Below are 53,520 nucleotides of genomic sequence, written 5' to 3'. Positions count from 1 at the left end.
TTCTGTTATCCTGTCCTCATGAAGCGTCTGTGGCCCGTGCCCGTGGCTGCCGTCCTGCTGGGCGCGTGCGGCACGCTGGGCACGCCCGAGCCGACCGCCGGGGACCTCCTCGCCGCGCCGACCACCTTGCAGGTCGGGGGCCGCAGCCTGCGCGCCGAGGCGATCCCGACCCTCTCGGAGGACACCTTCCGGGTGCGGGTGCGGGTCCAGACCAAACACGCCCCGATTCCCGACCTCCAGGTCACGGGCGTGTACGTGGTCACGGAGGACGGGGTGTGGAACGCGCCCGTCGCCGCCCGCGACCGCCGCCACTGCGGCGAGGACCGCTGCCTCCAGGGGACCGGGCGCGGCGCCGCCGAGGGCCTGCACTCCGGAGAGGGCGTGCAGGTCGTCGTCAGCCTCAAGGACCAGAAGGGCCGGGTCCTGTGGCTGCGCGACGCGCGGGCGAGCATCCAGTAGCCCCGCTGCGAGGGGAAGGCAGAAGGCTGAAGGTGTCCACCCCTGGCCTTTTGTACCGTTCGGCCCCCGTCGATCAATTTTGGGGCGTCACCACCCCGTCCCGCACCCCCAGCGTGTGGTCGGCCAGCGCCGCCACGTCCCGGTCGTGGGTGATCAGGATGACGGTGCGGCCCGCCCGCGCGGGGCCCAGGAGGAGGTCGAGCACCCGCTTTCCCGTGCGGGTATCGAGGTTCCCGGTGGGCTCGTCCGCGAGGATCACCCGGGGGTCGCGGGCCAGGGCGCGGGCGACCGCCACCCGCTGCGCCTCCCCACCCGAGAGCTGCGAGGGCAGGTGCCCGGCGCGCTCCCCGAGTCCCACCTCGCCCAGCAGCGCCCGCGCCCGCTCGCGCCGCTCCCGGGGTGGGACGCCCGCCAGCGCCAGGGGGAACTCCACGTTCTCCAGCGCGGTCAGGATGGTCACGAGGTTGTGACTCTGGAAGACGAAGCCGTAGTTCGCCAGCCGGAAGTCCGCCCGCGCGGCCTCGGAGAGCGCGTGCAGGTCGGTGCCGTCCACCGTCACCCGCCCCGTCGTGGGGGTATCGAAGCCCGCGAGCAGGCCCAGCAGGGTGCTCTTCCCGCTGCCGCTGGGCCCCACCACCGCCGTCAGTCCGGGCGGGAAGGCGTGGGTGAAGGGGGCGAGCGCCGTCACCGTGCCCTCGCCGCTGGGGTAGACGCGGGAGAGCTTCTCGACCGAGAGGACGGACCCGGCGGGGGGGGAGGGGGCCACCGTCGTCACACCCGCCCCAGCGCCTCGGTGATGCTCAGACGGCTCGCGCTGCGGGCGGGGAGGAGGCCGGAGACGAGGCCGAGGAGCAGGCTGATGCCCAGGGCGAGCAGGGCCAGCCGGGGCGTGAGGGCCGCCGCGTCGATCCCGGCGAGGTTCTGGGTGTAGAGGTTGACCACCCAGATGCCGCCCAGGCCGAGCAGCAGCCCGCCCACCCCGCCCGCGAGCGCGAGGAGCAGCGACTCGGTGAGGACGAGTGTGCGCACGAAGCCGGGCCGCGCCCCGATGGCGCGCAGGGTGCCGAACTCGCGGGTGCGCTCGAAGACGCCCATCATGACCGTGTTCGCCACCGCCAGCCCGCCCACGATCAGGGCGATGAGGGAGATGCCGAAGCGCACCGCGTCGCTGATCCGCAGCGCCCGGTCCACGAAGGAGAGGAAGTCCGATTGGGTCTGCGCCTCGACGTTCAGCCGCCCCGCCAGCGTGTCGGCGACCCGGCGGGCGTCGCGCGGGTTCGCCAGCCCCAGCGCCACGAGGGACACCCGGCCCTGCGCCCCCTCCACCCGTTGCAGGGTGGAGAGCGGCAGGAAGATGAAGTTGTCGACCAGCCCCGACTCGGGCGCGAGGACGCCCACGACCTGCGCCCGGTTGCGGCGGTTGAGGTTGAGCACCGAGCCCGGCCCCAGGCGGAGGTTTTGCGCCGCCTTCGCCCCGACGACCGCCACCCCCCGCCCCTCGTCCGCCGGGGTGAGCGCCCGCCCCTGCGCCGGGGTCACCCTGGGGAAGACCGCCCCCACCCCCTGCGCCGCCGGGAGGCCGTAGAGCACCACGCTCTGCGTCACGTCGAGGCTGCCCCGCACCGTCATCACGACGGGGGTGACGGTGGTGATGCCCAGTTCCCCCGCGAGGTTCCGGATGTCTCCCACGACCGACTGCGGGAGGTTGGGCTGCGGCGCGAAGCCCTGCGAGAAGCCGCTGAGGCTGACCTGCACGTCGGGGCCGATGCCGCCGAGTTCCGCCGTGAAGACCTTGCGGATGCCCTCGCCGAGGGACAAGAAGACCACCATGCTCGCCACCGCCACGGTGATGCCGAGCGCGGTGAGGAGCGTGCGCACCGGGCGGCGCGATAAGCCCCGCCACGCGAGCGCCCAGAGATCGGAGCGTTTCACGTGCCCAAGCTACGCCGTTCGTCCAGAGACGAGGGCGGGAAGGGTCGCGGTTGAGCTTGGACAGGCGGGCAGAGTCCATCCCGCCACCGCTAGACTGCCTGCCATGAGCGCTGCCCCCACAAGCGAAGGTGTGCCGGTCGCGCGGCCAGAGGCGCCGTCCACCCTGTGGTGGGTGATCCTGGGGGTGCCGCTGGTGGTGGCGGGGCTGGCGGCCCGGTCGTCCGGGGACGCCGTGTGGCCGCTCGGGGCGCTGGCCGCGCTCCTGGCCGCCGCCTTCTGGCTCGCGCCGCGCCGCCTGTCGTATTCCTTGGAAAAAGACGCCCTGGTGGTCACCCGCCTGACGGGCCGCACCGCCCTGCCCTACGCCGAGATCACCGCGCGCAGGTCGGCGGGGCGGCTCGGGGTCCGCCTCTTCGGGACCGGCATGCCCGGTTACCTCACGGGTCTTTTCTCCTTCGGGCCGGACGCCGTATCCCGGGTGCAGGCGGCGGCGAGCCGGACCCGGGGCGGCGTGATCGTGGAGCGCGGGGGCACGGCTTTCTTTCTGACGCCCGCCGACCCGGACGCCTTCCTGCGGGCGCTCGCGGCGCGGGGCGTGCGGGTGGGCGCATGACGGGCGGGGGGCCGCCCCTCACCCTGTTCCCCGACCTGGGTGACCTCCTGCGGCTGCACCCCGCCTTCAACGCGGGCACGGTCGCCGAGGTCCTGCGCTTTCTCGGTGTCTCCGAGGTGGGCTGGGCGAGCGGCGCCGACCCCGACCACCCCCTGCGGGACGCCCTGCCCGCCGCGCGCTTCCGCCTCCGGGAGCTGGGGGGGGACGACGGGGCCGCGCAGGCGGAGGCCGACCATGAGCAGTTCGTCTCCTTCCTGAGCCAGTATCCCCAGGGCCGCGAGCGATTGCGGGCGGCGTCAAAGGCGGAGCGCGAGTTCGCGGCGGTGGTGACGGCCCCCCTCACCCCCCAGCGGGCCCTGGGTGCCGAGGTGCTGGACGCCGCCCGCGCCTACCACGCCGCCGTCCGAGCCGCCCTCGACGAGGGGCCGGGCACGCGCTGGCGGGAGCGGCGGTTGACGGCGCTCGCCACCGCCCTGGAAGGGGAGCGGGGTGCGGTCCTCGTCCCCCTCGACGACCTGCCGGAACTGCTGGGCCGCCTGCCCGCCGCCCAGCCGCCCGACCTGACGGCCTTTGTCCCCGGCGAGACGAGCCGCCTGCGCGCCCTAGCCGACCGCGCGTGGCAACTGCGGGAGGACGACGACCTCGGGGCGCTGCTGGACGCGTTGGGCCGCGAGACGGGCGACGCCGTGACGCCGAAGCCCGAGCTCGACGCCGCCGCCGCGGGCATCCACCTCGCCGTGGGGGACCTGCCCGCCGCCCGCGCCCTGCTCGAACGCGCCGCCCACGCCCTCACGGACGACGTGCCGCGCAGCCTGCCGGGCCTCGTCCTCGCGCGGCTGGGGCAGGTGCGCGACGCGCAGGGGGACCGGGAGCTGGCCGTGCGGACCTACCGGGCGGTGCTGGCCCTCTCGTACGTGCCCACCGTCGCGCGGGAAACGGCCCAGGCGGGATTGCAGGAGGCGTTCCGGCTGGAGGGGGTCGAATAGACGGGCCTCAGCGCACCCGCTCCAGCGGCCACGCCCGCACCTCCAGATGTTCGGCGTGCAGGAGGTGCGGCTCGCCCCCCAGGGTCACCCCCAGCCCGTCCGCGAGGGTGTTCTCGGTGACCACGGCCTCGGCGCGGCGCAGCGGCCACGCGACGTGATCGACCCGGCCCCGGTAGAGGCGGCCCCGCCTATCCAAGCTGTAGAGCAGGAGGCGGTCGGTGAGCCAGGCGTCGAGGCTCTCCGGTGCCGGGTCCAGGGCCGGGCCCACCGGGCGGTACGCGGCGGCGAAGCGGGCCGGGGGCGCGCCCCGGTGGGTCCGCAGGCTGGCATAGCGCGTGACCCCCTCCCGCGTGTCCGCCCACATCCGCGCGTCGAAGTAGGGCAGGTGGAAGAGGCCCCGGGCGAGGCGCACGGCGAGCGGCTGGGCGGCGTCGAGGCTGTAAAACCACACGCCGGGCACCCCGTCCACGCGGACGTAGGTCCGCAGGTTGAGTTCGGGAAAGGCGCTCACCCCAGTCACGTTGGGCAGGAGGCGGGGGGCCACCCCCGTCATGCGGAAGGGCACGGCGCCGAGCCACGCCCGGCCCCCATGCGTGTCCCCCTCGGCCCCGGCGGGCAGCGTGCGGGCGACGAGGCCGGGGTCCACCGGCCAGTGCAGGAAGCACAGGTCCCGCCACGTCATCCGCAGGACCCAGGGACCGCGCGGCGGGGGGAGGGCGGGTCGCATGGGCAAGAGCATACGGCCCGGACGCCCTCAGGGGGCGCCCCGGCAGCGGAGGACCGGGGCGCGTCGGAGGTCGGGCTGGGAGGTCAGCGCTTGCGGCGGCGCAGGCGGTCCATCGCGGCTTCCAGGCTCAGGCGCATGCGCTCCAGGGCCTGCGAGAGGTCGCCGATCTCGTCGTTGCGCCCCGCCTGCACCGGGCGGGTGAGGTCGCCCATGCTGATCGCGTCGGCGACCTTCACGAGGCGCTCGATAGGCTGGACGACCCGGCGGGCGCTGCGCACGGCGAAGGAGGCGGCCAGCCCCAGGGCGAGCAGCGACACGGCGAGCACGAGCAGCAGCGTGTTGCGCAGGTTGGCGGCGGCCTGCGTGTTGCTCACGCCCACGGCGATGCGGTAGAGCAGCGTGGGCGAGTTTTCCGTGCCGGAGATGGTCGTGCGCTCCCCGTCTTTGGTCTCCATCACGCCGATGCGGCTGACCACGTAGCTCGTCCGTGACGCCTGCTGGTTTTCCTTCGCGTCGGCGAGGCGGCGCAGCCGCTGGGCCTGGGCGGAGTTGCCCGCGCCGACCTCGGTGAGCTGGGCGAGCTGTTCGCGGTAGGCGCCGGCGGGGCTGCCGCTCGCCACGAAGGTGCCCGTCTCGGGGTTTTCTCCCAGGAAGCGGGCGACCCGGCCCTGGAGCACGCCGTCGAGTTCGGGGGTCGCGCTGCGGAAGTAGGTTGCGCCGTCGGGGAGTTCCACCCGCACGAACCCCACGTCCGAGCGGCGCAGCAGGGTGTCGAGCTGGGCGTTCACCGTCTCCTGGTCGCGCGTGTCGAGGCTGGTGCCCACCGCCACCGCCACCGATTGCGCGTTTTGCTCGACAAGCTGGCGTTGCAGCCCCGGCAGGATCGTGGTGAGCAGCCCCAGCGTGACCGCCGTGGAGAGCACCAGCGGCGCGAGCGCCCCGAAGGTGAGTTGCCGCGCGAGGCTGCGCCGCGGCCCCAGGTTCTGGCGCGGCTCGTCCGACACCGCCGTCAGGTACGTCTCCGCCGCCGCGCCGGAGGCCGCCGGGGACGGGGACGCGGATTCGGTCACCGTCAGGGCGCCCGTGAAGTCCGACCAGATGTCCTGGCTCGCCGGGGGCGCGCTCGCCTGCACCTCCCCGGCGGGCGCGCTCACCGGCACCGGGGCGACGATCTCGGGCCCGCCGAGGCGGGGCGCCGGCGCGAACGGGTCGGGGGCGAAGGGGCCGGAAGCAAAAGGGTCAGGGGCGAAGGGGTCCGCCGCCACCCGGGGGGGAGCCGCGAGGTCCGCCCACGCCTCCTCGGCGGGGGGGGCGAGCACCCCCAGGGCGGCGGGCTCCGGCGCGAGGGCCACGCCACCCTCGGGGTCGGTATCGGAGCGCCGGGGGGCGGCGGGGGTGCTGGGGACCCCCTGGAAGGGGCCCGAGAGCACCGCCGTCTCCTCGCGGACCTCCTCCAGGGTGGCGGGAACGCCCGCCTCCTGGAAGACGCGCAGCAGCAGCTCGGCGCGGGCGCGCCCGGTGGGCTTCATCAGGCGGCCCGCGCGGCGGGAGGCGAGCCGCGCGGCCTGCTCGGGCGAGAGCCCGAAGCGCGTCACGAGCTGCTCTTCGAGCCCGGCCCGCACCTCCTCGGGAACGGGTTGACGGATCACGACCGTGTACTTCATGGGTTGCCTTTCCTGCCCGGTTCGCCGGGCGCAGGCTGCCGGGGCCGCCCGCAGGGGAGGGTGAGTGGCCGCCGGGGGCCGGTGGAGACGGGCCGGGTCACGCGACCCCCCGTTCGCGCAGGCCACGCACGAAGGCCTGCACCTGAGCCTCGCCAAGCTGCGCGGCGACCGCCGAGAGCAGGGCCCCCAGCGTCGCCCCGCTCCCCAGGTCGTCGAGGGCGTCTTCCACGAGGAAGGCCCCCATCGGCCCGAGCACCGCCGTGACACACGCGGTGACCACCCGCGCGGAGGCCTCGGTGACGGGCTGCCCCCGCTGCGACGCCCGCCCCGCCCAGCGCGCGGCCTGGTCGAGCGCCTCCGCGGCCTCGGGGGGCGTGACCCGCGCGAGGCGGGCGACCTCCGCCAGCGGTCGCTGCGCGTCCACGTGATGTAGCACCCGCCACACCGCGAAGGGCAGCGGCGTGTCGTCGCGCAGGCCCGGCGGCCAGGCGGGCACCCCGGACCCGGGCGGCAGCGTCACGGGGCCTCCAGTCCGGCGGCGCTCCAGGCGGCCTGGCCCCGCAGCTCCGCGAGCGGCAGGTCGGCCAGCCTCACGCCCAGCCGCGCGAGGGTGCCCCGAAAGGCGGCGAGCAGCGCCGGGCGCCACTCCTCGGCGGGAAGGTCCGGCTCGAGGCGCAGCCGCCCGCCCTGCACGGTGACCTCCCGCGCGAAGGGGTCGAGGCAGGGATGTTCGGCGGAAAGCCGCACGCACACGGCCCGCCACGCCTCGTCGAGGGGCGCGCTGCGGTGGGTGAGGGCGAGGAGCTCCGCCCAGAAGGCCGCGAGGCTCGCCGCGTCCGCGCCCGGTGGAGTCAGGGTGTGGCACGGCGCTCCCTCGGGGGGCAGGGGGCCGCCCACGGGCCGCCCCGCCTCCCAGAGGCTGGACGCGGCGCCGCCGAGCAGCACGCCCGAGAAACCCGAGCGTTCGAGCGCGCCCCGCACGCCCGGCCACGTGCCCTGGAGCGCTTCGGGGGTCTCCCCCCGGCAGGTCCAGACGAGTTCGGCGGCGGTGGGGCCGAGTTCGGTCAGCGTCACCTCCGCGCGTGGGAGGGCCGCCGTCATGGCCGTCCAGGCCGTGTCGCCCGCCGCCGTGAAGCCGCCGCGCAGATGGCCCGCCACCCACACGAAACGGGCCCACTCCGGCCCCTGCCGCGCCTCGAACACGCCGCTGAGGCCCCCGGCCTGACGGACGGCGAGGTCCACGGTCACCTCGGTCCAGGGATAGTGGTCGGTATGGAGCCGGGTGTACACGGCGCGGTCGGGCGGCAGGGTGGGCGGGGTAGAGGGTGGGTGCATGGTCGGGTCCGTGGGAAGAGCGGGGCGGGAGGGGAGGCGGTGGTCCGTTACCGGACGTTCACGCCCCGGGGGAACTGGCCCCCCTATGACACCGCGCCCCCTCTTACCGCCCGCTTACAGACATGAAAAACCCGCCGTGGCGCGTGGCCGGGCGGGCGGGGAGGGTGACTTGGGAACTCAGCCGAGTTCGGCCAGCAGGTCCTGAACGCGGGCGCGCAGGTCGCCGCGCGCCTGGGGGGCGCCGAGCTGGTGCAGCCCGCCGTGGTACGCGTCGGGGTCGCCGAACAGGCGCGAGAGGGCTTCGAACTCGCGCTGGCTGCGCAGGCTGGCGTCGTCGCGAAAGAGCGTTACGTACTGGTCCTGGAAGGCCCACTCGCTGAGCCCTCCGTCGAGGAAGGCCCGCATCAGGCGGCGGTAGGGCTCCACGTTGTCGTCGGTCGCCACCGCGCCCTCGCCCTGGCGCCGCGGCACCTGCGCCTCGAAGACGGGCGTGAGGGTCTGGGGGGTGATCTCCCAGTTGTTGACCTCGAACTGCGGCTCGCCCTCCCGGAAGAGGATGAACTGCGGGCTGTGGTGCACAATTCCGGTGCGCTCGGCCACATGGTTGCTCGCCGGGCGCCAGTCCACCACCCGGATGAAGCCCACGGGCAGGTCATGTTTCTTCAAGAAGGTCTCGACCACCCCGAAGCCCTGCATCGTCTTGTGGCAGGTCCCCGCCTTGAAGACCGCCGCCAACGGGTATTCCCGCAGGAAGGTGTCGACCTCCTCGGGCGTCGTCAGGGGCACGAGCACCTGCTTCTGGTCGGGTTGCGTCGTGGTTTGCGTCATGCCCCCAGCATACCCTCCGCTTTGAAAAACGAAGTGAGGCGGGCCACACGGGGGGTAAGGAGGGGTCCAGGGTGGGTGGACGGCGGCTCAGTCCAGCGTCCACACCTCTGCCTTGAGGTGGGTGGCGCCGGGGTAGTCCTCGCCGGGGTGGAGGCGGGCCTCCGGTCGAGCAGGCCGCCCCGCCTTCGTCAGCCCCGACGCGACGAGGTGCCCGAAGGCGGCTTCTGACAGTCCCGCGTGATTCGTCATGGCGAGCAGACGACCGCCGGGGGCCATCACGTCAACGGCGAGGGCGGCGAGGGCCGGGTAATCGCGCTCGGCCCGCCACACGCCGCCCCGGCCCCGCGCGAAGCTGGGTGGGTCGAGAATCACGAGGTCGAAGGTGTCCCCGCGCCGCTTCAACCTGCCCAGCCACGCGAACACGTCCCCGTAGAGAAAGTCGGTGCCCTGGGCCGCGAGGCCGCTCAGCGCGTAGTTCTCCTGCCCCCAGGCGAGCACCTTGCGCGAGAGGTCCACGTTCTTGACAACCTCGGCCCCGCCCAGCGCGGCGTTCAGGCCAAACCCGCAGGTGTAGGCGAAGGTGTTGAGCACCCGGCCCCCCGGCGGCGCGTGTTCCCGCACCCAGGCGCGCATGGGCCGGGCGTCGGTGAAGAGGCCGATGCTGAGGTCGCCTCCGGGCCGGATCAGGAAGGGCACGCCGCCCTCCAGTCCCACCACCTCGGCCCGTTCCTCTCCCCAGACGGGCTTGGGCGGGGAGAGCCAATCGCGCGCCACGTTCGCCGCGTGCCGGGCCTCCACCGGGCGCCGCTTGAGGGACACGCCCGCCAGACCAGCCGCCTCACCGCACGCCGCCGCCAGCCGCGTTTCCTCCTCGGGGGAGAGTTCGGCGTAGAGACTCAGCACGCCCGCGTCCCCCGCCACGTCGAGCGCGAAGAGCCCGTCCGTCTCGGTGGTGTGCGCCGCCCGGTAGACGGTCGTCCCCTCGCCGGGCAGATGGGCGCGGCGGGCGAGGAGGGTGGGGAGGTGGGGGAGGGCGGGGGGCACGGGGGGAGTGTAGAGGGTGGATGCACAAGAGCGGGAGCAAGGGCTGTCGCCCCGCTCCCCCTCACCACGACCTCCTGACCACTGACCCCTACGGCCTCCCTCCCAGCACCCACCACACCGCCGCCGTCGCCACCGCCGTGATCACCCAGAATCTCAGGGTGACGTGCGTCTCGGGCCAGCCGCTCAGCTCGAAGTGGTGCTGGATGGGGCTCATCCTGAAGATGCGCTTGCCGCGCAGCCGGAAGGACACGACCTGCAAGACGACGCTCAGGACGGCGACCACCGGGATGACCGCCGCCAGGGGCAAGAGCCACACGTCCGCGTACAGGACGTAGGCGCCCGCCGCGACGGCCCCGATGGCGTGGCTCCCCATGTCCCCCATGAAGACCCGCGCCGGGTGGGCGTTGAACCACAGGAAACCCAGCAACGCGGCGACGAGCAACGCACTCACCGGGGAAAGGGCGAGCAGGGGCAGCAGCACGATCACGGCGACGCCCGCGAGCAGCCCGTCGAGCCCGTCGGTGAAGTTGAAGGCGTTGACCGACCCCACCATCACCAGCGTCAGCAGGATGATGTCGGGCACCCGCCCGAGGGAGGGCAGCACCTCGTGGCTGGCGAGCGGCGCGGCGAAGAAGGCGAAGGCGAGTGCGACGAGGATTTGCAGCGGAAACTTCTCGCGGGCGAGCAGCTCCTTTTTGCCTCTGCCCTGCATCCGCGAGCGAATCTTGAGCAGGTCGTCGATCCCGCCGATCACCCCCATCGCCAGCGCGGTGAGCATTAGCAGGAGTTCGCGCGGGTCGCCCCCCCGGCCCGTGAGGAAGAGGGGAAAGAAGACGAGCGCGAGCGCCAGCACGAAGGCCACGCCGCCCGCCGTGGGCGTGCCCTCCTTGGCGAGGTGGGTCTGCGGGCCGTCGCGCCGGACGGGCTGCCCCCACCCGCGCGCCCGGCTCAGCCGGATGAAGAGCCCCACCAGGAACCACGAGAGCAGGGCGCAGGCGACCATCACGCGGGGCCCCCGAAGACGTTCAAAACTGTGAAAAAGGCCAGCATCTCAAACGGGGAGCGTAGCACGCCTCTCCGGGACGGGCGGGGTCAGGCAGGCGGCCCGCGCCCGGTCGGCGAGCACGCCGAACGCCTCGCGCAGCTCGGGCGGCCCGTGGACGACCACTCCGCACCCCAGCCGCAGCAGCATCGTGGCGAAGGACTCCAGGTGCTCGCGCGTGCAGCGCAGCCGGGTGCCCCCACACACCGGGTCGGGGTCGAGCGCCACCCGCCCCGGCGCGAAGTGGAGGGCCGCCTCCTCGCACGGCAGGTCCAGCCACACCTCGATCTCGAAGGGGGCGTGGGCGAAGGGCAGGGTGGAGCGGAGGTAGGCCCGCGCGTCGAAGTCGGGCGGGCGGGTAAAGGTCCCCTCCCCCCCCGCGGGCTCCGAGATGCGGTCGAGCCGGAAGCAGCGCAGGGCCCCCCGCAACAGGCAGCGCCCCACCGCGTACCAGCGCCCGCCCTGGTGCACGACCCCGTAGACCTCCACCTCCCGCCGGGTCCGCACCCCCTCGTGCGAGCGGTAGGCGAAGGTCACCGCCCGCTGCGCCTGAACGCCGCCGAGCAGGCACGACAGCACGGCGGCGTCGGTGGGCACCGTCCAGGGGAAGGCGTCGAGCTGCACCGCGTCCTCCAGCGCCCCCACCCGTTCCCGCAGCGGGCGGGGCAGCGTCCGGCTGAGCTTCGCGCTCGCGCCCGCCACCGCCGGGGCCAGCGCCGTCAGCCCGAGGTGGTGCAGGGCGTGCAGGCCGAGCGCCAGGGCCAGCGCCTCCTCCCCGCTGAACATCAGGGGCGGCAGGCGGAAGCCGGGCTTGAGGCGGTACGCCCCGCCCACCCCCCGGGTGGACTCCACCGGAATGCCCAGGTCCTGCAAGCGCGCGACGTACCGCTGCACCGTCCGCGGGCTGACCTCCAGCCGCCGGGCCAGCTCCGCCCCCGTCACCCGCTCGTGCGCCTGGAGGAGTTCGAGCACGGTGAGCACCCGCATCGAGGGGTCGTACATACCCTCAGCTTGACACGGAAAGACGACGGGTCCTGACGGGAATCGGCGTTACGCTGAGGGCAGAAAGCAGCCTGTCCGGTTGGCTTTCGATGGAGGAGCTATGACGCAGATCGGCGCCACACTGACCCCCTCGCTGATGACGCCCGAGTATCTGCTGGCCCACTGGCAGGGCCACCGCCGCCTGACCCGCCGGATCATCGAGGCGTTCCCCGAAGACCAGCTTTTCTCCTTCACGGCGGCCCCGCCCATGCGGAGTTTCGGGGAACTGGCGTGGGAGATGCACGGGGTGGCGGCCTACACCCTGGGCGGCCTCGTCACCGACGACTGGCACGAGCCCGACTGGTCGGCCAGGCCCCCGCAGGAGAAGGCGGCCCTGCTCGGGGCGTGGGACGAGCTGACGGCGAGGATGGACGCGGAACTCCCGGCGGTTCCGCCCGCCCGCTACGGCGAGGACAAGGCCCTCTTCTGGGGCACCATGTCCGCCCTCGACACGGCGCTGTACGCCGTCGACAACGAGATTCACCACCGCGGGCAGGGGTACGTGTACCTGCGCGCCCTCGGCATCGAGCCGCCACCCTTCTACGAACGCTGAGAGATGAGAGGGCCAGGGCATTCGGGGACAGCGGAGGACAGTCGGCGGACCTGGGCAGCCCACTCACCCCGCGCTCCCCCGGCATGGAAGCGAAGATCAATGGGAGGCCGCCGGACGGGGGAAGGGAGACCGGGAAGGCAAAAGGCGAAAGGCCGGGGCGTGACTTCCCCCGGCCTCCGCATTCCGCGGTTGGGGCTCAGCTCAATCGCGCGATCACCGCGTCAGTGAATTCCTGCGTGCCCGCCGTGCCGCCGAGGTCGCGGGTGCGCGGGCCCTCGGTGAGGACGGTGTTCACGGCGTGGTCAATCCGCTGCGCCACGTCGTGCGCGCCGAGGTGGTCGAGCATCAAGACGGCGGCGAGGATGGTCGCGGTGGGATTGCTGACGCCCTGCCCGGCGATGTCGGGGGCGCTGCCGTGGACGCTCTCGAAGATGCCGAACTCGTCGCCGATGTTGCCGCTCGCCGCAATTCCCAGGCCGCCCACCAGCCCGGCGGCGAGGTCGGAGAGGATGTCGCCGAACATGTTCGTCATGACCATCACGTCGAACTGGGTGGGGTTGCGCACGAGCTGCATCGCCGCGTTGTCGACGATCATCGTGCCCGTGTTCAGCCCCTCCACGGTCTTCGTGTGGTCGAGGATCGTGTTCAGGAAGAGCCCCTGCGTCACGGGCAGCACGTTGGCCTTGTGGACGACCGTCAGCCGCTGGCGCCGCCGCATGGCGAGGTCGGCGGCAAAGCGCCCGATGCGCTCGCTGGCGTCTTTGGTGATCACCGTGTCGGCGATGGCGGTGTCGCCGTAGCGGCGCTCCTGCTCGACGTACAGGCCCTGGGTGTTCTCGCGGACGATCACGAGGTCCACGTTCTCGTAGGCGCCGGGCACCGGGCGGGTCTTGGTGGGGCGCACGTTGGCGTAGAGGCTGTACTTCTGGCGGAGGTGGCGGATCGCGCCGGAAAAGCCCTTGGGTTTCTCGCCGCTGGGGCTTGTCGCCGCCCCGAAGAGGGTCGCGTGGGTGTTCTCGACGGCGTGGTAGGTGACGTCGGGCACGCTGGTGCCGTGGTCGAGGAAGTATTCGTACCCGGCCTCGGCGGTCACGTACTCGGCGTCGAGGCCCGCGGCTTCCAGCACGCGCCGGGCGGCGGGGATGACCTCGTGGCCGATGCCGTCGCCCTCGATGAGACAGATGCGGTAAGTCGCCATAGGGAGCAGTCTAGTCGAGCTTTCCCTCACCCATCACCCAGGGGCGGCCCGCACCACGTCACCTGCCACGTGACGCGCGAGGAGGGGACCGAGCAGAAAGCCCTTGCTCCCCAGCCCGCAGAGCCGCCACACCCCGTCCGGTGTCCGCCCGGTCACGAGCCCGGAGAGCCGGGTGCCGCCCCACCGCCCCACCACCCGCGCGCCGCCCAGGTCCGTCAGCGCCTCCGCCCTGCCGAGCAGCCAGCCCAGCGAGCGCAGGGGGAGGGTGGGTTCCCGCCAGGACGCGGCGGGCGCCTCGAAGGTCGCGCCGAGCACGCCGCCCACCGCCGCCGGAGCGAGGTACGCCCCGAAGCTCACGGGCACGTCCGTCACGGCCCGGTCGAGGGTGAGGAGCGTCCCGGCGCGGTGGGTCGCCGCCTCGCTCGCCCAGCTCGCCCCGACGCTGCCGCCGCACCGGACGACGGCAGCGCCACAGACCACTTGCCCGTCTTCCAGCGTGACGGAGCGCGCGTCCCACCCCACCGCCCGCCCGAGCACGACCTCCGCCCCAGACGCGGCGAGGAGCCCCGCCGTGAAGGCCGCCCCGTCGAGCCAGCCGCCCTCCGGCAGCCACAGGGCGTGCTCCCACCCCGGGGCGAGGGGAACAGGCACCTCCTCCGGGGCGAGCCAGGCATGAGGCAGCTCCGGGGGAAGGTGACGCTCAAACTTCTGCCGCGCCCGCCCGTCCGGCACGGGCCGCAGCACGCCCACCCGCCCGTGGGGAACAGGGCACCCGGCCTCCGCCAACCCGTCCACGAGCGCCCACGTCAGGCGCAGTCCCTCCACCGCGCGTTCGTCCACGGCCCCCGACTGGCCGCGCACCGGGTTGACGAGAGCCGAGGGCACCGTGCTCGCCGCGTGCCGCCCCGCGTCCACGACGGTGACCCGGGCGCCGAGCCGGGACGCGAAATACGCGACAGACGCGCCCGCCACGCCCGCGCCGATCACGAGAACGTGGGGGGCGTTCACGGGCAGACCCTCCGGACGGCCCGCACGCACTCGCGCTTGCCGGGAGGGCCGGGCCGCTTCTCGACGCTCAGCCCCGCCGCCGCCAGCGCCCGGCGCACGTGTCCGGCGGCGCTGTAGGTGGCAAGCACCCCGCCGGGCGCGAGGGACCGGGCCAGCCGTGTCAGAAAGACCGGAGTCCACACCTCCGGATTGCGGGCGGGGGAGAAGCCGTCGAGACAGAGGGCGGTCGCCCAGTTCTCCGGGAGAGGCGCGGTCCGTACGTCCGCAAAGGACACGGTGAGGGTGACGGCCTCCGTCTGCACGCTGAGCGGTGACCCCTGCCCCCAGCGGTCGAGGAGGGCGAGCCACGCGGGGTGCCTGCTCCCCTCACCCCCCGCCGCCACCTCGCGCAGCACGCCTGCGGGAACGGGATCGAACTCGAAGGCGAGGTAGTCGAGGGGCACGCCGCGCCGCGCAACTTCCGCCAGGGTCGCGCGGAAATTCGCCCCCAACCCGAAGCCGACCTCCAGCACGCGGGGGGCCGGGTGCTCATGCGTGCCCGTCCCCTCGACGAAGACGTGCCGGGCGTGCGCCGCCGCCCCGTGCCGCGAGCCATACGCCTCCCCGAAGCGCAGGCTCAGCGCCGTGCGCGAGCCGTCGGGGGTCAAGATGATCTCGCCTGTGGGGCCTTTCATTGCCGAAGGCAGGATACGGGCCGCGCCCCCGCATATTCGGAGAGCACCCACAGAAGGGGGACCGGAGGGACACCCCCTCCGGTCCCCCTTCTGTGCTGGGTTAAGGCTGTGGATCGAGGCTGTCGGGCATCAGGCGGTCGCGGACCAGGCCCTGCGGGTCCTCGACCTCCAGCTCCTCGCGGCGCAGGGTGAGGCGCTCGACCTGCTCGTAGGTCTCGCGCTGCTTGGCGATCACCACGTCGCTGTAGGGGTACGCCTGCCTCTCGATGACGGCGCGTTCCTCGTAGAGCGGCACCTCGTAGGTGCGGCCCACCTCCAGCACCTCGCCGTTCATCGTGACGCGCCCGCCCTTGCCCTCGGTCACCGTGATCTCCAGGTGTTCGCGCCCCAGGGTGATGGGCACGACCTCCTCACGCTGGGTCAGGACCCGCCGAACGGTGATGGCGCCCAGCGACTCGGGCACCACCTCGACGAGCGCGCGTTCCTCGTGCAGCCGCAGCGTGTCCACCACCCGGCGCAGATCGCGCACCTGCTCGGTCGTGACCGTGCGCTCGGCGGCCTGCGCGGCTTGCGAGGTACTCGAGGTCTGGGTCTCCCCGCTCACCAACCGCCCCTCCCGGTTCTGATCGTCCATACTCGTTTCCCTTCCTCCCGTTTCCCCGGTCAATGGGCGCCCGGAGCGAAAAAAGGCGGGGTCGCCCCCGCCCGCGCCTGCGGCGCCCTCAGCTCCTGCGGTTGTTGCGGTCGGTCTCGGTGGTGGTCGTGGTCGTCGTCGTGGAGGTGCCGCTGTTCAGGTCCACGTCGCCCGTCTTGTTGACCTCCAGCACCTCGCGGCCCACCGTCTCGGTGACCTGCTGGGTCTCGGTGACCGTGCGCTTGCCGATCTCGACTTCCTCGACCACGTAGGCCTGCTTGGCGACCTGGGCGCGCTCGGCCTCCAGATCCACCCGCATCGTCTCGGTCGACGCACCCAGCACCGCGCCCTCGACCGGGCGGGCGTCGCTGACGGCGCGACGCTCGATCACGACCTCCTCGCGCTGGAGCCCGACGTTGACGGTCTCCTGGTGGGTCTCGACGCGCTTGCCGATCTCGACGCTGCCCGCCTGGAAGCGCTCCTTGTTCACCATCAGGCGCTCTTCGAGGAGCTGGAGGCGGTCCGGCGTGCGGAAGGCCTGCTCACGGTAGGCGGTCTGGTCCATCCCGGTCGTCTGGGTGGTCGTGGTCGTGGTGCCCACGCCGCGCAGCACACGCTCGTCACTCTCGAACGACTGGTCGGTGTAGGTCTCGCCGTAGCGGTACTCACCCATGTCGCGAACCTGATCTTTGGTCAGGTTGTCGAAGTACACGCCGTCGTCGGCGAAGCGGGCGTGGCCCACGGGCACGAGGACTTCCTTCGAGGAGAACCAGCCGCCCACATCCACGATCAGGTAACGGATGCGGCCCGTCGAGGGGTCCACCATCGCGTCGCGCACGGTGCCGATCTTGTCGCCACCCGTGCCGTACGCGGTGTTGCCGGTGGGGTTATACACGCCCTCGCCGGAAAGGCCGTAGCTCTGGTCCTGGGACAGGTCGGACAGACGAATCAGGTTGCCTTGCGTCATGTTGAAGCCTCCACGGGGTGGGGTAGGTACGAAGTCCGGAGATTCCGGGACCAATGCAGTCTGAGGTTCACTTTCCCCCTCTTGCTGAGTTCGGGCCCAACCCATTCCTGACCGCTGTTTAGGAGGAACTTCACTCGGTAGGTCCGGTTACAAAGCGCCCTTGGCCGGCGTCTTAGCGGTCGCGCTCCGACTCCGGGGGGTGGAGGCCGGGCGGCGGGTGTATGCTCGCCTCACCTCAACCCGTGACCCCGCCCCGGTGGCCGTTCGTCCGTCTTTTTTCCTCTGAAGAAAGGGTTCGGTGGTGGCTGTGCCTGTTCGGATCGTGAGTCTTGCCGCGCACAGCGGCGCGGGAAAAACGACCCTTTGTGAGGCCCTGCTGGTGAGGAGCGGGGCCTTGGCGCGTATGGGCCGGGTCGAGGACGGCACCACCCAGAGTGACCACACCGAGGCCGAGCGGGCGCACGGGTTTTCCATCACGACGGGGGTGCTGCGCCTGACGCACCGGGGCACCGACCTCACCCTGCTCGACACCCCCGGCTACGCCGACTTCGTGCGCGAGATTCGCGGCGGCATCCGCGCGGCGGACTCGGCCCTGATCCTGGTGAGCGCGGTGAGTGGCGTGGAGGTCGGCACCGAGCGCGTGTGGGCCACCGCCGACCGCTTCGCCATGCCCAGAGTCGTCGTGATCTCGCAGATGGACCGCGAGCGGGCGAACTTCCACGCGGTCCTCGCCGACCTCCGCGCGAGTTTGAAGGGCCCGGTCGCGGCGGCGTGGCTCCCGTTGGGCGAGGGACCACATTTCCGGGGCGTGGTGGACGTGTTGACGGCGACCGAGGACGACCTCCCCGGCGAGATGCGGTCGGCCCTGCGTGAGGCGCGCGAGGCGCTCGTGGACGCCATCGTGGAGACCGACGACGACCTGATGAACCGCTACCTGGAGGGTGAGGAACTCGGCGCGCAGGAGCTGCGCGGGGCCTACCTGCGGGCGGTCCACGCGGGCACCCTCTACCCGGTCGTTCCGGTGAGCGCGACCACGGGCGTGGGCGTGCCCGAACTCCTCGACCTGATGGTGGACGGGCTGCGCAGCGCCTCCGGGCGAGGTCCCCTGACGGGCGTGGACGGGCAGACGCGCGAGCCGACCCCGGACGCCCCGGCGAGCGCGCGCGTGTGGCGGGTCAGCGTGGACCCCTTCGTGGGCAAGCTCGCGTACATCCGCGTCTGGAGCGGCACCATCCGCCCCGGAGAGACGCTGCGCAACACCACGCGCGGGGTGGACGTCAAACCCGCCCACCTCTACGTCGTAAGCGGCAAGGACCTCACCGAGGTGCCCGAACTCTCGGCGGGCATGATCGGCGTGCTGACCAAATTGCCCGAGCTGCACACCGGAGACACGCTCGCCGATCCCGCGAGTCCCATCGAGTACGACCCCCTGCTCCTCCCCGACCCGGCGCACACGGTCGCCCTCTTCCCGCGCACGCGCCAGGACGAGGACCGCCTGAGCACCGCCGTCGCCCGGCTGCTCGACGAGGACCCGACGCTCAGCTTCACCCGCGAGGGGCAGACGGGCGAACTCCTGCTCTCCGGCATGGGGGACATGCACACGACCATCGCGGTGGAGAAGCTGACCACCCTCGGCGTGAACGTGGACACGCGGGCGCCGCAGATTCCCTACCGCGAGACGATCCGCGCCGCCTCCCAGGCCCAGGGCAAGCACAAGAAGCAGTCGGGCGGGCACGGCCAGTACGGCGACTGCCACCTCCGGCTCGAACCCGGCGAGGGTGTGGCCTTTCGCAGCGCGGTGGTGGGGGGCGCGATTCCCGGCAAGTACCTCCCCAGCATCGAGAAGGGCGTTGGCGACGCGATGCTCAGGGGGCCGCTGGCGGGCTATCCCATGCAGGACGTGCACGTCACCGTCACCCACGGCAGCTACCACGACGTGGATTCCAGCGACCTCGCCTTCCGCACCGCCGGGTCGCTCGCCTTCCGCAACGCGGTGGAGGGAGCGCGGCCCACCCTCCTCGAACCCGTCATGCTGCTGCGGGTCCGCGCGCCCGCAGGGTTCACGGGCGACCTGATCGGCGACCTCCAGACCCGCCGCGCCCGGGTGCAGGGCATGGAGCCTGAGGGCACCGTCATCACCGTGACGGCGGTGGTGCCGCAGTCGGAGTTGCAGACGTACAGCGCCGACCTGCGCTCGCTGACCGGGGACCGGGGGGCCTTCAGCGTCAAGTTCCACGGCTACCAGGACCTTCCCGAGCATCTGGCGAAGAAGGTGATCGAGGCGCGCAAGGCGGCGGCGGGGTAGGGGTAGGGGAGAGGGAATGGGATGCTGTGACAGCGGCTCCGTATGCTCGACCCTATGGCCTCGTCATTTTTAGAGCTGAGCTGGTCGGCGGTGTCCGCTGGATGGCCCGACGAGTTTCTTACGGTGGCCGATGTTCGGGAGTTGGCAGCAGCACGCATCCTGGCGGCGGAGGGGGAGGCGTTGATTCCGCTGTCGGAGTTGGTTGGTCTCCGGGACGACGAGGACCACCGCGACGTTCAAGATGTTCTGACCCGGCTGGCTAAGTTGGAAGAACGCCCCTCATGGTTTGCCCGCCGAGAGTGGCAGGTGTTCCGGCTGGAGTGGCAGTTGGACCATCTGCACGACGGACTTGACCCAGAGGAACCTGAGCTGGATACCTCCCGCCAAGTGCTGGGCCTTGAATGGGCATGGCGGGACATGGGCAGACCGCTGGACATGCCGCCGCTCAACCCGTTCATTCGGTCACACGTGCCTCTTGCCGACGAGACGGCTGGCCTGACCCTGACGGTGCAGGATATTCGGGTCTGGATCAGTAGGCAGCGAGAGATGCTGATGGTAGTTGCACGCCTGCTGGCAGAGAGGCGTGGGCAAGACGTGGCAGTCCTGGCCCTAGCGTTCGAGGCAGCCCAAACGAACGCGGAATCCCATCTGAATCTCGTCCGGCAGGAACTCAACCTCTACCAAAACCTGATGCCGCAGGCCCAGGACAAGGTGTTCTGGCAGAAGGTGGAGGCGTACAACTCTGCCGTGTTGGAAGAGCGCAGGCGGCGCAGCGGGAATAGCTCTCGGTAGGACCCGTTGTTCTGAAACCGACGCTCGCGGTGAAATGCGGCTCTCACTGCGCCCCACTGCTCGCGTACCACGTACCATTTCCCCCATGACCGCCACCCTGCCCCGAGTCCTGGCCGACCTGCGCTCCGACACCGTGACCACCCCCACTCCCGAGATGCGCGAGGCGATGGCGCAGGCTCCGGTCGGCGACGACGTGTACGGCGAGGACCCCACCGTCAACCAGCTTCAGGCCGAGGTCGCCCGCCTGACCGGCTTCGAGGCGGGCCTCTATATGCCCAGCGGCACGATGACAAACCAGGTCGCCATCGCCCTGCATACCCGACGTGGCGAGGAGGTCATCTGCGCGGAGGGCTCGCACATCTACGAGTGGGAACTCGGCATGATGGCGGCCTTCTCGGGCGTGGTGCCCCGCTTCGTGCCCGCGCCGCTGGGGGTGCCCGACCCGGAGGGCGTCCGGCTCGCCGTGCGGCATTCCATCCACCAGTCCCCGACCGGGTTGATCAGCCTGGAGAACACCCACAACAAGGCGGGCGGCACGGTGATTCCGCTCGACGTGCTCGCCGCCGTCCGCGCGGTCGCCGACGAGGAGGGCCTGCCCCTGCACCTCGACGGGGCGCGGGTCTTCAACGCCGCCGCCGCGCTCGGCGTGCCTGTCTCGGAGATCACCCGGCACTTTGGCACCGTGAGCGTGTGCCTCTCCAAGGGGCTGGGGGCGCCCGTGGGCAGCGTGCTTCTGGGAAGCGCCGCGCAGATGCGCCAGGCCCACCGCTACCGCAAGATGATGGGGGGCGGGATGCGGCAGGCCGGGGTGCTCGCCGCCGCCGCGCTGGTCGCCGTGCGGGACGGCCCGGCCCGGTTGCAGGAGGACCACCGCCGCACCCGGGTCCTCGCCGAGGCGCTGGTCAACGCGGGGTACAGCGTGAACCTCGCCGCCGTGCAGACGAACATCATCTACGTCCGGATACCGGATGCCGCCGCCCAGGCCGCGAAGTGGGCCGAGGCGGGGGTGCTGGCGAGCGCCCTCGGCCCCGACTCGGTGCGCTTCGTGCTGCACCATCAGGTCGGCGACGAGGCGCTGGAGGAGGCGATCCGGGTGCTGACGGCGTGAGGGTCCTCCTCCTTCCGAATGAGGTGCCTCCCCGCCGCCGCGCGCTAGGCTGACCCCCATGACGGCTCCGGACGCCCCCACCTTCCCCAGCCCCGACCCGGTTCCCGTCGCGCCCGTGCGGGGCGTGCGCGCGGTGGACGGCAACCGCGCGGCCCTGACGCTGCTGGTCACCCAGAATGTCGTTTCCGCGCTGCTCATCGCGGCCCGGCTGCCCCTGGGGACGGCGCTGCTGGGGGCCTTCGTCGGCACCGTGCTGGTGGGGCTGATCTTCTTTCGACCCGCGCTGGCGGTCCTGGTGCGCGATCCGCGCTGGCGCACGCCGCCCTCGTGGGGGCTGGCGGTGGGCGTCTTCGTGGTGGCGTTCCTGGCCTCGCGGGCCTTCGCGCTCGTGTTCGTGGCGCTGTGGCCGCAGGGGGCGGACGCCATCCCGCAGTTTCTGAGCCAGGGGGCCGACCTGTGGGCGCTGCTCCTTGCGGCGGGGTTGCTCGTGCCCTTTGCCGAGGAGGTCGCCTTCCGGGGCCTGATGATGCGCGGGCACGAGCGGGCGGCGGGCTTCACGGTGGCGGCCCTGACGAGTTCGTTCGCCTTCGCGGTGGCACACGGGGTCCCGGCGAGCGTGGCGGGGATCTTGCCCCTCGCGTACGCGCTCGCCCGCGTGACCCAGCACACGGGCAGCCTGTGGAACGCGGTGATCGTCCACGCGCTGAACAACACCCTGGCGGTGGCGGCGGGGGCGCTGCTCGCGGGCCGCGACCTGGGCGACACGGGCCGGGCGTCGGAGATGCTCCGCAACCCGGGGGTCGCCGTGCCCCTCGCCGTCGGGGCGGGGCTGTTCGGGACCGCCGTGCTCGTCGTGCTGCACCTGTGGCTCACGCCCAGACCCGACCCCCAGGAACGCTCGGCCCCCGGCCCCTGGCTCAGCGCCGCCTTCGTGGCCGTCGTGCTCTTCGGCGTGGTCGCGGCGTCGCTGACCCTGCCCGCCGTGCAGCAGGCGATCACCGACGTGCGCGGCGTGCTGCGGTAGCGCCTCCATGCTCGCCCGGTTGCGCGCGTTTGCCCGCCGCCTGGGGGCCGACCTCCTCGCCCTGAGCCTCGCCGCCCGCGACCCGCGCACCCCCTGGCCCGCCCGCGCGCTCGCCCTGCTCGTCCTCGCCTACGCCCTGAGCCCCATCGACCTGATCCCCGACCCCATCCCGGTGCTCGGGCAGCTTGACGACCTCCTCATCGTGCCCGCCGGGCTGTGGCTGGCCCTGCGGCTGATCCCGCCGGAGGTCCTCGCCGACGCGCGTATCCGGGCCGCCGCGCAGCCCGCCCGGCTGGCCCGCAGCGGGTGGGGCCTGTTCCTTATGCTCGCCCTCTACGCCCTCGCCGTGGGGCTGGTGTGGTGGTGGTGGGCCGGGCGCTGAGCTCGCGCGGCTACAGTAGGGCCTATGGCCCGCCGTGACCGTGCCCCCACCCCGCCCCCGCCGCCGGACGCGCCGCTTCCCGCCGAACTGCTGAGCGGGCCGGGGGCTTTCTTCCGGCGGCTGGGCGCGAGCGAGCCGAGGGCGTGGCGCTACCTCGCCCCGGTCTTTCTGGCCGCCCTGCTGTCCGGAGTGCTGTACGCGCTGCTCGTGCGGCCCACGGTGGGGCTGGGGGGAGGCGGGGGAGGCCCGCTCGTCCACGCCACGAACGCGTTCGGCACCCTTTTTCTGACCGTGTTCGGGTACGCCCTGATGGCGGGGCTGGGGTTTCTGGGCGCCGGGCGTGGGGGCCGCGCGGCGGAGGTGTACGGGGCGACCTTCGCCCTGCTGCCGCCGCTGCTCCTGCCGTTGATCGTCCTGTCGCTCGTGCTGCCGGGGCCAGCGTTGCCCGACCCTGCCCCCGGCACCGAAATCATCGACGTGCAGCGGGCGGCCCTGCGGGCGGTGGGCCAGTCCGGGCTCTCCCGGGTGTCCATCCTGCTCACCGTGCTCGCCACCCTGGCGCAGTTCGTCCTGGCCTACCGGGGCTTCCGCGAGCTGACGGGCAGCCGCCGCCGCGCGCTCCTGGGCACCCTGACGCCGCTCGTGCCCGCGCTGCTCCTGACGCTGGTGGGCTTCGGGCCCCTGCTGGCCGGAATCTTTTAGGGACCGGACTCCGCGCCCGGTCCCCTTTCCTCACCCGAAGATGCTCCGGCTCGGGTCCCACAGCCGCCACAGTTCGTACAGGCCGATCAACAGGTGCAGCACAAGCTTGGCGGCGAGCCCGGTCAGCAGGCCGATCAACGTGCCCCAGGCGGCGCGGGTCGCCTCCAGGACGGGTTTGCGGACCACGAACAGCTCCGCGACGAGCGCCCCCGCGAGCGGCCCGACGATCAGCCCGAAGGGCAGGAAGAGGCCCACCACCCCGCCGATCAGGGCTCCCCACCCCGCCTGCTTGCTGCCGCCGTAGCGCCGCGCCCCCCACGCCGAGGCCACGTTGTCCACCATGCTGATCAGGAAGGTGATGACCGCGAAGGTGAGCAAGAAGGGCAGGTCGGGCCAGACCTGAAACCCGTTGATCAGGGTCGCCGCGACCGTTCCGGCGAAGATGATGACCGTGGCGGGCACGGCGGGCACGAAGGTGCCGATCATGCCGACGATCCACGCGATCAGGAAGACGAGAAAGGCGAGACTCATACCGGCAAAGGGTACGGGGCCAGTGCCGCCGAAGTTCCAGGGCGGCGGCAAGTCAGCCCCGCCTCCTGCCGGCCTTCCAGGGAGGCCCACGGAAATGAGTAACAAGTGAGTCCAAGGCCAAGCTAAGATTAACGATGAGGTGCATATTTGCGCCCACCGCCTTTCGGGCATCGCGCAAAATGCCGACTATCTAACACCTGGGGAGGTGAAGAGTGAAGAAGTTCCTGTTTCTGCTCGTCGCGGTGATGGTATTGGGGAGCGCCTCGGCGAAGTCGGTAGACGGTTCCGTCAATCAGGGGGCCGGGACCAGTCAGGCCGACGGTTCCCGCAGCATGTGGGCTGGCTGAGCGCCGCCTGGGCCCGGAGACGGGCCGTTTGAATCTCTTCGTCCACCTTCGAGAAGGCAGGCGCCCGAGCGAGAGCCAGGGCGCCTGCCTTCCGTTTTCCGTCGCCAGGGCCCGCGGCACCTGGGGACCCCCGGCGCAGCGGCCCTCAATCACCCGAGACGCAGAGGTACAGATCCACCGAGGCGGGGATGAGGTGTGGGAGCAGCGTCCGCTGGCCGCGCTCGTCGGTGCCGTCGAGGCTGACCCGGCCCTGCCTCACGCTCAGCCCTCGCGGACCCTCCCTGCCGTGGGGCCCCGGCAGATATACGGTGCGGCCCTGGGCCGTGACCGCGTAGGCACCCAGGCGATCGAGCCCCACGCCCTGGGACAGGAGCAGATTCCAGGTGTAGACCACCACGTTGGGGGGCAGCGGTCCGACGAATCGGTCGGGACGGGGCGGCACCACCCCGTGCGGGGTCTCCAGGCTCCGGTCCTCTCGCGGGTCGTTCATGCCTCACCTTACCCGCCTGCCCGCCGCTCCGTGGGCGCATTTGCGCCGAACGGCTAAGCTGCCCCCATGACCCGGACGAACGACACCAAAGCGGCCCCACGTCTCTCCTTCCTGCCCGTGCCCGACGAGGCCCAGGTGCCCGAGGCCGTCCGCAAGCTGTGGACCAAGGCCGAGGCCAACATCGGCTTCGTCCCCAACGTCTTCCGGGCGCAGGCGGTGAACGGCGAGCAGTTCCTGGCATGGTGGAACTACTTCAACCTGCTGCTGAACAAGGAGGGCTTCCTGAGCAACGCCGAGCGCGAACTCGTGGCCGTGGTGGTCAGCGCCGCCAACCGCTGCGTGTACTGCGCCGTCTCTCACGGGGCGGCCCTGCGCGTCTACTCTGGCGATCCCCTGGGGGCCGACGCCGTGGCCGTCAACTGGCGCCAAGCGGACCTCACCGAGCGCGAGCGGACCCTGTGCGAGTACGCCGAAAAACTGACCCTGCGCCCCGCCGAGGTTACGGAGGCCGACCTGACGCCGTTGCGCGCCGCGGGCCTGGGCGACCACCAGATCATGGAACTCGTGCAGGTGATCGGCATGTTCAATCTGACGAACCGCGTGAGCAGTGCCCTCGGCTTCGTCCCGAACGCGGAGTATTACTCGCAAGGACGTTGAATGAGGACGAGGCGGGTGCTGCTCACGGCCCGCCTCGTTCTTTCAGAGAAGCGTCAATACGTGTAGAACCCGCGCCCGCTCTTGCGCCCCAGCAGCCCCGCCTGCACCATCTTCCTGAGCAGGGGAGAGGGGCGGTACTTGTCGTCCCCCAGCCCCTTGTGCAGCACCTCCATGATGCTGAGGCAGGTGTCGAGCCCGATGAAGTCCGCCAGCGTCAGCGGCCCCATCGGGTGATTCATGCCGAGTTTCATGATCTGGTCGATGGCTTCCGGCTCGGCCACGCCTTCCATCACGCACTGGATGGCCTCGTTCAGCATGGGCATCAGGATGCGGTTGGAGACGAAACCGGGGTAGTCGTTGCACTCGACGGGCGTCTTGCCCATTGCCCGCGCCGCCTCGGTCACCTTCTGCGCCGTCTCGTCCGACGTGCTGTACCCGCGAATGACCTCCACCAATTGCATGAGCGGCACCGGATTCATGAAGTGCATTCCGATGAACCGCTCGGGCCGCCCGCTCGCCGTGGCGAGGCTGGTGATGGGGATGGAGGACGTGTTGCTCGCCAGGATGCCCTCGGGTTTGACGATGCCGCCGAGTTGCCGGAAGAGGTCGGCCTTGACCGCCTCGTTCTCCACCACCGCTTCCACCAAGAGGTCACAGTCCGCGAAGTCCTGAAGATTGGTGGTGAAGGTGAGGCGGCCCAGCACCTCTTCCGGCGTGCCCGTCAGCCTGCCCTTCTCGTGCAGCTTGGCGAGGCTTTTTTCGATGGTCGTCTGCCCACGCGACAGGAACTCGTTCTTGATGTCCTGCACGGTGACGGTAAAGCCGCTCTGGGCGGCGACCTGGGCGATGCCCGCGCCCATTTGACCTGCTCCGATGACTCCGAATTTCATAGGTATTCCTTCCAACTGCTCAAGCGGTAGTAAACCAGTGAATTGCCAGCCAAGTTCCCTGACCCTCACCCACAAGCGTCACGTCATCCCAGTTATCGTTAAGCTGCCAACCTGTCTTAACCCACGTTAGGTCGATCATAGGAGGAGAGATGAGGCTTGACAGAAGACTCTCTGCCCGTTCTAGAAAGGCTTGGCGTGACATAGACTCCGCGTCAGTGAGTACTCCATCCCACCCCTCGGATTCCAGCCATGCTTGGAGGGCTTCAACCTCTTCGAATTGCCAAAGTTGAAGGTGTTGCTCGCTGGCTTCAGGTGAAAAGTCAGGTGGTGAGAAGGCGAGGTACATCCTTCCTCACTCCACCAGCGGCACGCCGTCCAGCGTCACCGCGCGGCCCCTTTTCACCGGCGTGAAGGCTGTGTACGTGTACTCCGAGCAGCCCTCCAGCACGAAGGGGTCGTCCTTGAAGACTTCCTCCAACTGCTCCTGGCTCTCCGCCTGGGCGAGCAGCACGCCGCCCGTGCCGTCCACCTTGCGGCCCGACACGAGGAAGAGGCCCGAGCGGTAATGCTGGTCGAGCCACGCGCGGTGCCGAGGCGTGACGGCGGCGAGGTCGTCCCCGCTCTTGAGGTAACGGCTCTGGATGACCCACAGGGTCGGGGTGCTGCCTTGCGTCATGGGGCTCAGCCTACTCCGCTTTAGCTCAGCCGCTTGACGCTGAGGGCCAGCCCGTTGCCCCCGCCCATGCACAGGGTCGCCACGCCCGTCTCCTTGTCCTGTTGCCGCAGGGCGTGCAGCAGCGTGACCAGGATGCGCGCGCCGCTTGCGCCGATGGGGTGCCCCAGCGCGACCGCCCCGCCGTTCACGTTCACCCGCTCGGGGTCCAGCCCCAGCTCGTGCTGGACGGCGAGGCTTTGAACGGAAAAGGCCTCGTTCAGCTCCCACAGGTCTACGTCGTTCACGCCCATGCCGCTCTTTTCCAGCAGCTTCTTCGTGGCGGGCACGGGCGTCATCATTACCCACTCGGGGGCGAGGCCGCCCGTGGCGTAGGAAGTGATTTCGGCCATCGGCGTGAGCCCGTGTGCCTGCGCCGCTTCCTCTGACATGATCAGAAGGCTGGAGGCGCCGTCGTTCAGGCCGGGAGCGTTGCCCGCCGTCACCGTGCCGTCCTTCTTGAAGGCGGGCTTGAGCTTGCCCAGCGTCTCGGGGCTCGTGTCGGCGCGCGGCCCCTCGTCGGTGTCCACGATCACGTCACCCTTGCGACCCTTGACCGTCACGGGCGCGATCTCGTCGCTGAATCGTCCGCCCTGCTGCGCGGCGACCGCCCGCTGGTGGCTCTGGGTGGCGTAGGCGTCCTGTGCCTCTCGTCCGATCTCGTACTTCTCGGCCACCCGCTCGCCGGTCAGGCCCATGCCCTCGTCGTTGATGGAGCACCACAGCCCGTCGTGCGTGTTGGCGTCGAGGACCCGCGCGTGCCCCAGGCGGTAGCCCTTCCTCGCCTGCGGGAGGAGGTGCGGCGCGTTGCTCATGGACTCCATGCCGCCCGCCAGCATGATCGTCTGATCGCCTGCGCGAATCGCCTGCGCCGCCAGAATGACGGCCTTCAGGCCCGACCCGCACACCTTGTTGACCGTCAGGGCACCGACCTCGTTGGAGAGGCCCGCCTTGAGCCCCGCCTGCCGCGCCGGGTTCTGCCCGCACCCCGCCTGCACGACGTGCCCCATGATGACTTCCTCAACGAGTTCGGCGGGAATGCCCGAGCGGCGCAACGTCTCCCGCAGGGTGGTCGTGCCGAGTTCAACGGCGGTCACGTCCGCCAGAGCCCCCAGAAACTTCCCCGTCGGCGTGCGCGACGCCGAGACGATCACGGCTTTGTTCATGGCCCGAGTCTAGCGCGGGGAGGCTAACGGGCGTTAGGTGGCAGCGGGGTGGAGGGGCAGGGTCAAAGCGTCAGATGGTCCGGCGTCAGGTGACAGGTGCGGTTGATCCAGTGCACCGCTCGGGCGCCTGAATCAGCGTTCAGTTCGAGATGTGCCGTCGCGGTGTTGTTCAGCCGGAACGTCAGCGCCTTGCCAGGCAGCGCGGGTAGGCCCAGCAGCTCCGCGATCAGGTGCTGCGCGAAATCGTGATGGGTGATCAGGGCGACTACATCGGCTTCATCGGCAGCCTTCCGCAGGTGACGACCCACGCTCACCGCCCTTTTGGCGAAGCCCGCGTGGTCCCAGGGTTCGCATCCACCCCCCCAGGCCTGACCGTGAAGCTCTTCCGGCCACACGAGGACCGGGCAGTCCGCCAGAAGCGAGACATGATCGCGACCCATAACGGGTGTAAATCCTCCCTCCAGGCCGGTATTCAACCCACCGCACTCGTAGGCTTCGACGAGGCCGTGAACGTTCAAGCCGAGCGTTTGGGCGAGCGGCGCAGTCGTCTGCACTGCGCGAGTCGTGAGGCTCGTGTGGAGGTGCGTGATGCGCTGGCAGAAGGGGTCGCGGGCCGCCCAACTCGCCAGCCGTGAAGCCTGCTGTCGCCCCAACTCCGTTAGTGGTGGGTCTGCCTGCCGCCTTACCGCGTAATCCAGCGCTCCCGTCAGATGATTGTTCAGGGATTGGGCGTGGCGGATCAGGAGTAAATCCATCCGTGCAAGCTACACCAAGCCCATCAAGCCCCCGTGCTAGCCTCCCCCTATGTTTGAGGCGCTGGGGAACAAGTTGCAGGACATCCTCGACCGCGTAGGACGGGAGAGCAAACTCACCGGCGAACAGGTCAAGGCCGCCATGCGCGAGATTCGCATGGCCCTCCTCGAAGCGGACGTGAACTTCAACGTCGCCAAGGAGTTCGTCGGCAGGGTGAGCGAGAAGGCCGTCGGTCAGGAGGTCGCGGGCTCGCTGACCGCTGGGCAGACGGTCGTCAAACTCGTGCACGACGAACTCATCGAGACGCTCGGCGGGCAAGCGGCCCAGCCCACCATCAAGACCGACGGCAACGTGTGGTTCATGGTGGGTCTCCAGGGCGCGGGCAAGACCACGAGCGCGGGTAAGCTCGCCGCCTTCTACAAGGGCAAGGGCCGCCGCGTCCTCCTCGTCGCCGCCGACACCCAGCGCCCCGCCGCCCGCGACCAGCTCGAAGTGCTCTCCAAGCAGGTGGGCGTCCCGGTCCTCAAGGTGCAGGACGGCGAGACGCCCCAGGAGACGAAGCGCCGCCTCGACGAGTCCCTGCGAACCGATTACCGCGACCTCGTGATCGTGGACACGGCGGGCCGCCTTCAGATCGACGAGGCGCTGATGGACCAGCTCGCTGCCCTCCAGGCCGAGTTGGCGCCCACCGAGACGCTGCTCGTGGTGGACGCGATGACGGGGCAGGAGGCGCTGAACATCGCCCGCACCTTCGACGAGCGGGTGCACCTCTCGGGCCTGATCATGACGAAGATGGACGGCGACGCGCGCGGCGGGGCGGCCTTATCCGCGCGCAGCGTGACGGGCAAGCCGATCTACTTCGCGGGCACGAGCGAGAAGCTCAGCGGGCTGGAGCCCTTCTACCCCGACCGGGTGGCGGGCCGCATCCTGGGCATGGGCGACGTGCTGGGGCTGATCGAGCGCGCCCAGCAGGCCGACCTCAAGGCGATGGAGGTCAAGAAGCCGGGCGATCTCGACCTCGAAGACCTGCTGACTCAACTGCGCCAGATTCGCAAGATGGGTCCCCTGGGTGACCTGATCAAGCTGATCCCCGGCATGAGCCGCGCGCTGCCCGAGGGCTTCAACGTGGATGAGGGGCAGATTCAGCGCATCGACGCGATGATTTCCTCCATGACGGCCAAGGAGCGCCGCAACCCCAAGATCATCGACGGGCGCCGCCGCAAGCGTATCGCGGCGGGCAGCGGCCACACAGTGCAGGACATCAACCGTCTGCTGAAGATGCACGAGCAGATGAAGGACATGATGAAAATGTTCCAGCGTCTCGGCGGGCAGGGGGGAAAAGGGCTGCCGGGGGGAATGAAGCCCCCCAAGCTGCCCCCCATGCCACCGAACCGGGGACGCTGAGCCGGGCGCGTTGACACCCTCTCCGGGGGCTCCCTATACTCAGGCCCGCTGAGTACGCCCCACGAGGCGGGCCAGCTCGCCGGGTCGTTAGCTCAATCGGTAGAGCAGCTGACTTTTAATCAGCGGGTTATAGGTTCAAGTCCTATACGACCCACCACGGAAGGCCCCGCTCCGAGCGGGGCTTCGTCATTGCTGACTTCTCCTGGTGATGCCTACTTTCACGCCCTTGCCACCACCGCGGCACGCAGGGGACATCGGCTCCGGGGCCTTTCCCGGATGCCTCGCCGAAGAGGGCGGGGGCTGCGGTGGGTGGGCTTGCGCCCCCACCCCGCTAATCCACCACGTCGATTCCGGCCTCGCGCACCCGCGTCTTCACGTCGCGCACGCCCTCACCCGTCACGCGCATCACGAAACGGCGGCGGGGCTGGCCCCCGCGGGCATCCTGGCCCGAGGTGGCGACGCTGATGATGTTGCTGGGCAAAACGGCTCCCGCCGCGCGGGCGAGGCTGCCGGGCGTGTCGGGCATCTCCAGGGTCAGGCGCGTGCCCCCCTCCCGCAGGCCCAGGATGTCGGTCAGGGCGCGCAGCACGTCCTTGACCGTCAGGATGCCGCACAGCCTCGCGCCGTCGTCGAGCACCGGAAGACCGCCCACCCCGTACTCCTGCATCCGCAGCGCCGCGTCTTCGAGGAACTCGTCCTCCTGCGCGGTGATTACGGGCCGGGCCATCATCTCCGAGACGGTGAGCTTGCTCAGCAGGTAGTTGAGCTCCCAGACACTCAGGGTGGTGGCCTGGCTCGGCATGGCGTCCTTGAGGTCCTTACGGGTGGTGATGCCCACCAGGCGACCTCCCTCCATCACGGGCAGGCGGCGAAAGCCCCCCTCCTTGAGCAGCCGCAGGGCGTCCATCACCGTCGTGTCGGGCGTGACCGTGAGGGGCCCCGGGGTCATCCAGTCGCGTACGAGCATGGCCCAACCTTACCCCTCCGGCGCCCCACACGAACTGACTCGGGGCTGATGCGAGGTGTGAGTGGACTGTGAAGAGCTTCATTCGGCTCAGAAAGGCCCGTGCTAGCTTGCCCGCCATGAAGATGAACGCCAAGGCGCTCGCCCCTCTCGCCGTCGTGGCCGCATTCGGCCTGGGCACCCTCGCCCCGCACGCCCAGACCACCCCGCAAAAGATCGGCTTCGTGGACGTGCAGCGCGTGCTGGCCGCCCACCCGAACGACAAGGACATCCAGACCATCCAGCAGCGGGCGAACACCGAACTCACCGCGCTCGAAAAGCAGATTCAGACCATCGACGCCAAGGGCGCGCAGGCCACCGCCGCCGAGAAGCAAAACCGCACCACCCGCGTCTCCACCCTTCAGGCCAAGGCCAAGTCCTACCAGGACCAGATGAAGCCCAAGACGGACGCCGTGGAAAAGGCCGTGGACGCCGCCGTGAACACCGCCGCCCGGGCGAACGGCTACAGCATCATCATGGACCGGGGCGTCGCCGCCCGCAGCGGTCTGGTGGTCTACGCCGACAACACCACCGACCTTACCGACGCGACCCTCAAGGCCCTCAAGCCCTGAGCGGCGCCGCCTGAGACGGCCCCCGCCTGAGCGCGGGGGTTTCTGGTTGAACCCCTTGCCCCCCACCGAGAGGAGCCCACTTCCGATGAAACCCCTTCTCCTCATCCTGCCCCTGGCCCTGATCGCCACCGTGCCGCACGCCGCGCAAACCCGCGCCCGGGTGGGCATCGTGGACGTGCAGCAGGTCGTCGCCGCCCTGCCCGGCAGCGCCGCGTACCTCAGCCTCACTAAGCGGGTCGACGCCGACCTGAGGGGCAAGCAGGCGAAGCTCCAGCAACTGATTTCCCGGGCGAACACCTCGCGCCGCCCCGCCGACATCCAGGCCGCCCAGAAGGCCCAGCGGGACTTCCTGAGCACCCAGCAGAGCCACCAGCAGCGGCTGAACACCGAATTCAGGCCCCTGGCGGGCCGGATCAACACCACCGTGGCGAACGTCGCCAAGGGCAGCGGCTTCACGGTGGTCCTCGACCGCCGCGTCGCCGCCCAGTCGAGTCTCGTCGTGTACGCCAACACCGCCACGACGGACCTCACCCCCGCCGTGCTCAGGGCGATCAAGAAGTGAGGTCTCTTCCCCGACAGGCCCGCGTCTCCGCACGTCCGGAACGGGGCCTGTTACGCTGCCGCCCATGACGGACGAGCGGCGGGACGAGGCGGAACGGGAAGAACACGGCTCGGCACGGGGGGCGATCTTCGGGGCGCAGGAGGAGCGCATCCTCGCCCGGCTCGCAGCCCTCGACCCCGACCTGATGGGCTACGTGCGCGACTTCGCCTACGACACGGTGTACGAGCGGCCCGGTCTCGATCTGAAAACCAAGGAGTTGGTCGCCTGTGCCCTGCTCGTCTCGCTGGGCAGCCCGACCGAGCTACGAACGCACCTGCGCGGCGCCCTGCGGGCCGGGGCCAGCGAGCGGGAGGTACGCGAGGCCCTCTTGCTGTGCGTTCCCTACCTGGGATTTCCGCGCGTGGTGGCGGCCTTCTCGCAGCTTCAGGCGCTGCTGGAGGCCGGACAGCAGAACACCCCCACCCGCGAGGGGTGAGGGTGCCGGGGGAGACGGGGCTCAGAAGGTGGTCTTGATGCCGATACGCGCCTTGAAGACGGTGCCGGGGCGCACGAAGAGGTTGTCGAACCCGCTGTAGCTGGGGTCGTTGGTGGCGATGGAGTCGCCGTTGGAGACGTTGATCGCCGACTTGAAGAACTGGTCGACCCCGAGGTCCCCGACGAGGCTCAGGTTCCCGGCGAGGGCGTAGTCCACCATCACCCCGGCGCCGATGCCGAACGCGTTGCTGGAGTAGGTGGTCGTGTCGCCCTCGAAGGAGGTGCTGCTGCGGAAGAGCCCGTAGCGCCCGCCCGCGTAGAGGGTCGCGCCCACGCCGGGGGTCAGTTCGCCCACGTCGTAGGTGCCGTCGAGGCTGAAGACGGTGTGGCTCCCCGACTCGGTGGCGCCGAAGGCATTCTTGAAGTCGCCGAAGGTCAGGTCGGCGTCCGTACCCGTGTTCGTGAAGGAGGCGTTGTCGTTCAGGGCGTCGCTGGGGCGCGTGAGGCTCGCCCCCACCTTCAGCCCGAAGGGCCCGGCGAGGTTGGGCGCGTGGACGAACGCCTCGCCGCTCAGGCCGTTGGCGTACCCGCCCGTCAGGCCGAGTTCGATCCCGCCGCCCGTGCTGAAACCGGCCCCGAGGGTTTGCGCGCCTGCCGTGGCGAGGCCCGCGCTGATCGTGAGTGCCAGAAGCTTCTTCATCTCGCCCGTAGCCTGACCGCCCAAGATGAGCGAGCGTCCTCATGTGTTTCGCGGCGACTTTAGGAACCGGACAGACACGCGTCAGGTCGGGGGAAGCCGCCGGGGGAGGGCTGTCCAGTCACGGGGAACGTGCGGGGCGGCGGGAGAATTCGGCCTTGGCGCACCCTCACGCCGCCTGCTAAACTTACACCCGGTTTAATTCTTGACGCTGCCGGAGCGAGCCGGGCCGAGGACGGCGGCGGCTCCAGGGATATTCTTACGGAGGCCCCATGAAGATTCTCACTTTGGTCAGGCAAGTGCCCGACGCGGAGGCCCGCGTCAAAATCAATGCCGGAAGCGTCGACCTGGAGGGCACGACCCTCGTTATCGACGGCATGGACGAGTACGGCGTGGAGGAAGCCCTGCGGCTGCGCGAGGGCGGCGCGAGCGTCGAGGAGATCGTGGCGCTGGCCGTCGGTCCCAAGCGGGTGGAAGACGCGCTGCGCACCGCCCTGGCGATGGGGGTGGACCGCGCCATCCACATCGAGACGGACGAAAAACTCGATCCCATCGCGCTGAGCCGGATCGTCGCGCAGGTGGCGCAGGCGGAGGGCGCGGGCCTGATCCTCGTCGGCGGGCAGGAGGCCGACTGGGACAGCCAGGCGCTCGGGGCCGCGACCGCCGAACGGCTCGGGTGGCCGCAGCTCACCTGGACGAACGAGCTGAGGGTGGAAGGCGACAGCCTCACGGGCCGCCACGATGTCGATGACGGCAACGAGAGCTTCCGCGCCTCCTTGCCCGCCGTCGTGACCACCCAGCAGGGGCTGAACGAGCCGCGTTACCCGACCCTGCCCAACATCATGAAGGCCAAGCGCAAGGAACTGCGCAAGGACAGCCTGGAGCAGTACGGCGTGCAGCCGACCGTCCGCGTGGTGAACGCCGAGATTCAGACGCGTGCCCGGCTGAACAAGATGATCGACGGCAAGGACCCGCAGACCGCCGCCGAGCAACTCCTCGACCTCCTGCGTAACGAAGCGAAGGTGCTGGCATGATCCTGATCGTCGCCGAACACGCGGGCGGCAAGCTCGCCAAGTCCACCCTGGAGATGGTCACCGCCGCCCGTGAGTCTGGGCGGGAGGGCCCCGTCACCGTCCTCGTCCTCGGCCAGGGGACCACGGAGATCGCCAACGCCGCCGCCGCCGTGGCCGATCAGGTCCTCGTGGCCGACCTGCCCTCGCTCGCCACCTACAACACCGAGCTGTGGGCCGCCGCGACCACCCAGATCGCGCAGGAGGGCGAGGCGCATACCGTCATCATCGGCGGGAGCCGCTCGGGCCGCGAGTACGCCCCCCGCGTCGCCGTGCGGCTCGACGCCCCCTACCTGGAAGACGCCATCCACCTGGCGAGCACGGGCGCGGCCCTTCAGGCGCAGCGGTACACCTACCTCGCCCGGGTGACCGAGACCGTCGAGGCCGAGGGCCCGGTCGTCGTCGTGAGCGTGAAGCCCGGCGCCTTCGCCCCCGCCGCCCCGCTGGCCGCCGCCGGGGAGCAGTACGACGTGGAACTCGACCTCCCCGCCCCGCGCGTCGAGGTGACGGGGCGCAGCGTCGAGAAGACGAGCCGTGTGGCGCTGACTGAGGCCGACGTGATCGTGACGGGCGGACGCGGGGTGGGCAACCCCGAGAACTTCAGCCTCTACGTGGAGGGGCTGGCCGACCGCCTGGGCGCGGGCGTGGGCGCGACCCGCGCGGTCGTGGACGCGGGCTGGCGGCCCTACGCCGAGCAGGTCGGGCAGACGGGCAAGACGGTGCAGCCCAAGGCGTACGTGGCGCTGGGGGTCAGCGGCGCCGTGCAACACCTCAGCGGCATGGGCAAGAGCCGGTACATCGTCGCCATCAACAAAGACGCCGAGGCCCCCATCTTCAAGGTCGCCGATTACGGCATCGTCGGGGACGTGAACCAGATCGTTCCCGCCCTGATCGAGGCCGCCCGGAAGTAATTCTTCCGCGCCCGCCGAGGCCGCCTGCCCCCCGTGGGTGGGCGGTTTTTCATGTTGACCGCGCCGCCCCCTATGTAGACTGTGCATGTCATTTCAGTACAGCGTGGGGACGGCCCGGGCGAGTTGATCCGGCGCCGTGTCCGCGGCCCTCCAGGAGACGCGCATGAAGCTCACCCCGTTCGCTGCCGCCGCCCTCGCCCTGACCCTCGCCGCCTGCGGGCAGACGCCCACGACCTCCACCTCTTCTGCCGCGCAGGGCACGCTGACTGCCAACTACGCCGCCCGGCCCGAGTTGCAAGACGAGCAGAGCCAGGCAATCCTCGCGCGGTACGGCAACGACCCCGGCCTGCTCGCCGCCCTCCAGGAGGCGTACGGGGAGCGGCCCGCCACCTTCGACCGCCCGCAGGCGCCGGTCCTGCGGGGGCTTGACCTCGCCAGCGACCGCCTGGCGTATATCAAGGGCGTCGCGTGGGGCACGGTCACTGGGTACAACAGCCAGTACGGCGCCTATGCGGGCACCGCGCTGCCCTATTCCGGCCTCGACTGGACGCGCGACGGGTGCAGCGCCCCCGACGGGCTGGGCCTGGGTTACCGCGAGGACTTCCGGCCCGCGTGCAACGTCCACGACTTCGGCTACCGCAACCTCAAGGTCTACGAACGCACCTCCGCCAACCGCCTCGCCACCGACGACGCCTTCTACGCCAACATGAAGACCATCTGCGCCGCGAAGAGCTGGTACGCCCGCCCGGCGTGCTACAGCGCCGCCTACGCCTACTACGAGGGCGTGCGGCTGGGAGGAGTCGGCAGCTTCTGACTTCTGACGATTGCGAGCGAGGGGAGCGCGGGAGAGAGGTCGAGGTCCCGCCCTCCTCGCCTTCCCCACTGACCGCTAACCACTTCCCACTCACGGTTCTCCCCCCCTCCACCTGCTAAGCTCCCCGCCGTATGACGGGCGAGCGCGTGCTGTGTGCGATGTCGGGCGGGGTGGACTCCAGCGTCTCGGCGGCGCTTCTCAGGGACGCGGGCTACCAGGTCGTCGGCGCGATGATGCGCTTCTGGCCGGACGACAAGCGGGAGGCGACCTTCGACACCTGCTGCTCGCCGGACGCGGCCTACGAGGCGCGGCGGGTGGCCGAGCAGGTCGGGGTGCCCTTCTACCTCCTCGACTACCGCGAGCAGTTCCAGCGGCATATCGCCCTGCCCTTCATCGAGGAGTACGCGCGGGGCCGCACGCCCAACCCCTGCGTGAACTGCAACACCAAGGTCAAGTTCGACGAGCTGGTGCGCAAGGCGAAGATGCTGGGCTGCCGCTACGTGGCGACCGGGCACTACGTCAAGCGGGTGGAGAGAGAAAACGGCGGCGTGGAGTTCCACCGGGGCGACGACCCCCGCAAGGACCAGACGTATTTCCTGTGGGGCACGCCGCGTGACGCCCTGCCTTACATCCTCTTTCCGGTCGGGGAGCTGGAAAAGCCGCGCGTGCGCGAGATCGCCGAGGAGCGCGGCCTCCTGACCGCCCGCAAGCCCGAGAGCCAGAACATCTGCTTCGTGCCGGGAAAGGTGCAGGACTACGTGGCCGAACAGTTGCCGCAGTCCCAGGGATACATCCGCGAGATCAAGACCGGTGAGGTCGTCGGCGAGCACCTCGGCACCCAGTTCTACACGTTGGGGCAGAAGAAGGGCCTGGGCCTGTACCGGTCGCACCGCGTCCGCCACGTCGTCCACCTCGATCCGGGCACGAACACCGTCTGGGTGGGCGACCACGAGGACTGCCTCTGGAACGGTCTGAGGGCCGAGGGCGCGAACTACCTCCTCGACCTCGCCGACTTGCCGCGTGAGGTCGAGGTGCAGGTGCGCTACCGGACGAAGCCGGTGCGGGCGACGGTGGTGCACGCCGACGAACACGGCTTCGAGCTGCGGTTCGGGGAGCCCCAGTTCGCGGTCGCGCCGGGGCAGAGTGCGGTGCTGTACGCCGGGACACGGCTGCTCGGCGGCGGGCTGATCGCGGACCACGAGCGGGCGTTGCCGGTGGTGGCGGACGGGCAGCGGGTCGCCGTCCTGTCTTGAAGCCCTGAAAGCTCGACCGCCAGTGCGACAAGCTCAAGTACGGGCGGCCCTGTTTTCAAGGATGGGTGACTGGACCTCAGTACGCCTGCCCCGCTTCCACCCGCCCCTCCGGCTCGCGCCCCGCCGTCATCTCCGAGAGGAAGGCGCGCGTGTACTCGGCCCCCCGCGCGACGAGGTCGGCGGTCGTGCTGGCGATGTGCGGCGTGATGATGACATTCTCCTGAGCCCAGAGAGGATGCCCCTCCGGCAGCGGCTCGGGGTCGGTCACGTCGAGCACGGCACCGCCGAGGTGGCCGGAAGTCAGCGCGGCGAGGAGGGCGTCCGTGTCGATCAGGTTGCCGCGCCCCTGGTTGCTGATCCACGCGCCGGGCCCCAGGCGGGCGAGCACCTCCGCATTCACGATGCCCTTCGTCTCCGGGGTGCTGGGCAGGAGGAGGACCACCCAGTCGGCCTCGGAGAGCGCCGCGTCGCGTTCGTCTTCCGGAGTGCGCGAGCGAATGCCGGTCACCCGCGCCCCGAACGGCGTCAGCAACTCTTCCAGAATCTTCCCGATGTGCCCGTAGCCCCAGATCACGACCTGCTTGCCGTCCAGCGTGCCCAGGTCCATCGTCGTCTCCCAGCGCCCCGCCCGCTGAGCGTCCCGGAAGCGGTGCAGGCCGCGGGCGGCGGTGAGCATCCCGGCGGCGGTGTGGACGGCGACGGCGCGGTCGTGCAGGCGGTGGGCGTTGTAGAGGGTGACTCCCGGCGGCAGCTCTCGCGTCACATGCTCGATCCCCGCCGTGAGGGTGAGGACCCAGCGCAACCCGGGCCGCCCCAGCAACTCGCGGCGCAGCCCCGGGGAGGCGAACCACAGGACCAGGCCGTCGGCATTCCCCGGCGGGGCCTCGTCGCGCGAGAAGAAGCCCAGCTCCACCCCCTCCACCCGCAACTCGCGGAACTCAGACAGGTCAGGCACCAGCACGCGCATTCAGCCACTCTCCTCTCGTGATCTCCATGTGAACGTCGGTGCGGGTGGGATTCGACGTGCGCCCGACCTCGCGGAAGCCGCAGGCGAGAAAGGCCCGCTGGGCGCGGCGGTTGTGCCCGAAGGTGGTCAGGCGCACCCGGGCGAGCGGCACGGGCCTCGCCCGCCCCCGCTGTCCCACGTCCTGATCCCCGGCGAAGGCCCAGGCGAGGAGCGCCGTGACCGCCTCGCGCCCGTAGCCCCGGCCCCACAGCGAGCGCACCCCGATCATCACCCCCAGGGTGGCGACGGTCGGGGTCGTGGGCGGCGGGGGGCGCAGGTCGTACAGCTCCGCGCTGCCGATGAGGTCGCCCGTCTCACCCAGCACCCCGAAGCCCGCGCGCTCGCCCGTGGCCTCCTCCTCCAGCATCACCCGGCGAAAGAGCCACTCGGGAAGCCGAATCGGCTTGGCGTCGTTCCAGTCGGCGAGTTCGCGGTCGCGGAAGAAGCGGTAGAGGGTGCTCCACTCGGCGGGGGTGAACTCGGGTACCGGCTTGAGGGTGACGCGGCCCCACCCGATGCCCGTGCCCTCCGACTCCATGCGCGTCAGTCTACCCTCCCCGCCCCCACGGGCGCCGTCCCGAGGGTCCCCGGTGCGAGGGTGCCCAGCGCCCGCGTCACGTCCCGGGTCAGCCGCTCGAGGTGAAAGGCGTCCCCCTCCGCCCGCTCGACCGCGCCCCCCTCACCCACCACGATCAGCGCGAGCGGGCGACCCCCCGCGTGCCGCACGAAGACGCCGGGGTGCCCGGCCAGCGCCGCCCGGTCCTCTTCCCTCAGCACGGCCCAGGCCGGGTCCGCGTCCGTCAGCCCGAGGTGGGCGGTGGGGAGCTCGCGCGCGGCGAGTTCCGCCTCCAGCCACTCCAGGGCGTCTTGCCGTCCTCCCAGCAGCCCCTGCTCGACGTGGGGCCGGGCGAGGTTGTAGCGGATGGGCCGTCCGTCGCGGCGCCGCACCTCCCCGCCCGCCGCGCGCACGAGGGCGTGCCCCGCCGCGATGTCCCACTCGCTGCGCGGGCTCATCGTGAAGGTCACGTCCGCCTCGCCTCCCGCTATCCGCGCGAGCTTCAGGGCGATGGACCCGCTCGGCACCATCCCGGGCAGCGTGTGGCGGTGCAGCTCCCGCCGGAACTCAGTGTCCGACACGCTGACGACGTACGCGCTCCGGTCGCTGAAGCCCACGGGCACGCTGTTCTTCGTCACGCCGCCGCCCACGACCCCGGCGAAGAGTTCGTCCGTCGCGGGCGCGTACACCGCGCCGAGCACGGGCTCACCCCCCACCGCCAGGCCGATGCTGACGGCGAAGTCGGGGCTGCCCGTCGTGAACTCCTTCGTGCCGTCGATGGGGTCCACGATCCACACGCGCCCCAGGCCGAGCCGCGCGGGGCTGTCGGCGGCCTCCTCGCTCAGCAGGCCGTCGTCCGGGAAGGCGGCGCGCAGCCCCCGCAGGATCAGATCGGACGCCTCGCGGTCGGCGGCGGTCACCGGGTCGTCGGCGCCCGTCTTGTGCTCGACGGTCAGGCCCCGCCGCAGGTGCGCCCGGAGCAACTCCCCCGCCTCCAGGGCGAGACGGGTGGCGACGTGGAGTTCGGCGGACAGGAGGGCGGGCGCGCTCATGCGCCGAGGATAGAGCCCTGCGCACCCGGGAGGCGGGCCCCATCCGCCCCGGCGCGCGTGGGCCAGCCCCACTGCCTGCCCACCGGAGGTTGGAAGGCCCTCATAGGGCGGCAGAATTGTAAAGGATGAAGATTTTTTGAGCAGCGTGAGCCCATGATCAACGGCTGCTCACGCCGCGCGGTCGGTAGCCTGAGTCATTCCAACAAAGGAGGAACGATGTTGAAACAAGCTACTCTTGCCGGTGTTCTGGCCCTTGGACTTGGATTGGTGGCCTGCGGGCCGAGTCAGACCAAGGTTGATCCCCCGCCCAGCGGCACCTACCCCTATAACCCCGCCCCGAGCCTGGAGGAGTCCACCGATACGCGCGTGCCCTACCTGGGCGACTGGGCCTTTGTGGTGCGGCTGCCCGACGGCTCCGAGCGCCTGGGCGTCGTCAGCATCAAGGACCGCGGAGCACCGACGGACCGGGCCAAAAACGGCGGAGTCGGCCTAGGGTACCTCTGCCGGGACGACACCTGTGCCGTCCAGTACGACGCGAGCTACGGGGTCATCAACACCTACACCGGGAACGGCGCGGCCCAGCTCGGCGCCGTGTACGTCGATCAGAACAGCACCACCAAGCCGCCGACGAATCGGCTCGCCATCATCGACAGCGACTCCAAGGTGAGCCTCAACGCCCAGAACAACCCCGTGATCGCCGGGCCGGGGACGTGGGTGGAGGTCACGGGGCAGCCCGGGCAGACGGTGAGGGCGGCCTTCGTGCAGATGGACAGCACGCCGGGCGACGACATCTTCGGTGTGCCCCGGACCGCCGCCTTCGCGCAGGCCCGCGAGGCGGCGGCGGCGGTCACCGTCCAGCAGGTCAGCCCCCAGTCGCTCCTTCGTCTGCCGACGGTGGTGCCCACCCAGAGGTGAGGCCGGGCCGGGCCGCCGTGAACATCCGTTGATCATGGCCGGTCGGGCTTACTCTGGGCCATCCCAACACAGGAGGAAACAACGTGAAACGACTGATTGTTGCAGGTGCCCTGATCCTCGGTCTCGCGGCGTGTAACCAGAACAACGCAGGAGGCGGTGACGGCGGCGGCGGCGGCGGCGGGGGGGGTGGAGGCGGCGGTGGGAGCACCACCTACCCCTACAACCCCGACGCCTCGGCCACGGAGTCGAGCGACACGCGCATCCCGTACCGCGGCGACTGGGTGTGGACGGCCAAGCTGCCCGACAACTCCTACACCTCGGGTGTGCTGGTGATCTCCGAGCGCGGGGAGTCGGCGGCGACGGCCAAGAACGGCGGGTCGGGCCAGAACGCCCCGTGTGCGGACGCGAACTGCTCGAGCATCAACGTGAATGCCTTTGACTTCGGCCTGCTCTACACGCAGGTCGCCAGCTCCGGCCCCCAACTGGTGGCCCTGCTGGGTGACCCTGCCAGTGAGGCCAACCGGGTGGAGATGATCGACACCGACGGCAAAGTCTCGACCAACGCGCAGGGCCGGGCCGTGCTTTCCGGCGCCGGGAAGGCGGGCACGCAGGCCGCCCGGGTCGCCTTCGTGCAGATCAACGCCGACGCGAACGTGGGGGGCCGGATCGACGCCGTGGTCACCCCCGAGCTTCTCGCCGAGGCGAAGGCCGCCGCCGATGCGGTCGCGTCCCAGAGCCTTCAGGCCCTCCCGTCGAGCTTCGACGGCAAGTCCATGTTGAAGTAAGCCCAGACCCGGCGGCGGCCCCTCTGCGACCCAGGGGGGCCGCCGCTGCGTTTGGGTGCGGTCTCCGCCCTCAGCCTCCCCCGCGCCCCCCGGTCTGCCGCATGGGCGGGGGCAGCCCCGGGGACCCGTCCCGGGTCGCGTCCGCCGCCGTCCCCTCCAGCCGCAGCAGGGCCGGGGAGAGGAAGCCCGCCAGGCTCGCCAGCGCGGAGAGCACCCCGGCGGCCACGAACAGCCCCCGCACGCCGAGCCACTCGCCCAGCGGTGCGGCCAGCGCCAACCCGACGGGCCCGGCCAGCCCCATCACCGTGGAGAGCAGCGACAGCGCCCGCCCCTGAAGCTGATTCGGAATCACGGTCTGGAGCACGGCGGTCATGGGCGCGTTGCCGAAGCTGAAGGTCACGCCGCTCACCACCCACCAGACGACCGCGAGCCAGAAGGCGTCTCCCGGGGCGAGGGCCGTGAGGGCGACCGCGAGGCACGACAGGGCGAAGGCCACGAGCACGGTCGCCACCCGCCGCCGCGGAGCGAGGACGGCGACGGCGAGCCCGCCCGCGATCATCCCGACGCCCGACAGCCCCTCCATCAGGGCGACCTGCCCCGCCCCGCCCCCGAAGTGCTCCTTGACGAGCAGCGGGGTCAGCGTGAAGGTCGGCATGATCACGAGCACGACCGCCGCCATCACCCCGTAGAGCTGCCGCAGCCCGGGGTGGCGCCACACCAGCCGCACCCCCTCCCGGAACTCGGCCCAGACGCCCGCGCGCTCCTCCCGCGCGAGTCGCCGTTGCGGCACCCGGAAGACGAGCAGCGGGAGGATGCCGAGGAGGGCCGTCACCACGTCGATGCCCAGCGCCGCGCCCAGCGGCAGGGCGCCGATGGCGAGGGCGCCCAGCGGCGCGGCGGCCACCGTCATGATCCCCTGGAGGGTCTGGTTCAGGCCCGCCGCCCGGGGCAGAAAGCTGGCCGGAACGAGCATCGCCGTGCTCGCCGCCGCCGCCGGGCCCTGGAACGCCTGCATCGAGGAGCGAATGAACATCATCGTGTAGACGTGCCACAGCTCGACCCGCCCCGTGGCGAAAAGGGCAATCAGCACGAGCATACACAGGGCACTCACCGTGTCCGCCGCGATCATGATCACTCGGCGGCTGTAGCGGTCGGCGAAGGTGCCTCCCAGCGGTCCGAGGAGGGCCTGCGGGAGCAGCGCCGCCATCCCCGCCGTCGCCAGCGCCCCCACGCTGCCCGTCGTGTCGGTGATCCACCACAGCAGCACGAACTGGGTCATCGCCGAGCCCGTCAGGCTCAGGGCCTGCCCGGTGAAGATCGCCCAGTAGCGCCGCTGCCACCCCGGCCCGGGGTCGAGGTGCCCGGGCGGGGCGGGGGAGGGGCCGCCGCTCACGTCCGCGTCCATGCCAGCAGCTCCTCTCTCAGCGCGGCCCGCCGCCCCGGGCCCAGGTCCGGCAGCCCGGTCAGCGGCCCCAGGCTCAGCGCGTCGCAGGCGAGGCGGACCGCGTGCGCCCGCGCCCCCGGCAGGCCGTCTGCCTCCGCCTCTGCCAGCACGAAGGCCTGCGCCTCCCGCAGCCGGTCGATCAATTCGGGGTGCCCCGCCAGCGGCGCGAGCGCGGCGATCAGGGCGTCCTCCCCCGCCTGGGGCGTGAAGCTCACCTCGATGTACGCGCGCAGCCACGCTCCCGGCCTCTCCCCGTGGGCCGCCACCTCCCGCGCCCGCGCCGCCTCCACGCACGCCCGGAAGCGCTCGATGAGTTCCAGCGCCAGCGCCGAGAGCAGCGCCTCCCGGCTGGGGTAGTGGTGGAGTACCCCCCCCTTGCTCCCCCCCGCCTCGCGCGCCACCGCGTCCAGCGACAGCGCCGCCCCCTGCCGCGAGAGCACCCTCCCCGCCGCCTCCAGCAGCGCCGCGCGGGTAAGTTCGGGATTCCGGGTCCGGGTCATGGAGAGAGCATACCGTCTGGACGGTCGGTAGAGGTGAGCAAAAACGAGGGGACGGGTTGGGGCTGCCGTCCCCGTTCGGGGCGCGTTACTCGCCTTCGGTCGTGCCGGGCAGGGGCCGGGTGCGGGGGGGGCCGCCGTCGATGCCGCCCGAGCCGCCCACGCGGGGGCCCTTGGTCTCGCCGCCCGCGTCCTGGCTGGGGTCGGCGAGACGGGTGGTGCCCTCCGGGTTGTCGGCGGTGAGCACGCTGAAGTCGGAGAAGCTGCCGGGCGTGCCGTCGTCGAAGGAGGGCTCGTCGTTGACGTTGTTCGGCGTGAAGTCGACCCCGTAGGCCACCGCGTTGTCGAGCATCTCGGTGCGGATCGAGGGGTCGATGCCGTCGTCGTAGGCGACGCCCGCACCCGCGAGCGCGTCGCTGCCGCCGCTGTCACGCTTCCCACCCGTGATGTCCCCCGAGCGCGGGAAGTCTTCCTCGGTCTCGGCCACGTCGCGGATCAGATCCGCGTTCGACTGGGTGTCCTGGTTGGCGGGGTCGTCGTCCTCCGGGAGCGAGTAGTCCATCGTCTCCGCGCCCGTCACGCTGACGCCGCCGACGGGGCGCAGCTCGGCGTCGCTCGGCTCGCAGTCGTCCCGGTCGAGGTCTTCGCCGGTCACGGTGGCGTCGTCGTCCAGCCGGGCATCCAGCTCGGGGTCGAGGTCGGTGGTGGGGTCGCGGTCGGTGGGGTCGGTCATGGGTCTCCTCCTCAAACGGGCTCCCTGTGCCGGGGGCGCCGTGTCCTCCCGAATTAGAGCGGGGGGGACCGGGCCCGCCGATGAGGACTCCTGCAACGTTCGTTGGCCCACGCCTGATCTCGGGGGGCCCGGGCCTGGCCGCCCCGCTTCGTAAAGTGGCCTTGGGCAATTTCTTCCCAGGGGGCGCACCCGCGGCGGGTCAGATTGGACCCGGCAGTGACGCAGACGGCGCCCCACCGCTTTCGGCGGGGTCAGCCGCGTTCGCCTCCCTTCCCGCTTCGGGGAAGGGCCACCCACAGGAGGGGCACATGGCAGAAGAGATTCCCATGACGGCGGAGGGCTACCGGCGCCTGGAAGAGACGTTGCAAAAAGAGCGCGAGCGCCGCGAGGCCGCCACCGAGACCATCGCGGCCCTGCGTGACGACACGAGCGACATCGAGGACCGCAACCTGGAAGCCTCCCAGATCGACCTCTCCAGCATGGACGCCCGCATCTTCGAGCTGGAGGACATCCTCTCCCGCGCCGTGGTCGTCGAGGCCCTGCCGGGGGAAGAGGGCCGGGTGGGCTTGGGCTCGGTGGTCGTGTTGCAGGGGGGGGAGCACGGGCGTGAGATGCAGGTCCAGCTCGTGAGCCCCGTGGAGGTGACGGCCCTCACGGAGGGCGTGACCCAGGTCAGCGAGGACAGCCCGGTCGGCAAGGCGCTGATGGGCCGCGAGGTCGGCGAGTCCTTCGAGGTGGAGGTCGGAGAGAGGCACGTCCGCTACACCGTGAAGAGCGTCGGCCCGGGTTGAGGGCGTGGTGCGGGGCACCCCGGCCCTGCCTAGCCGCCCGCGTTGACCGCCGCACGGTGCCCCCGCTACACTTCCCGGCATGACCGCGGCCCACGCGAACACTGTGCCGGTGAACAACGTGAACGACGATCCCCGCTAGGGGACGCCTTCGCCGCCGCGCCCCCGACTTCCCCCGGAGTCGGGGCCTTTTTTTGAAGCGCAAAGCGCAGCTTCCTGAGGCACCGCCCACCCCGCCCCGTTCAAAGGAGCCCCGACCGTGACCACCGAACCCGCCGTCCACCTCCAGCGCACCCTCACCCGCGAACTGCCCGGGCATGAGGGCCAGACCGTGAAACTGCAAGGCTTCCTGCACGCCCGCCGCGACCTGGGGGGCGTGCAATTCCTGGTCCTGCGCGACCGGAGCGGCGTGGCCCAGTGCGTCGGCAGCGGCCTGACCCTGCCCCTCCCGGAGAGCAGCATCGAGGTCGTCGGCAAGGTGAGGGCCCACCCCAAGGCCCCCGGGGGCTACGAGGTGCAGGTCGAGAGCCTGCGTGTGCTGACCGCCGCCGTCGAGCCGCCCCCCGTCGAGATTCCCAAGATGGAGTGGAACGTCAACCCCGAGACGATGCTCGACTACCGGGTCGTCACCGTGCGGGGGCTCAAGGAGCGCGCGGCCCTGAGGGTCCAGGCCGAACTCGTGGCGGCCTTCCGCGACCACCTCTCGACCGAGAGCTTCACCGAGATCAGCACGCCCAAGATCGTCTCGGCGGGGGCGGAGGGCGGGGCGAACCTCTTTCCCATCGACTACTTCGGCAGGGAAGCGTACCTCGCCCAGAGCCCGCAGCTCTACAAGCAGATCATGGTGGGCGTCTTCGAGCGCGTCTTCGAGGTGGCGCCCGTCTACCGCGCCGAGGAGCACGCCACGTCCCGCCACCTCAACGAGTACCTCAGCCTCGACGTGGAGATGGGCTTCATCGAGTCGGAAGAGGACGTGATGGACCTGGAGACCCGCCTCCTCGGGGCGATCATGACCCGGCTGAGGGAGCGGGCCGAGGCGGAGTTCGGGCTCCTCGGCGCGACCATCCCTGACGTGCCCGCCCGCATCCCCCGCATCACGCTGCTGGACGCCCGGCAACTCGTGCAGGAGAAGTACGGCCACGCGGTCGGCGGCAAGGACCTCGACCCCGAGGGCGAGCGCCTGCTCAGCCAGCACTACGCGGAGACGGAGGGCACCGACTTCGTGTTCGTGACGAAGTACCCGCGCGCCGCCCGGCCCTTTTACGCGCACCCCGAGCTGAACGCGGACGGCACCGTCAACCCGGAGATCACCCGAGGCTTCGACCTCCTTTTCCGGGGCATCGAGATCACCTCGGGCGGGCAGCGCATCCACGACCACGCGATGCTGATGGACTCCATCGCCGCCTATAAGCTGAGCCCCGAGTCCCTGGCAGGCTACACCGAGGTCTTCAAGTACGGGATGCCCCCCCACGGCGGCTTCGCCATCGGGGCCGAGCGGCTCACCGCCAAGCTGCTGGGGATCGCCAACGTGCGCTATGCCCGCGCCTTCCCGCGCGACCGGCACCGGCTGACGCCCTGAGGCGACGCCCGCCCGACCTGTCGGTGGACAGAACACCGGAGCAAGGGCACATGGTGGACACGAGAGGTCCGAGCCGTGCTCAAACCGCGTAGGCCAACTTCCCACCGCCTTCGTGCCCATGCCTCGTCAAAGCACAGGCGCATTCGTCCCCGGTGACCTCCCGCTTCCATCCGTGCCGCTCTTCGGTCGCGCCCTCGTCTTCAGCGTCCGGGTGCGAGGGTGTTCACCTCCAGGGGATCGGGGGTGGCAGAAGTTTTCCCTACGGCTCCAACAGCATCGTCCCGTCCCGGCTGACCTGCTGCACCGGCCCTCTGCACCGGGAGGTGGCCCGACCTCCCGCGGGTCTCCCGGTGGTTGTTCGCCCTCACGGCCCTCCCGGGTATGGTGTGAACCATGCTCACGGTCGTGACCCACCCCCTGATCCAGCACAAGCTCTCCCTGATGCGCAGCGTCGAGACGGGCGTCAAGGAGTTTCGCGAACTCGCCGCCGAGGTCTCCATGCTCCTCGCGTACGAGGCGATGCGTGACCTGGAGCTCAGCCCCACCCACCTCACGACCCCGCTTGAGGAGGGCAACTTTCCGATGCTCAGCGGCAAGAAGCTCGCCCTCGTCGCCATCTTGCGCGCGGGGCTGGTGATGACGGACGGCATCCTCAATCTGGTGCCCGCCGCGAAAGTCGGTCATATCGGCCTGTACCGCGACCCCCTGACCCTCAAGCCCGTCGCCTACTACAACAAGCTTCCTGCCGACATCGCCGAGCGCCGGGTCTTCCTGACCGACCCCATGCTCGCCACGGGCGGGAGCGCGAGCGCCGCCATCCAGTTTCTCAAGGACGCGGGCGCCCAGACCATCGGGCTGATGTGCATCCTCGCCGCGCCGGAGGGCGTGGCCGTGATCGAGGCCGAGCACCCCGACGTGGAGATCGTGGTGGCCGCCGTGGACGAGCGGCTCAACGACCACGGCTACATCGTGCCGGGGCTGGGGGACGCGGGGGACAGGATTTACGGGACGAAGTGAGGGGGAGGCAGAAGGCGGGGGCGATCCCGGCTGGCCCAGGCTGTGATCTCGACTGGGTTGAGAATGGCTGTGCCGGAACGAGGAAGCGTGGAGTTTCTGCCGACGAGCGGTCTGGGCGCTGCTGACCCTCTCCCCTCGCGGGAGAGGGCGTTGCGAAGCAACGGGTGAGGGGGCGTGTGACCCACGAACCGCTCCATCAAGGTCACCAGCCGCAGGACCATTGGTCAAGAGAAAAGCCTGGGCGAAGGCGCCCCCGGTTGGCCTTCGCTTTCTCCTTTGACCTTCCGCCCTGGCCTCCCCTCACTCCTACCTTCTCACGAGGTCTGACGGCTGAGGTTGTCCCAACCCCGTCCACATCCCACTTTTGTCCATCGCGTCCCCTCACCCATTGCCTTTAGACTCCGGTCAGCTTATGGACTCCCTGAAGGCGCTCGCGGCGCAATTCGGTATCGCGGACCTGTTCGGGCGCGGTTTTCTCAGCGTGCTTCTCACCTTCCTGACCGCCTGGGTCTTCACCTGGCGCTTTATCCCGGGGGTGCGCGACTTCGCCCTCCAGGTGGGGTGGGCCGACCAGCCCAACGCGCGGCGGCTGAACAAGGAGCCCCTGCCCAATGCGGGTGGCCTCGCCATCTTCGCGGGGTTTCTGCTGAGCGTGGTCGTCGCCTGGGCGCTGCGGCCCATCGTGATCGAGCAGGTCAACATCCAGGTGCTCGCCATCCTGCTCGGCGGCACGGTGCTCGTCCTGGTGGGCTTCATCGACGACCAGTACGGGTTGACGCCCGCCTTCCGGCTGGGAGTGCAGGCTCTGGCGGCGCTCCTCCTGATCGTGAACGGGCTGCGCATCGACGTGGGCGCGCTCCCCTTCCTGCCCACGCTGCCCGCCGCCCTCAACGAGCCGCTGAGCTTCGTCGTCACGCTGCTGTGGGTGGTCGGTCTGACGAACGCCGTGAACCTGATGGACGGGGTGGACGGGGTGGTGGGCGGCGTGGGCTTCGTCGTGAGCATGGTGCTGCTCGCCACGGCGGCGCAGTTCGCGGACCGGGCGGCGGCGGTTGTGCTCCTCGCCGGGCTGGCGGGGGCAGCCCTCGGGTACCTGCGGCACAACTTCAACCCCAGCCGGATCATCATGGGGGACGCGGGGGCGTACCTCTTCGGCTACACGCTCGCCGCCGTCAGCCTGCTCGGCACCCTCAAGGTGAGCGCGGGGGCCAGCCTGCTCGTGCCGCTGCTCGTGCTCGCGCTGCCCCTCTTCGACACCACCCAGGTCGTGATCGGGCGGCTGGCGCGCGGCATCCGCAATCCGCTCGGGCACCCCGACAAGACGCACATCCACCACCGGGTCCTCGCCCGCACGGCCAGCGCGCGGCGCACGGCGGTCATCCTGTGGGGCGTGGCTCTCGCGTGCGGGGTGCTGGGGATGCTCGCGCAGGGGATGCGGCTCCCGGTGATCCTGGCGACCGTCCTGGTGATCTTGCTGTGCCTGTGGTTCGTCACCTACCGCCGGGTGCGCGCCCACGGGGAGGAGGTGGGGGGCCTGCCCTCCTCCCCCGGTAGAAGCGGCTGATAACGTGACGCAGATGATTGGTCCGTCCTCCGAAGCCGCCCTCCCGACGAACGACAAACGCATCGTCCTCGCCTTCGGCACCCGGCCCGAGGCGACGAAGATGGCCCCGGTGTACGCCGCCCTCGCGCGCCAGCCCGGCCTCACGCCCCTGATCCTCTCCACCGGGCAGCAGCGCCAGATGCTCGACGAGGCCCTCGCCGTCTTCGGCCTGACCCCCGACGAGGACTTGAACGTCATGACCGACCGCCAGACCCTGGCGGGGCTCACCGGACGCATCGTGCCGCAGGCCGGGCAGAAGCTGCGCGAGATGGGGGCGGACATGGTGCTCGTCCACGGGGACACGACGACCTCCTTCTGCGTGACCCTGAGCGCCTTTTACGAGGGCATCCCGGTCGGGCACGTCGAGGCGGGGCTGCGGTCGGGCAACATGCAGGAACCCTTCCCCGAGGAGGCCAACCGCCGCCTGACCGGGGTGCTCTCCACCCTCGACTTCGCGCCCACGCCCGGCAGCCGCGCCAACCTGCTCCGGGAGGGCAAGGACCCCGGCGGCGTCTTCGTGACCGGGCAGACCGCCGTGGACGCCGTGCGCGAGGTGGCGGGCCGGGTGCCCTTGAAACCCGAGTGGCGGGAGCGGCTGGGCGCCGGGCAGAGGCTGGTGACGGTCACGATGCACCGCCGCGAGAACCTGCCGGTGATGGCACAGATGGCGCGGGCATTGGCGGACGTTGCGAGGGCCTCCCCCAATTGCCACTTCGTCTACCCGGTCCACCTCAACCCTGCCGTGCAGGAGGCCGTGCGCCCCGCGCTGGGCGGCCTGCCCAACTTCGAGCTGACCGATCCTCTCGACTACGCGAACATGGCGCCCCTGATGGCAGCCTCGGCCCTGCTCGTCACCGACTCGGGCGGCTTGCAGGAGGAGGGGGCGGCGCTCGGCGTGCCCGTGGCGGTGCTGCGCAACGTGACCGAGCGGCCCGAGGGGCTGGAGGCGGGGGTGCTGCGGCTCGCCGGGAACGACCCGGCCACCATCCGCGAGGTGATCGGCGGCCTGCTGGGCGACGAGGCGGAGCTGGCCTGGATGCGGGCGGCGCGCAATCCCTACGGGGACGGGCAGGCGTCGGGGCGCATCGCGCGGGCGGTCGCGTGGCACTTCGGCTTGGCCGGGAAACCGGACGACTGGCAGTAAGGGAGGAGAAACGGGGGCGGCGTATCCTCTTCCCACGTGACCCAGCCTGATCCCCCCCGGCGCCTCGCCGTCGTCCTCAACCCCACCGCCGGGCGTGGCCTCGCCGCGCGGGAGTGGCCCCGGCTGGAGGCGGAGTTGCGCCGCCGCGAACGGTCTTACGACCTCATCACGGAGGCGAGCGGCGCGGCGGCCCTGGAGCGGGTCTGCGCCCTCCCCCCCGACATGGCGGTGCTGGCGGTGGGGGGAGACGGCACGGTGACGGCGCTGCTCCCCGCCGTGGTAGACGAGACGGGGCAGGGAAGAGGCCGCCCCCTAGGGCTGGTGCCGCTGGGCACGGGAAACGACTTCGCGGGGATGCTTGGGCTGAGGCCGGGGGACTTCGCGGGAGCGCTGAGCCGCCTGGCGCTCCTGCCGCGCCGGGTGGACGCGCTGCGGGTGCGCATCGTGGAGGGGGACCTTGCGGGCACGTCCCGCCTCCTGCTCAACGGGCTGGGTATGGGCCTCGACGCCGAGGTCGCCGCGCTGCTCCCGCAGGCGCCCGCCCGCCTCTCGGGCTTCGGGCGCTACGCCTGGGCGGCCCTGACCGCGCTGCGGGGCCTGACCCTGACCCCCGTGACCGTGGAGGTGGACGGCGCGGTCATGTACCGCGGGCCGAGCTGCCTCGCCGCCGTCATGAACGGCACGCGCTACGGGGCGGGGTTCCGGGTCAGCCCGCTCTCCGACCCGGAAGACGGCCTCCTGAACGCGGTGGCGAGCGGTCCGGTCACCCGCCCCCAGGTGCTCGGCCTGATGGGGCTGCTGCTGCGGGGCCGCCACCTCGGGCACCCGCGGGTCCACCACGCCGCCGGACGCCGGGTGACGGTGACCTGGGCGCGACCCACCCACCTTCACCTCGACGGGGACCTCGCCGGGCGGGTGACGCGGGTGGAGGTGGAGGTGCTGCCGGGGGCGGTCACGCTGCTGGGGGGAGCCGTCGGCGGTGAGCAAAAGACGGGGCGCCCCGGCCTGAGCTGAGGCGCCTTGTGCTGAGGGCGGAGAGCTTACTGCAACGAGGCCAGCCGCGCCTTCGCCTCCTCCAGGTCGCGCTTTTCCCAGTAGGTCTCGGCGGGGAGGGTGACGGCCTTCTGAAGCTGGGCGGCGGCCCCGGCCTTGTTGCCCCCGAGGAGCAGGGCGTTGGCGTACTCGATGCGGTGGACGGCCACATTGGGCTCCAGCGCGATGGCCTTCTCGAAGTTGGGCGTGATCTGGTTGGCACGCGCCCCCGTCACGAAGGTCGCGGCCCGCCCCTTGGAGACGAGGTTGGCGTGCCACAACCCCAGCGCGACGTAGGCGCCCGCCATGTTGGGCCGCAGCCGGATCGCCTGGTCGAGGTTTTTCCGCATGTCCCCCGCCAGGTTGAGGCTGTTGAGAATCCCGCTGTACTGGGCGAGGCGGCCCTGGGCGCGGGCGAGTTCGAAGTAGGCGTCGGCGTTGTTCTTGTCGAGCGCGATGGCCTGCCGGGCGTAGCCCTGCGCCTTCTCGAAGAGGGCCTTTTTCTGGCTGTCGGGGCTCAGGCCCGCCCCGGCGGTCGTGGCCTCGGCGGCGAGGGCGAACCCGGCGCTGGTGTTCAGGGCGGCGGCGCTGCTGGCGGCCTCCTGCCACTTGCCCTGGTCGAACAGCGCCTGCGCGGCGGGCTGGCTCTGGGCACCCGCCGTCACGGCGGCGGCGAGGACGAGGGTGACGAGGGCGGGGCGGGTGAGGGCATGACGCATGGGGTTCTCCTGGGTCCGGGGTGGGAATTGTGAAGACTGGACCGAGTATACACAGGGCCGCGCGGGGCCGCTGACGACGGCATCAGGAACGGGCGGGCCCCCACAGAGCTGGGCCCAGCCGGGCGGGGCGGGGTGGTAGCCTCCGCTCACCTTGACCGCTCCCGAGCCCGGCTTCGACTGGAAGGCCGCCCTCGCCGACCTGCGCGCCCACCTGCCTCCCGGAAGGGGCGAGGCGGGCCGGGAGGTGCGCGGCAGCCTGCGCTGGCTGGAGGCCGAGATGCGCTCGCGCGGCGCGAACGGGCCCAGCGTGCGCAACATCGTCTACCGCGACGTGGGCACCCCGGCGGACAAGGCCTCCCTGCGCGCCATTCTCGAAGGGCTCGCGCGGGAGGCGGGGCGGCCCCTCGACCTCGTCCGCGGGCCCCTTCCCCCCGTGCCCCCCCCGCTCCCCGACGAGCTGGAGCTGCTGGGTCGCCCCAAGAAGCGCGCCTACAAGCAGTTCCTGGCGGGCGTCCGGGCGGGCCGCGCCCCCCGGTTGATCGTGACGGGCCGCGCCGGGGCGGGCAAGACGATCCTGCTCGACCACCTGGAGCGGGCGTTGCGGGGGCTGGAGGCGGGGCGGGTTGTCCGGCTCAACCTGCGGGGCGACGTGTCCGCCGAGGGAACCTTGCCGCTCGCCCCCTCCGGCACGTCCTTCTCGGCGTGGGCGCAGGCGCAGTCGGACGCGGCCTGCGCCGTGCTGCCCATCGCGCCCGGCGTGCTCCTCGCGCGGGTGACGGCGGACCTCTCGTTTGCGGGCGGTCCTCCCCGGGCCCCGGACGGTTCGCCCCTGTCCCCCGCCGCCTGGGCCGCCGAACACCTGTTGCGCCGCGCCCCTCCCGGCGTGGCCGTGCTCCTCGCGCTGGAGGACGGGGCCGGGCTGCCGCCGGACGTGGCGGAGGTCATCGAGCTGCGCCCCCCCACCCCTGCCGAGGCCCGCGCGTACCTGATGGCCCGGCTGGGCATTCCCCGCGAGCAGGCCGACGTGCTGGTGCGCGAGACCGGGCGGCACCTCGACCGACTGGCCCTGCTCGCGGGATCGGGAGCGGGGGAGACGGCCCTGGGGCGCCTCCTCGCCGACCCGGACGCGCGGCGGCTGGCGGCGGCCCTGGCGGCGCTGGAGGTGGGGCCGGACGAGGTTGTTTCCGAGGCCGCCCTCGCCGCCGCGCTCGGCACGCCCGTCCCCGCCCTCCCCCCGCACGCCCGCGCCCTGGTGCGGGAGGGGAACGCGGGCTGGGCGCCCCTCCCCCCGTTGCGCGCCGCCCTGGGACACGTCCCCGCCCGGGA

General features: G+C 71.2%; 58 protein-coding genes, 1 tRNA gene and 1 pseudogene. 30 read left to right on the top strand and 30 right to left on the bottom strand.

Annotation, left to right across the window (positions count from 1 at the left end; translation table 11 throughout):
* The first annotated feature begins 18 nt into the window (after nucleotides 1–18).
* Nucleotides 19–459, top strand: a complete 441-nt coding sequence (locus tag A7B18_RS08130; RefSeq protein WP_102126187.1) for a hypothetical protein — start codon at nucleotides 19–21, stop codon at nucleotides 457–459.
* A 73-nt stretch (nucleotides 460–532) separates the two neighbouring features.
* On the opposite strand, the gene A7B18_RS08125 is transcribed toward A7B18_RS08130, so the two are convergent.
* Both A7B18_RS08125 and A7B18_RS08120 read right to left on the bottom strand, forming a co-directional pair.
* Complete coding sequence (locus A7B18_RS08125; protein ID WP_102126249.1) at nucleotides 533–1,225, bottom strand: ABC transporter ATP-binding protein; 693 nt, start codon at nucleotides 1,223–1,225, stop codon at nucleotides 533–535.
* A gap of 5 nt (nucleotides 1,226–1,230) precedes the next feature.
* Nucleotides 1,231–2,391 carry an ABC transporter permease gene (locus tag A7B18_RS08120; RefSeq protein ID WP_102126186.1) on the bottom strand — a complete coding sequence of 387 codons (1,161 nt, stop codon included), beginning with the start codon at nucleotides 2,389–2,391 and terminating at the stop codon, nucleotides 1,231–1,233.
* A 103-nt stretch (nucleotides 2,392–2,494) separates the two neighbouring features.
* On the opposite strand from A7B18_RS08120, the gene A7B18_RS08115 reads away from it, so the two are divergent.
* Nucleotides 2,495–3,004: a PH domain-containing protein gene (locus tag A7B18_RS08115; RefSeq protein WP_180970070.1), complete on the top strand. Its 510-nt coding sequence runs from the start codon at nucleotides 2,495–2,497 to the stop codon at nucleotides 3,002–3,004.
* Nucleotides 3,001–3,990, top strand: a complete 990-nt coding sequence (locus tag A7B18_RS08110) for a DUF2379 family protein (protein WP_102126184.1) — start codon at nucleotides 3,001–3,003, stop codon at nucleotides 3,988–3,990. Before A7B18_RS08115 ends, A7B18_RS08110 begins: the two co-directional genes overlap by 4 nt.
* A 7-nt stretch (nucleotides 3,991–3,997) precedes the next feature.
* On the opposite strand, the gene A7B18_RS08105 is transcribed toward A7B18_RS08110, so the two are convergent.
* From A7B18_RS08105 to A7B18_RS08070, 8 genes are all read right to left on the bottom strand, one after another.
* Entirely contained in the window at nucleotides 3,998–4,717 is a 720-nt protein-coding gene (locus A7B18_RS08105) for a YqjF family protein (RefSeq protein WP_245872788.1), read from the bottom strand.
* An 83-nt stretch (nucleotides 4,718–4,800) separates the two neighbouring features.
* On the bottom strand, nucleotides 4,801–6,381 hold the full coding sequence (locus A7B18_RS08100; protein WP_102126183.1) for a HAMP domain-containing protein: 1,581 nt from the start codon (nucleotides 6,379–6,381) through the stop codon (nucleotides 4,801–4,803).
* A 97-nt stretch (nucleotides 6,382–6,478) separates the two neighbouring features.
* Nucleotides 6,479–6,901, bottom strand: coding sequence for a hypothetical protein (locus A7B18_RS08095; protein WP_102126182.1), 423 nt, complete (start codon nucleotides 6,899–6,901; stop codon nucleotides 6,479–6,481).
* A complete protein-coding gene (locus A7B18_RS08090; protein WP_102126181.1) occupies nucleotides 6,898–7,716 on the bottom strand; it encodes a hypothetical protein in 819 nt (272 codons plus the stop codon). Before A7B18_RS08090 ends, A7B18_RS08095 begins: the two co-directional genes overlap by 4 nt.
* A 177-nt stretch (nucleotides 7,717–7,893) precedes the next feature.
* On the bottom strand, nucleotides 7,894–8,544 hold the full coding sequence (gene abxC, locus A7B18_RS08085; protein WP_102126180.1) for a monothiol bacilliredoxin AbxC: 651 nt from the start codon (nucleotides 8,542–8,544) through the stop codon (nucleotides 7,894–7,896).
* Nucleotides 8,545–8,631: 87 nt separating this feature from the next.
* Nucleotides 8,632–9,588, bottom strand: a complete 957-nt coding sequence (locus A7B18_RS08080; protein ID WP_102126179.1) for a class I SAM-dependent rRNA methyltransferase — start codon at nucleotides 9,586–9,588, stop codon at nucleotides 8,632–8,634.
* Nucleotides 9,589–9,676: 88 nt separating this feature from the next.
* The gene (locus A7B18_RS08075; RefSeq protein WP_102126178.1) at nucleotides 9,677–10,594 is read right to left on the bottom strand and encodes a phospho-N-acetylmuramoyl-pentapeptide-transferase; all 918 of its coding nucleotides are present in this window, start codon (nucleotides 10,592–10,594) and stop codon (nucleotides 9,677–9,679) included.
* 45 nt (nucleotides 10,595–10,639) lie between these two features.
* Nucleotides 10,640–11,632 carry a helix-turn-helix transcriptional regulator gene (locus tag A7B18_RS08070; protein WP_102126177.1) on the bottom strand — a complete coding sequence of 331 codons (993 nt, stop codon included), beginning with the start codon at nucleotides 11,630–11,632 and terminating at the stop codon, nucleotides 10,640–10,642.
* A gap of 100 nt (nucleotides 11,633–11,732) precedes the next feature.
* On the opposite strand from A7B18_RS08070, the gene A7B18_RS08065 reads away from it, so the two are divergent.
* Nucleotides 11,733–12,224, top strand: coding sequence for a DinB family protein (locus A7B18_RS08065; protein WP_102126176.1), 492 nt, complete (start codon nucleotides 11,733–11,735; stop codon nucleotides 12,222–12,224).
* Nucleotides 12,225–12,420: 196 nt separating this feature from the next.
* Here A7B18_RS08065 and A7B18_RS08060 read toward each other — a convergent pair whose 3' ends face one another.
* The 5 genes from A7B18_RS08060 to A7B18_RS08040 form a co-directional block, all read right to left on the bottom strand.
* A complete protein-coding gene (locus A7B18_RS08060) occupies nucleotides 12,421–13,422 on the bottom strand; it encodes an isocitrate/isopropylmalate dehydrogenase family protein (RefSeq protein ID WP_102126175.1) in 1,002 nt (333 codons plus the stop codon).
* A 33-nt stretch (nucleotides 13,423–13,455) separates the two neighbouring features.
* A complete protein-coding gene (locus A7B18_RS08055) occupies nucleotides 13,456–14,436 on the bottom strand; it encodes an NAD(P)/FAD-dependent oxidoreductase (RefSeq protein WP_425430325.1) in 981 nt (326 codons plus the stop codon).
* Nucleotides 14,427–15,104: a tRNA (5-methylaminomethyl-2-thiouridine)(34)-methyltransferase MnmC2 gene (gene mnmC2 / locus A7B18_RS08050; RefSeq protein ID WP_102126174.1), complete on the bottom strand. Its 678-nt coding sequence runs from the start codon at nucleotides 15,102–15,104 to the stop codon at nucleotides 14,427–14,429. The genes A7B18_RS08055 and mnmC2 overlap by 10 nt, the downstream gene beginning before the upstream one ends.
* Nucleotides 15,105–15,204: 100 nt before the next feature.
* Nucleotides 15,205–15,738, bottom strand: a complete 534-nt coding sequence (locus tag A7B18_RS08045; protein WP_102126173.1) for a YsnF/AvaK domain-containing protein — start codon at nucleotides 15,736–15,738, stop codon at nucleotides 15,205–15,207.
* A gap of 88 nt (nucleotides 15,739–15,826) precedes the next feature.
* A complete protein-coding gene (locus tag A7B18_RS08040; RefSeq protein ID WP_102126172.1) occupies nucleotides 15,827–16,705 on the bottom strand; it encodes a PRC and DUF2382 domain-containing protein in 879 nt (292 codons plus the stop codon).
* A gap of 307 nt (nucleotides 16,706–17,012) precedes the next feature.
* Between A7B18_RS08040 and A7B18_RS08035 the strand changes: the two genes are divergently transcribed.
* The 6 genes from A7B18_RS08035 to A7B18_RS08010 all read left to right on the top strand — a co-directional run bounded on the left by A7B18_RS08035 (nucleotide 17,013) and on the right by A7B18_RS08010 (nucleotide 23,018).
* Nucleotides 17,013–19,010, top strand: a complete 1,998-nt coding sequence (locus tag A7B18_RS08035) for an elongation factor G (RefSeq protein WP_102126246.1) — start codon at nucleotides 17,013–17,015, stop codon at nucleotides 19,008–19,010.
* 54 nt (nucleotides 19,011–19,064) lie between these two features.
* Nucleotides 19,065–19,802, top strand: a complete 738-nt coding sequence (locus tag A7B18_RS08030) for a hypothetical protein (protein ID WP_146009491.1) — start codon at nucleotides 19,065–19,067, stop codon at nucleotides 19,800–19,802.
* A gap of 85 nt (nucleotides 19,803–19,887) precedes the next feature.
* Complete coding sequence (locus A7B18_RS08025) at nucleotides 19,888–20,910, top strand: threonine aldolase family protein (protein ID WP_102126170.1); 1,023 nt, start codon at nucleotides 19,888–19,890, stop codon at nucleotides 20,908–20,910.
* A gap of 58 nt (nucleotides 20,911–20,968) precedes the next feature.
* Entirely contained in the window at nucleotides 20,969–21,934 is a 966-nt protein-coding gene (locus A7B18_RS08020) for a CPBP family intramembrane glutamic endopeptidase (protein ID WP_102126169.1), read from the top strand.
* 7 nt (nucleotides 21,935–21,941) lie between these two features.
* Nucleotides 21,942–22,316: a YkvA family protein gene (locus tag A7B18_RS08015; RefSeq protein WP_102126168.1), complete on the top strand. Its 375-nt coding sequence runs from the start codon at nucleotides 21,942–21,944 to the stop codon at nucleotides 22,314–22,316.
* 24 nt (nucleotides 22,317–22,340) lie between these two features.
* On the top strand, nucleotides 22,341–23,018 hold the full coding sequence (locus A7B18_RS08010; protein ID WP_102126167.1) for a YIP1 family protein: 678 nt from the start codon (nucleotides 22,341–22,343) through the stop codon (nucleotides 23,016–23,018).
* Nucleotides 23,019–23,048: 30 nt separating this feature from the next.
* Here A7B18_RS08010 and A7B18_RS08005 read toward each other — a convergent pair whose 3' ends face one another.
* The gene (locus A7B18_RS08005) at nucleotides 23,049–23,549 is read right to left on the bottom strand and encodes a DUF456 domain-containing protein (protein ID WP_102126166.1); all 501 of its coding nucleotides are present in this window, start codon (nucleotides 23,547–23,549) and stop codon (nucleotides 23,049–23,051) included.
* 212 nt (nucleotides 23,550–23,761) lie between these two features.
* Here A7B18_RS08005 and A7B18_RS22855 point away from each other — a divergent pair, with 212 nt between their 5' ends.
* Nucleotides 23,762–23,896, top strand: coding sequence for a hypothetical protein (locus A7B18_RS22855; RefSeq protein ID WP_281260154.1), 135 nt, complete (start codon nucleotides 23,762–23,764; stop codon nucleotides 23,894–23,896).
* Between the two features lie 145 nt (nucleotides 23,897–24,041).
* On the opposite strand, the gene A7B18_RS08000 is transcribed toward A7B18_RS22855, so the two are convergent.
* A complete protein-coding gene (locus tag A7B18_RS08000; protein ID WP_102126165.1) occupies nucleotides 24,042–24,386 on the bottom strand; it encodes a hypothetical protein in 345 nt (114 codons plus the stop codon).
* Between the two features lie 66 nt (nucleotides 24,387–24,452).
* Between A7B18_RS08000 and A7B18_RS07995 the strand changes: the two genes are divergently transcribed.
* A complete protein-coding gene (locus tag A7B18_RS07995) occupies nucleotides 24,453–25,043 on the top strand; it encodes a peroxidase-related enzyme (protein ID WP_102126164.1) in 591 nt (196 codons plus the stop codon).
* A 53-nt stretch (nucleotides 25,044–25,096) separates the two neighbouring features.
* Here A7B18_RS07995 and A7B18_RS07990 read toward each other — a convergent pair whose 3' ends face one another.
* From A7B18_RS07990 to A7B18_RS07975, 4 genes are all read right to left on the bottom strand, one after another.
* Nucleotides 25,097–25,933, bottom strand: a complete 837-nt coding sequence (locus A7B18_RS07990; RefSeq protein ID WP_102126163.1) for a 3-hydroxyacyl-CoA dehydrogenase family protein — start codon at nucleotides 25,931–25,933, stop codon at nucleotides 25,097–25,099.
* 352 nt (nucleotides 25,934–26,285) lie between these two features.
* A complete protein-coding gene (locus A7B18_RS07985) occupies nucleotides 26,286–26,609 on the bottom strand; it encodes a YciI family protein (RefSeq protein WP_102126162.1) in 324 nt (107 codons plus the stop codon).
* A gap of 20 nt (nucleotides 26,610–26,629) precedes the next feature.
* Complete coding sequence (locus A7B18_RS07980; RefSeq protein WP_102126161.1) at nucleotides 26,630–27,811, bottom strand: thiolase family protein; 1,182 nt, start codon at nucleotides 27,809–27,811, stop codon at nucleotides 26,630–26,632.
* Nucleotides 27,812–27,873: 62 nt separating this feature from the next.
* On the bottom strand, nucleotides 27,874–28,566 hold the full coding sequence (locus A7B18_RS07975; RefSeq protein ID WP_102126160.1) for a histidine phosphatase family protein: 693 nt from the start codon (nucleotides 28,564–28,566) through the stop codon (nucleotides 27,874–27,876).
* A 49-nt stretch (nucleotides 28,567–28,615) separates the two neighbouring features.
* Here A7B18_RS07975 and ffh point away from each other — a divergent pair, with 49 nt between their 5' ends.
* Together ffh and A7B18_RS07965 are read left to right on the top strand one after the other, a co-directional pair.
* Nucleotides 28,616–29,968 carry a signal recognition particle protein gene (ffh, locus tag A7B18_RS07970; protein ID WP_102126159.1) on the top strand — a complete coding sequence of 451 codons (1,353 nt, stop codon included), beginning with the start codon at nucleotides 28,616–28,618 and terminating at the stop codon, nucleotides 29,966–29,968.
* A gap of 81 nt (nucleotides 29,969–30,049) precedes the next feature.
* Nucleotides 30,050–30,125: transfer RNA gene (locus A7B18_RS07965), tRNA-Lys, on the top strand.
* 174 nt (nucleotides 30,126–30,299) lie between these two features.
* Here A7B18_RS07965 and A7B18_RS07960 read toward each other — a convergent pair.
* A complete protein-coding gene (locus tag A7B18_RS07960) occupies nucleotides 30,300–30,935 on the bottom strand; it encodes a CBS and ACT domain-containing protein (protein WP_102126158.1) in 636 nt (211 codons plus the stop codon).
* A gap of 116 nt (nucleotides 30,936–31,051) precedes the next feature.
* On the opposite strand from A7B18_RS07960, the gene A7B18_RS07955 reads away from it, so the two are divergent.
* From A7B18_RS07955 to A7B18_RS07945, 3 genes are all read left to right on the top strand, one after another.
* On the top strand, nucleotides 31,052–31,543 hold the full coding sequence (locus A7B18_RS07955; RefSeq protein ID WP_102126157.1) for an OmpH family outer membrane protein: 492 nt from the start codon (nucleotides 31,052–31,054) through the stop codon (nucleotides 31,541–31,543).
* 85 nt (nucleotides 31,544–31,628) lie between these two features.
* A complete protein-coding gene (locus A7B18_RS07950; RefSeq protein ID WP_102126156.1) occupies nucleotides 31,629–32,105 on the top strand; it encodes an OmpH family outer membrane protein in 477 nt (158 codons plus the stop codon).
* Nucleotides 32,106–32,169: 64 nt separating this feature from the next.
* Nucleotides 32,170–32,580, top strand: coding sequence for a carboxymuconolactone decarboxylase family protein (locus A7B18_RS07945; protein ID WP_102126155.1), 411 nt, complete (start codon nucleotides 32,170–32,172; stop codon nucleotides 32,578–32,580).
* Between the two features lie 21 nt (nucleotides 32,581–32,601).
* Here A7B18_RS07945 and A7B18_RS07940 read toward each other — a convergent pair whose 3' ends face one another.
* Entirely contained in the window at nucleotides 32,602–33,279 is a 678-nt protein-coding gene (locus A7B18_RS07940) for a hypothetical protein (protein WP_102126154.1), read from the bottom strand.
* A gap of 269 nt (nucleotides 33,280–33,548) precedes the next feature.
* Between A7B18_RS07940 and A7B18_RS07935 the strand changes: the two genes are divergently transcribed.
* From A7B18_RS07935 to mnmA, 4 genes are all read left to right on the top strand, one after another.
* Complete coding sequence (locus A7B18_RS07935) at nucleotides 33,549–34,310, top strand: electron transfer flavoprotein subunit beta/FixA family protein (RefSeq protein WP_102126153.1); 762 nt, start codon at nucleotides 33,549–33,551, stop codon at nucleotides 34,308–34,310.
* On the top strand, nucleotides 34,307–35,257 hold the full coding sequence (locus A7B18_RS07930) for an electron transfer flavoprotein subunit alpha/FixB family protein (RefSeq protein WP_102126152.1): 951 nt from the start codon (nucleotides 34,307–34,309) through the stop codon (nucleotides 35,255–35,257). Before A7B18_RS07935 ends, A7B18_RS07930 begins: the two co-directional genes overlap by 4 nt.
* 163 nt (nucleotides 35,258–35,420) lie before the next feature.
* Entirely contained in the window at nucleotides 35,421–36,071 is a 651-nt protein-coding gene (locus A7B18_RS07925; RefSeq protein WP_102126151.1) for a phospholipase A2, read from the top strand.
* A gap of 131 nt (nucleotides 36,072–36,202) precedes the next feature.
* Nucleotides 36,203–37,324, top strand: coding sequence for a tRNA 2-thiouridine(34) synthase MnmA (mnmA, locus tag A7B18_RS07920; protein WP_102126150.1), 1,122 nt, complete (start codon nucleotides 36,203–36,205; stop codon nucleotides 37,322–37,324).
* Between the two features lie 76 nt (nucleotides 37,325–37,400).
* On the opposite strand, the gene A7B18_RS07915 is transcribed toward mnmA, so the two are convergent.
* Genes A7B18_RS07915 through A7B18_RS07905 form a run of 3 tightly spaced genes read right to left on the bottom strand, consistent with a single transcriptional unit; the run spans nucleotide 37,401 to nucleotide 39,938 of the window.
* A complete protein-coding gene (locus A7B18_RS07915) occupies nucleotides 37,401–38,291 on the bottom strand; it encodes an NAD(P)-dependent oxidoreductase (protein WP_102126149.1) in 891 nt (296 codons plus the stop codon).
* Nucleotides 38,272–38,868, bottom strand: coding sequence for a GNAT family N-acetyltransferase (locus A7B18_RS07910; RefSeq protein ID WP_102126148.1), 597 nt, complete (start codon nucleotides 38,866–38,868; stop codon nucleotides 38,272–38,274). Before A7B18_RS07910 ends, A7B18_RS07915 begins: the two co-directional genes overlap by 20 nt.
* A gap of 5 nt (nucleotides 38,869–38,873) precedes the next feature.
* Nucleotides 38,874–39,938 (bottom strand): 3'(2'),5'-bisphosphate nucleotidase CysQ family protein, encoded by a 1,065-nt coding sequence (locus A7B18_RS07905; protein WP_102126147.1) that lies wholly within the window; start codon nucleotides 39,936–39,938, stop codon nucleotides 38,874–38,876.
* A 216-nt stretch (nucleotides 39,939–40,154) separates the two neighbouring features.
* On the opposite strand from A7B18_RS07905, the gene A7B18_RS07900 reads away from it, so the two are divergent.
* Both A7B18_RS07900 and A7B18_RS07895 read left to right on the top strand, forming a co-directional pair.
* Nucleotides 40,155–40,853, top strand: a complete 699-nt coding sequence (locus A7B18_RS07900; RefSeq protein WP_146009490.1) for a hypothetical protein — start codon at nucleotides 40,155–40,157, stop codon at nucleotides 40,851–40,853.
* Nucleotides 40,854–40,936: 83 nt separating this feature from the next.
* Nucleotides 40,937–41,638 carry a hypothetical protein gene (locus A7B18_RS07895; protein ID WP_102126145.1) on the top strand — a complete coding sequence of 234 codons (702 nt, stop codon included), beginning with the start codon at nucleotides 40,937–40,939 and terminating at the stop codon, nucleotides 41,636–41,638.
* 70 nt (nucleotides 41,639–41,708) lie between these two features.
* Here the strand turns inward: A7B18_RS07895 and A7B18_RS07890 are convergent, their stop codons facing one another.
* From A7B18_RS07890 to A7B18_RS21910, 3 genes are all read right to left on the bottom strand, one after another.
* Nucleotides 41,709–43,043, bottom strand: coding sequence for an MFS transporter (locus A7B18_RS07890; RefSeq protein ID WP_102126144.1), 1,335 nt, complete (start codon nucleotides 43,041–43,043; stop codon nucleotides 41,709–41,711).
* Entirely contained in the window at nucleotides 43,028–43,582 is a 555-nt protein-coding gene (locus A7B18_RS07885; RefSeq protein WP_102126143.1) for a TetR/AcrR family transcriptional regulator, read from the bottom strand. The genes A7B18_RS07890 and A7B18_RS07885 overlap by 16 nt, the downstream gene beginning before the upstream one ends.
* An 85-nt stretch (nucleotides 43,583–43,667) precedes the next feature.
* Nucleotides 43,668–44,312, bottom strand: a complete 645-nt coding sequence (locus A7B18_RS21910; RefSeq protein WP_180970069.1) for a hypothetical protein — start codon at nucleotides 44,310–44,312, stop codon at nucleotides 43,668–43,670.
* 308 nt (nucleotides 44,313–44,620) lie between these two features.
* Here A7B18_RS21910 and A7B18_RS07875 point away from each other — a divergent pair, with 308 nt between their 5' ends.
* From A7B18_RS07875 to A7B18_RS07850, 6 genes are all read left to right on the top strand, one after another.
* On the top strand, nucleotides 44,621–45,103 hold the full coding sequence (locus A7B18_RS07875) for a GreA/GreB family elongation factor (RefSeq protein WP_102126142.1): 483 nt from the start codon (nucleotides 44,621–44,623) through the stop codon (nucleotides 45,101–45,103).
* 256 nt (nucleotides 45,104–45,359) lie between these two features.
* A complete protein-coding gene (gene aspS / locus A7B18_RS07870; RefSeq protein ID WP_102126141.1) occupies nucleotides 45,360–46,679 on the top strand; it encodes an aspartate--tRNA(Asn) ligase in 1,320 nt (439 codons plus the stop codon).
* A gap of 393 nt (nucleotides 46,680–47,072) precedes the next feature.
* Complete coding sequence (gene upp, locus A7B18_RS07865; RefSeq protein ID WP_102126140.1) at nucleotides 47,073–47,696, top strand: uracil phosphoribosyltransferase; 624 nt, start codon at nucleotides 47,073–47,075, stop codon at nucleotides 47,694–47,696.
* A gap of 412 nt (nucleotides 47,697–48,108) precedes the next feature.
* Entirely contained in the window at nucleotides 48,109–49,260 is a 1,152-nt protein-coding gene (locus A7B18_RS07860) for an MraY family glycosyltransferase (protein WP_102126139.1), read from the top strand.
* 13 nt (nucleotides 49,261–49,273) lie between these two features.
* Nucleotides 49,274–50,443 carry a non-hydrolyzing UDP-N-acetylglucosamine 2-epimerase gene (gene wecB, locus A7B18_RS07855; RefSeq protein ID WP_102126245.1) on the top strand — a complete coding sequence of 390 codons (1,170 nt, stop codon included), beginning with the start codon at nucleotides 49,274–49,276 and terminating at the stop codon, nucleotides 50,441–50,443.
* A gap of 36 nt (nucleotides 50,444–50,479) precedes the next feature.
* A complete protein-coding gene (locus A7B18_RS07850) occupies nucleotides 50,480–51,457 on the top strand; it encodes a diacylglycerol/lipid kinase family protein (protein WP_102126138.1) in 978 nt (325 codons plus the stop codon).
* Nucleotides 51,458–51,483: 26 nt separating this feature from the next.
* On the opposite strand, the gene A7B18_RS07845 is transcribed toward A7B18_RS07850, so the two are convergent.
* Nucleotides 51,484–52,194, bottom strand: a complete 711-nt coding sequence (locus tag A7B18_RS07845; RefSeq protein WP_102126137.1) for a tetratricopeptide repeat protein — start codon at nucleotides 52,192–52,194, stop codon at nucleotides 51,484–51,486.
* 151 nt (nucleotides 52,195–52,345) lie between these two features.
* On the opposite strand from A7B18_RS07845, the pseudogene A7B18_RS07840 reads away from it, so the two are divergent.
* Nucleotides 52,346–53,520, top strand: a pseudogene (locus A7B18_RS07840) (hypothetical protein); the annotation flags it as partial.

The organism is Deinococcus planocerae, assembly GCF_002869765.1.
Taxonomy (GTDB): Bacteria; Deinococcota; Deinococci; order Deinococcales; family Deinococcaceae; genus Deinococcus; species Deinococcus planocerae.
This window is presented reverse-complemented; position numbering and strand designations above follow the sequence as displayed.

Excerpts from the sequence above, each read along its gene's own strand:
- A7B18_RS08130 (WP_102126187.1), top strand. The coding sequence starts at position 19 with ATGAAGCGTCTGTGGCCCGTGCCCGTGGCTGCCGTCCTGCTGGGCGCG.
- A7B18_RS08115 (WP_180970070.1), top strand. The coding sequence starts at position 2,495 with ATGAGCGCTGCCCCCACAAGCGAAGGTGTGCCGGTCGCGCGGCCAGAG.
- A7B18_RS08110 (WP_102126184.1), top strand. The coding sequence starts at position 3,001 with ATGACGGGCGGGGGGCCGCCCCTCACCCTGTTCCCCGACCTGGGTGAC.
- A7B18_RS08105 (WP_245872788.1), bottom strand. The coding sequence starts at position 4,717 with ATGCGACCCGCCCTCCCCCCGCCGCGCGGTCCCTGGGTCCTGCGGATG.
- A7B18_RS08100 (WP_102126183.1), bottom strand. The coding sequence starts at position 6,381 with ATGAAGTACACGGTCGTGATCCGTCAACCCGTTCCCGAGGAGGTGCGG.
- A7B18_RS08090 (WP_102126181.1), bottom strand. The coding sequence starts at position 7,716 with ATGCACCCACCCTCTACCCCGCCCACCCTGCCGCCCGACCGCGCCGTG.
- abxC (WP_102126180.1), bottom strand. The coding sequence starts at position 8,544 with ATGACGCAAACCACGACGCAACCCGACCAGAAGCAGGTGCTCGTGCCC.
- A7B18_RS08070 (WP_102126177.1), bottom strand. The coding sequence starts at position 11,632 with ATGTACGACCCCTCGATGCGGGTGCTCACCGTGCTCGAACTCCTCCAG.
- A7B18_RS08065 (WP_102126176.1), top strand. The coding sequence starts at position 11,733 with ATGACGCAGATCGGCGCCACACTGACCCCCTCGCTGATGACGCCCGAG.
- A7B18_RS08060 (WP_102126175.1), bottom strand. The coding sequence starts at position 13,422 with ATGGCGACTTACCGCATCTGTCTCATCGAGGGCGACGGCATCGGCCAC.
- mnmC2 (WP_102126174.1), bottom strand. The coding sequence starts at position 15,104 with ATGAAAGGCCCCACAGGCGAGATCATCTTGACCCCCGACGGCTCGCGC.
- A7B18_RS08045 (WP_102126173.1), bottom strand. The coding sequence starts at position 15,738 with ATGGACGATCAGAACCGGGAGGGGCGGTTGGTGAGCGGGGAGACCCAG.
- A7B18_RS08040 (WP_102126172.1), bottom strand. The coding sequence starts at position 16,705 with ATGACGCAAGGCAACCTGATTCGTCTGTCCGACCTGTCCCAGGACCAG.
- A7B18_RS08030 (WP_146009491.1), top strand. The coding sequence starts at position 19,065 with ATGGCCTCGTCATTTTTAGAGCTGAGCTGGTCGGCGGTGTCCGCTGGA.
- A7B18_RS08025 (WP_102126170.1), top strand. The coding sequence starts at position 19,888 with ATGACCGCCACCCTGCCCCGAGTCCTGGCCGACCTGCGCTCCGACACC.
- A7B18_RS08020 (WP_102126169.1), top strand. The coding sequence starts at position 20,969 with ATGACGGCTCCGGACGCCCCCACCTTCCCCAGCCCCGACCCGGTTCCC.
- A7B18_RS08015 (WP_102126168.1), top strand. The coding sequence starts at position 21,942 with ATGCTCGCCCGGTTGCGCGCGTTTGCCCGCCGCCTGGGGGCCGACCTC.
- A7B18_RS08010 (WP_102126167.1), top strand. The coding sequence starts at position 22,341 with ATGGCCCGCCGTGACCGTGCCCCCACCCCGCCCCCGCCGCCGGACGCG.
- A7B18_RS08005 (WP_102126166.1), bottom strand. The coding sequence starts at position 23,549 with ATGAGTCTCGCCTTTCTCGTCTTCCTGATCGCGTGGATCGTCGGCATG.
- A7B18_RS08000 (WP_102126165.1), bottom strand. The coding sequence starts at position 24,386 with ATGAACGACCCGCGAGAGGACCGGAGCCTGGAGACCCCGCACGGGGTG.
- A7B18_RS07995 (WP_102126164.1), top strand. The coding sequence starts at position 24,453 with ATGACCCGGACGAACGACACCAAAGCGGCCCCACGTCTCTCCTTCCTG.
- A7B18_RS07990 (WP_102126163.1), bottom strand. The coding sequence starts at position 25,933 with ATGAAATTCGGAGTCATCGGAGCAGGTCAAATGGGCGCGGGCATCGCC.
- A7B18_RS07985 (WP_102126162.1), bottom strand. The coding sequence starts at position 26,609 with ATGACGCAAGGCAGCACCCCGACCCTGTGGGTCATCCAGAGCCGTTAC.
- A7B18_RS07980 (WP_102126161.1), bottom strand. The coding sequence starts at position 27,811 with ATGAACAAAGCCGTGATCGTCTCGGCGTCGCGCACGCCGACGGGGAAG.
- A7B18_RS07975 (WP_102126160.1), bottom strand. The coding sequence starts at position 28,566 with ATGGATTTACTCCTGATCCGCCACGCCCAATCCCTGAACAATCATCTG.
- ffh (WP_102126159.1), top strand. The coding sequence starts at position 28,616 with ATGTTTGAGGCGCTGGGGAACAAGTTGCAGGACATCCTCGACCGCGTA.
- A7B18_RS07960 (WP_102126158.1), bottom strand. The coding sequence starts at position 30,935 with ATGCTCGTACGCGACTGGATGACCCCGGGGCCCCTCACGGTCACGCCC.
- A7B18_RS07955 (WP_102126157.1), top strand. The coding sequence starts at position 31,052 with ATGAAGATGAACGCCAAGGCGCTCGCCCCTCTCGCCGTCGTGGCCGCA.
- A7B18_RS07950 (WP_102126156.1), top strand. The coding sequence starts at position 31,629 with ATGAAACCCCTTCTCCTCATCCTGCCCCTGGCCCTGATCGCCACCGTG.
- A7B18_RS07945 (WP_102126155.1), top strand. The coding sequence starts at position 32,170 with ATGACGGACGAGCGGCGGGACGAGGCGGAACGGGAAGAACACGGCTCG.
- A7B18_RS07940 (WP_102126154.1), bottom strand. The coding sequence starts at position 33,279 with ATGAAGAAGCTTCTGGCACTCACGATCAGCGCGGGCCTCGCCACGGCA.
- A7B18_RS07935 (WP_102126153.1), top strand. The coding sequence starts at position 33,549 with ATGAAGATTCTCACTTTGGTCAGGCAAGTGCCCGACGCGGAGGCCCGC.
- A7B18_RS07930 (WP_102126152.1), top strand. The coding sequence starts at position 34,307 with ATGATCCTGATCGTCGCCGAACACGCGGGCGGCAAGCTCGCCAAGTCC.
- A7B18_RS07925 (WP_102126151.1), top strand. The coding sequence starts at position 35,421 with ATGAAGCTCACCCCGTTCGCTGCCGCCGCCCTCGCCCTGACCCTCGCC.
- mnmA (WP_102126150.1), top strand. The coding sequence starts at position 36,203 with ATGACGGGCGAGCGCGTGCTGTGTGCGATGTCGGGCGGGGTGGACTCC.
- A7B18_RS07915 (WP_102126149.1), bottom strand. The coding sequence starts at position 38,291 with ATGCGCGTGCTGGTGCCTGACCTGTCTGAGTTCCGCGAGTTGCGGGTG.
- A7B18_RS07910 (WP_102126148.1), bottom strand. The coding sequence starts at position 38,868 with ATGGAGTCGGAGGGCACGGGCATCGGGTGGGGCCGCGTCACCCTCAAG.
- A7B18_RS07905 (WP_102126147.1), bottom strand. The coding sequence starts at position 39,938 with ATGAGCGCGCCCGCCCTCCTGTCCGCCGAACTCCACGTCGCCACCCGT.
- A7B18_RS07900 (WP_146009490.1), top strand. The coding sequence starts at position 40,155 with ATGTTGAAACAAGCTACTCTTGCCGGTGTTCTGGCCCTTGGACTTGGA.
- A7B18_RS07890 (WP_102126144.1), bottom strand. The coding sequence starts at position 43,043 with ATGGACGCGGACGTGAGCGGCGGCCCCTCCCCCGCCCCGCCCGGGCAC.
- A7B18_RS07885 (WP_102126143.1), bottom strand. The coding sequence starts at position 43,582 with ATGACCCGGACCCGGAATCCCGAACTTACCCGCGCGGCGCTGCTGGAG.
- A7B18_RS21910 (WP_180970069.1), bottom strand. The coding sequence starts at position 44,312 with ATGACCGACCCCACCGACCGCGACCCCACCACCGACCTCGACCCCGAG.
- A7B18_RS07875 (WP_102126142.1), top strand. The coding sequence starts at position 44,621 with ATGGCAGAAGAGATTCCCATGACGGCGGAGGGCTACCGGCGCCTGGAA.
- upp (WP_102126140.1), top strand. The coding sequence starts at position 47,073 with ATGCTCACGGTCGTGACCCACCCCCTGATCCAGCACAAGCTCTCCCTG.
- A7B18_RS07860 (WP_102126139.1), top strand. The coding sequence starts at position 48,109 with ATGGACTCCCTGAAGGCGCTCGCGGCGCAATTCGGTATCGCGGACCTG.
- wecB (WP_102126245.1), top strand. The coding sequence starts at position 49,274 with ATGATTGGTCCGTCCTCCGAAGCCGCCCTCCCGACGAACGACAAACGC.
- A7B18_RS07845 (WP_102126137.1), bottom strand. The coding sequence starts at position 52,194 with ATGCGTCATGCCCTCACCCGCCCCGCCCTCGTCACCCTCGTCCTCGCC.